This is a genomic window from Kaistia terrae (assembly GCF_026344005.1).
Taxonomy (GTDB): domain Bacteria; phylum Pseudomonadota; class Alphaproteobacteria; order Rhizobiales; family Kaistiaceae; genus Kaistia; species Kaistia terrae.
Genome location: NZ_JAPKNH010000004.1, coordinates 396061 through 452610 on the forward strand (window position 1 = coordinate 396061; position 56550 = coordinate 452610).

Below are 56550 nucleotides of genomic sequence, written 5' to 3' on the forward strand. Positions count from 1 at the left end.
CCATACTTGGCCCGCCGCATCCGTGGCGGGCCTTTTTCATTTCTCGCCCGTCTTCCCGGTCAGTCTTTCCGGGTCGTCGGCGCGAAGCGGTCGAAGATCATTTCCATCGACTTGCGATAGTTGTCCTGCATGCTTTTGCCGGCGTCGAACAGCCGGTCGATCACTTCCTCGTTGCTCATCGGGCCGGGCTCCGGCTCGGGCTCCTTCTCCTTGCCGAGGAAGCTCTCCATCAGCGTGACGAAGGGGAGGTCGGGTCGCTTCTGCGCCGCCGGCTTCGGCTTGGCGCCGCCGCCGGTCATCTCGCGCATCATGGCGAGGAACGGGTTGTCGTAGGTTTCGGTCTGCCGCTGCAGCCCGCCCATCATCATGTTGGCCATGACCGGCATCATCCGCCGGATGACGTCCTGGGCGATGCCGGTCGTCGCCTCGACCTGCAAGGCGACAGCCCTGGCGACCTCTGGCGAGCCGAACATGCGCTCGACGATGTTTTCACCGTCGGCGCGGGCCTTTGGCGTCATGGCAGCGAGGGGATTGTCAAAGTAGGACTGGAACTGGCCGGCGCCGACTTGCTGCCAGAAGGCGGCGACGCCGAATGGGTCGGCGGCGCTGCGGCGCATGCCGAGCCAGAAGGCCGGCATCATCGCCTCGAAGGCCTTCGACTGCTGGTCGGAGGAAAGGCCGAACTCCTTGGCCATGTTCGCGGCGAAAGCGCCTTGCTGGGCCTCCAGCATCAAATCGTAGAACGTCTTCATCATGTTGCTCCCGCCGCCCCGTTGCATGATCGGCGCGGCGGTCGGTCCGCGTCAAACGAATCGTGTCGATCGTCGAAGTTAGTGCGTCATCAGCACCGGCAAGGTAAGTCCGTGGAGCATGCCGCGCGTGGCGCCGCCGAGGATCCATTCCAGCAGGCGGTTATGGCCGTAGGCGCCCATCAGGATGACGCCCGCATTGGCGTCCGCCGCCGCCTGACGAATGGCCTTGGATACGTCCTTGCCGGGATTGGGCACCTTGCGGATGCTGCTCTCGATGCCGTGGCGCAGCAGATGGCCGCAAAGCCGCTCGCCGGTCGGCAGCTTCTTGCCGTCATCGACCAGCACGATCTCGACATGCGTTGCCATCTTCAGGAACGGCGTGGCGGCGCGAACCGCGCGGGAGGCCGTGATGGTGCCATCCCAGGCGATCACGATCCGGCTCGTATCAATGGTAGTGGGGCCTTTGCGCGGCACGATCAGCAGGGGCGCGCCGGCGTTGAACAATACGGCTTCGATCAGCGCTTCGCGCACCGGTTCGGGATGGTCGGGGTCGTCCTCGCCGATGATGACAAGATCGGCAAGCCGCACTTCATGGACAATGCCGTCCAGGCCGCCACCGGCCATGACGTCGACCAGGTGTGCTTCTGCGTCGATGCCCGCTTCGGCTGCGATGGAGTGGAAGGCGCCGATCGCCGTCTCGGCTTCCTTGAGCGCCTGGTTGCGGGCGCTGATCATGAAATCGGCCGGCACCGGCGCAATCGCATAGCCGGGGACAATAGGGTCATAAGCCAGCGAAAGGCCGCTCAGATGGGCGCCGAGCCGCTTGGCCAGATCCGCAGCCGCGCGTGCCGCCGGGCGATCTCCGGCGAGGTCCACGACGACGCTGATGTCCTTGATATCCATGATGCGCTTCCTTGACTGTCACGAGCGGGTCGAAGCTAGAGTCTACTCCGCCCGCGCGCTTTGAGAAGGATCAATTGCAACAGGCCTGCAACTAATAGGCGTGGCGGCGGAAGACCTCGCTGATGTCGCCGTTCCATTCCGTGCGGCATTCGTGCAGCAGGCGCTCGGCCAGGGTCTGGCCGCTGGCGACGATCTCCTCGACCGGCTGCAGGTAGACCGTCTCGTCATGGCCGTCGCTGTTCAACTGCCTGCGCGCGGCGAGGCCCTGGCGGGCGATCTGCACCATCTCGCGGGCGATGTCGCGGACCGTACCATTGCGGAACGGGGTCGACAGGGCAGTCTTTGGAACGCCGTCGCGCAGCGCCTGACGCTCTTCCTCGGTCCAGTCCTTGACCAGTTCCCATGCAGCGTCCAGCGATGCCTGGTCATAGAGCACGCCGACCCAAAGCGCCGGCAGCGCCGTCAGCGGCCGCCACGGACCCGCGTCCGCGCCGCGCATCTCGATGTACTTCTTCAGCCGCACATCGGGGAACAGCGTGGTGAGATGATTGTTCCAGTCGGAAAGCGTCGCCACTTCGCCCGGAAGTCCGGGCAGCTGCCCCTTCAGCAGGTCGCGGAACGACTGGCCGGCGACGTCGTGATAGGTGTCGCCGCGCTTGACGAAATACATCGGCACGTCGAGCGCCCAGTCGACATAGCCTTCGAATCCGAAACCTTCGTCGAACACGAACGGGATCAGGCCGGAGCGCTGGTTGTCGGTGTCGCGCCAGATCTCGGCGCGGTTGGACAGCAGGCCGTTGGCGGCATTGTCGAGGAAGGGCGAATTGGCGAACAGCGCCGTCGCGATCGGCTGCAGCGCCAGCGAGACGCGCATCTTCTTGACCATGTCGGCTTCGTCGGCGAAGTCGAGGTTCACCTGGACGGTCGAGGTGCGGAACATCATGTCGAGGCCGCGCGTGCCGACCTTCGGCATGTAGCCCGCCATGATCTCGTAGCGCGATTTCGGCATCACAGGCGTTTCGGCCAGCGACCAGATCGGCGACGTGCCGAGGCCGATGAAGCCGACGCCGAGCGGCTCGGCGCATTCGCGCACCTGGGCCAGATGCGCGTGCAGTTCGCGACACGTCTGGTGGATCGTCTCGAGCGGCGCGCCGGAGAGCTCGAACTGGCCGCCGGGCTCCAGCGAGATGGCGCCGCCGCCGACCGGATCGACCAGACCGATGATCAGGCCGCGGTCCTCGATCGGCTGCCAGCCGAGAAGACCTTCCATCAGGCGCAGGATGCGTTCGATGCCGCGCGGTCCCTCGTAGGGGACGGGCGTCAGGTCATCGGTGTAGAAGCCGAACTTTTCGTGTTCGGTGCCAATTCGCCATTGGGATTTGGGCTTGGAGCCACTGGCAATTACGTCGACGAGTTCGTCGCGCGATTCGACGGTCGTGGAATCGGTAGCGTCGCGGGCCATGAGTACTCCGAAGCAATGAGGCGCGGCACATTAGCGGCGCGCTGTCGGTACGGCAATGGACCGCCATTTGAGCTGCAAAGCTGCGCTCGAAGGTGGACCGATCGCCCGAATCTGTGCACCGATAGCACCAAGGATACGTTTTCAGGGAGGAAATTCAGCATGACCGATTCGTCGAGACCCGTTGCCATCATCACCGGAGGCACGCGCGGCATTGGTGCTGCGATCGCGCGGGCGCTGGCGGCGCGGGGCGTCGACCTGGTGCTTTCCGGCCGTCACCGTGACGAGCCCGTGGAAAAGCTGATGCGCGAACTGGGCGCTATCACCGGCGTCCTGTTCCACGCCGGCGACGCCGCTGATCCCGCCTCCGCGCCCGCCGTGGTCGATGCGGCGCTCGCCCGGTTCGGTCGTGTCGATTATCTGGTGCCGTCGGCGGGCGGTGCGGTTCCCGGAACGGCGCTGACCGTGACGCCGGAGGCCTGGGACAACGCGTTTCGCGTGCACGTCCACGCACCGTTCCATCTGTTTCGCGCTGCGCACGCCTCGCTCGCCAAGCAGGGCGGGGCGATGCTGCTGATCTCGTCGGTGGCTGGCCTGCGCGGCTGCCCCTCTACGGTCGCCTACCAGACCGTCAAGGGCGCGCTGCCGCAGATGGGACGGGCGCTGGCCCGCGACCATGGCCATGAGGGCATTCGCATCAACACGATCTGCCCCGGCATCATCGAGACCCGTTTCCATGACGCGATGACGCCGGAAGCCCGCGCCAACAACCTCGCCAACCGCATCCCGCTGCAGCGCCTCGGCTTGCCCGAACAGGTAGCAACCGCCGCCGTCGAACTGCTGACCAACGAGTTCATCACCGGCGAGACGCTCGTCGTCGATGGCGGCATGAGCATGCGGATGGTTTGATCGCACAGCCCGGAAGGCTTCGGCCTTCCGGGATACTTTCCTTCGTCAGCGCCGTCCCAGCACGATCACGTTGCCGATCATGACGAGCGCGAGTCCGGCAATCGCGAACGCCGTCCAGTGATAGCCTTCGGCGACGGTCGAGATCAGCAGCGCGAACACCGGGAACAGCACGGTCGAATAACCGGCTCGTCCCGAGCCGATCCGGCCGAGAAGCGTCAGATAGGCGAAGAAGGCGATCACGGACGAGAGGATCGCCAGCCAGAGCAGCGATGCGATGTACTGGAACGACCAGTCGATGATGAAGGGCTTGCCGAGCGCGGCGGCGCTGAGCGCCAGGATCGCGGCGCCATAGGCCATGCCCCAGGCACTGGCCGAGACGACCGGAACGCCACGCCTTTGCGTCGTGGCGGAAATCATGTTGCCGATGCAGAAGAACAGCGTGCCGCCGACGCAGAGCAGCAGGCCAATGGCCGCGTCATGGTCGATTTCGGTTCCGGCGATCTCCGGCCAGAACATCAGCGCCACGCCGCCGAAGCCGAAGGCAGCGCCCGCGAGGATGCGCCGATCGATCGGCTGGCGCAGGAAGATCGCCCCAAGCAGCATGTTGAAGACGGAGGCGAGCGAGAAGATGACGGCCAGCAGGCCAGAGGTCAGCTTCGCCCCGCCGACATAAAACTGCAGGAAATTCATCGAGAAGATGAAGAAGCCGAGCCCGAGAAAGCGCAGATGGTCGGCGAGCGGGAAGGCGAGGCGATGTCGGCGGATGAAGGCCCAGCCGAACATCACCAACGAGGCGAGCAGGAACCGCCAGGTCAGCGCCACCTGCGGCGCAACAACGCCCAATTGCATCTTGAGCGCGATCCAGCTGGTGCTCCAGGCGAAGACGGTCACCGCGTAGAGCGAATAGTCGAAGCGCGTCATCGGCGCGGTGGCGGAGGTCGGGCGGCGAGTAGAGGCGGACGCGACCGGGGCGTCGAGAACGACGGAATTTTCGGGGGGAGGCATGCGGCGTTCCGTATTGCTGGGACGGCACCGTGGGCCGGACGTTTGCGTGCGTCCAGCAAATCTTTGTGAGCGGTGACGTCACGCAGTTTGATGAATGCGATGCTGCAATGCGAAAGAACGGCGGAATTCAGCGCCAAATTGCGATGGAGGATTGGTCCTCCAATCAGCGGGAACACTCGCATGGACAGGCGCTTGTCGAAACTTACCGCGATTTAATGAGGACCGCGCCGGCGACCGCCCCATAGCAATACGGGGGACACAGGAAAGCTCGTCATGCGCAGATCCGTTGTTGCCGTGCTCGTTGTTGCCGCAGTGGTTGTCGTCGGTGTTGCCTATCGGGAGGGGCTTCTTCCCGCCTCGATCGCCCGGTTTACCGCCAGCGATGGTCCGCCGGCGGACAAGGGCGGGGGCGGGGCAAAGGGCGGACGGCGCACTGCCACCCCATCCGTGACCGTGGCGGCAGCGGAAACCGGCGATCTGCCTGTACGGCGGTCGACCATCGGCTGGATCAACTCGACCGCTTCCACCTCCGTGACCACCCAGCAACAGGGCGTCGTCACCCGCATCGCGCTGGCGAATGGCGCGGACGTGAAAGCTGGCGACCTTCTCGTCCAGCTCGACGACCGTGCCGCGCAGGCGACACTCGCGCGTGACAAGGCGGCGCTCGTTCGCGACCAGGCCACGGTCGTTTCGACCAAGGCCGATCTGACGCGCGCACAGAGTCTCGTCGCCAAGCAGGTGGATTCGAGCCAGCAACTCGATCAGGCCGTCGCCGCCGCTGCCAGCGCCGCCGCCATCATCTCGCTCGACCAGGCTAATATCGACGCCGATCAGGTCGTGGTCGACGATATGCGGATCGTCGCGCCGCATGACGGGCGGCTCGGCGCGTTCGCGATCACCGTCGGCAGCCTCGTTCAGCCGGGCACGACAGTCGTTGTTCTGACCGACATGACCAATCTCGAGGCGAATTTCACCGTCTCCGATGCCGATGTCGGCTTGCTGCGTCAGTCGCTGGCGAGCGGTGATGTGCCGGTGCGCGTCTCGCCCTCGAACCAGCCGACCGCGGAGGCTTCCGGACTGAAGGCGGCTGGCAATTCCGTTCCGGCCAATTCGGCCACAACCTCGACGCAGGCGACCGTCGACTTCATCGACAGCAACATCAACACCGGATCCGGCACGATGGCCGTTCGCGCGGCTGTGCCCAATCCGGATCGCACCTTCTGGCCGGGGCAGGCGGTCAAGGTCGAGATCGATCTCGGCAGGCATAGCAATGTCGTCCTCGTGCCGACGGTCGCGGTGCAGCCCGGACAGACTGGCTCGAACGTCTTCGTGGTCAAGCCGGACCAGACCATCGACGTCCGGCCGGTTGAACTCGCCGGCATCGTCGGTGATCGCGCCGGCATCGTATCCGGCCTCAAGGCCGGCGAGATGGTGGTGACGGAGGGCCAGCTTTCGCTCGCAAGCGGCATGAAGGTCACGGTGCGCGACGCCAAGCCCGCTCCAACGGAGAAGGGCGCTCCGTCCAATACGAATGGCGACGGCGCTGCCATCACCAAGGGCGACACGCCGCAGAAGAAGTCCGGCGCGCCGGCGTCCGTCGACGGATCGGAGGCAAAGCTGTGAAGATTTCCGAACTCTGCATCCGCCGTCCGGTCGCCACGATCCTGTTCTTCCTCGGCATCGCCATGGGCGGCGTCTTCGCCTACCAGCAATTGCCCGTCGCGGCGCTGCCGGAAGTCAGCTTCCCGACCATCAGCGTCTCCGCGCAATTGCCCGGCGCCTCGCCGCAGACCATCGCGACCGCCGTCGCCACGCCGCTGATCAAGCAGTTCGAGACCATTTCAGGCATCGACACGATCAGCGCCACCAGTTCGCTCGGCAATTCGCAGATCGTGCTGCAGTTCGCGCTCAACCAGAACATCGATACCGCCGCCGGGGACGTGCAGGCGGCCATCGACCGTTCGCTGCGGCAATTGCCGCCCAACATGCAGAACCCGCCGAGCTATCGGAAGGTCAATCCGGCCGATGCGCCGGTTCTGCTGCTGGCCGTGCAGGGAGATACCCTGCCAATGTCGACGCTCGACGATTTCGCCGAGAACGTGATCTCACCGAGCCTGTCGACGCTGCCCGGCATCGCCCAGGTCGGCGTCTATGGCGGCCAGACCTATGCCGTGCGCGTGCAGGCCGATCCCAACAAGCTCGCCACCCGCAACATCGGCCTCGACCAGATCTCCTCCGCGCTCGCCGCCGCCAACGACCAGACGCCGGTCGGCACGATGCAGAACAAGAGCCAGTCGCTGGTGATCGACGCGCCGACGCAGATGACCAATGCTGAGGCCTTCAAGCAACTGATCATCGCCAATCCGAACGGCAGCCCGGTGCGGCTCTCGGATGTCGCCAATGTCGTCGACGGCGTCCAGAACTCGCAGACGGCCGGCTGGTATGACGGCACGCGCTCGATCGTGCTGGCGATCCAGCGCCAGCCAAGCGCCAATACGGTCGCCGTGGTCGACGCGGTCAACGCGCAGCTTCCAAAACTGATGGCGTCGATGCCGGCCTCGATGACGATCAAGGTGCTGAACGACCGCTCCACCTCGATCCGCGCCGCCATTTCCGACGTCCAGACGACGCTGGCGATCACCATCGGTCTGGTGATCCTCGTCATCTACCTCTTCCTCGGCAAGGTTTCCGCCACCTTCATTCCGGCCCTGTCGGTGCCGCTGTCGCTGGTGGCAGCCTTTGGCGGCATGTATTTCTTCGGATTCAGCGTCGACAACATCTCGCTGCTCGGCCTCACGCTCGCCGTGGGCCTCGTGGTCGACGACGCCATCGTCATGCTCGAAAACATCATGCGCCATGTCGAGGAGGGCATGCCGCCCTTCGAGGCGGCGCTGATCGGCAGCCGCGAAGTCGGCGCGACGATCGTCTCGATGACGCTGTCGCTGGTGGCCGTGTTCCTGCCGGTTCTGCTGATGGGCGGCGTCATCGGCCGGCTGTTCAACGAGTTTGGCGTCGTCGTCACGCTGGCGATCGGCGCGTCGATGGTGGTGTCGCTGACGCTGACGCCGATGCTGGCGGCGCGCCTGCCGAAATCTGCCAGTAGCCATGTGCGCCGTGGGCCGGCTGCCTGGTTCGAGCGCGGCTTCCTCTGGGTCGAGGGCCGCTATGATCGCGGCGTCGACTGGTGCCTCGCCCACCGCTTCATCATCCTCGGCGTCTTCCTCGCCTCGGTCGCGGCATCGGGCTGGCTGTTCATGACGCTGCCCAAGGGCTTCTTCCCGCAGGAGGACATCGGCCAGCTTTCCGTCTCGACCCAGGCGCGGCAAGACATCTCCTTCGACGCCATGGTCGGCTTGCAGCGCCAGGTCGAGGCGACGCTGAAGGCCTCGCCCTATGTCGATCACGTCGCCTCCTTCGTGGGCGGCGGACCCGGCTCGGTGACGCTGAACTCCGCCTCGCTGTCGGTGCAGCTGAAGCCGAAGGACGAGCGCCCGCCGGTCAATGTCATCATGAATGAGCTCCGGGGCCAGCTTGCTCGCATCCCCGGCATCCAGTCCTATATCCAGCCGGTGCAGAACCTGCGCATCGGTGGCGTCAGTTCGCAGAGCACCTACCAGCTGATGCTGCAGGCGATCGACCAGCAGGCGCTGAACGACTGGGCGACGAAGATGACATCCGCGATGCGGGCGGATCCGCACTTCGTCGATGTCGCCAACAATTTGCAGAACAACGCGCTGCAGGCCCGCGTTGTCGTCGACCGCGACAAGGCGGATTCGCTCGGCATCTCCGCCGCCACCCTGCGCCAGACGTTTGAGGACGGCTTCGGTACCTCAACGGCCGCGACGATCCAGGCGACCGGCTCCAGCTATGACGTCATCCTCGAATATGACCCCGACCTTGCCTGGTCGGACAGCCTGCTCTCCGATATCCGGGTCCGCTCTGCGTCCGGCACGCTGGTGCCGTTGTCGAGCTTTGCCAGTGTTCAGCGCACGGTCGGGCCGGTCACGGTCAACCAACTGGGCCAGCTGCCGGCCGCGACGATCTCGTTCAACCTGCCGGACGGCGTGGCGCTGAGCCAGGCGACGGACCAGGTCGAGGTGCTGAAGCAGCAGATCGGCGTTCCGGCCAATGTCTACACCTCCTATGCCGGCACGGCGCAGGTGTTCCAGCAATCGCTGGCGACGCAGGGCATCCTGATCTTCGCGGCGGTGCTGACGATCTATGTCGTGCTCGGCATGCTCTATGAGAGCTTCATCCACCCGCTGACCATCCTTTCCGGCTTGCCGGCGGCGGCGTTCGGCGCACTGGTGGCGCTGAAGGTCATGGGGCTCGATCTCTCGGTGATAGCGCTGATCGGCATCCTGATGCTGATCGGCATCGTCAAGAAGAACGCCATTATGATGGTGGATGTCGCCATCGCCGGGCAGCGCGAGGAGGGGCTGGCGCCGCGGGTCGCGATTCACCAGGCGGCGGTGCGCCGGTTCCGGCCGATCATGATGACGACCTTCGCGGCCCTGCTCGGCGCGGTGCCGATCGCGCTCGGCACCGGCGCCAGCGCCGAACTGCGCCAGCCGCTCGGCATCGCGGTGGTCGGCGGCCTGCTGGTCTCGCAGCTTCTGACCCTGTTCATCACGCCGGTGATCTTTGTGGAGATGGAGCGGCTGAGCCGGTTCCTCGCCGGCCTGCGCCGGGAGAGTAGGGCGGCGGCCAGTCGGGATGCGGAATCTATCCGGCCTGGTCTGGAGCCCGCTCCGCATCCGGCTGCCGAATAGCGTTGGTTCCTATCGATCGAGGTTCGTATTCACCCCGTCAGCGACTACAAGTCCCCCAAACTGATTTGGGGGACTTTCATGACCAGTCTGGCAGGCGCCACGGCGAGCTATCATCCGAAGCGCGGCGACAAGGGCGAAAAGATTCTCCTGAAGAAGCCGAGTCTGCCCAGCACGCCGGACACATGGCTGAACCCCGACATGGCGGCGACCTTCGTGCCCGGCAGCGAGGTTCCGTCTGAGATCGCAGGCATCCCGCTCGCGCCCTGGCTGGACGTGCCGCGCACCGAGGCCGAGTGGCAGGCGGTCGCGGGCATCAAGACCGATCTCGTCGAGCCACCCTTGCAGGGTCTGGCGGGCAAGAAGGCATCGAGCGGCGTCGTGATCGAGGAGGCGGATGGCCGCGTCTGGCTGATCGCGCCATCGAACCAGTTCGGTGGCTACAAGGCGAGCTTCCCGAAGGGGACGGCTGATCCGAAGCTCTCCTTGCAGGCAACGGCCATCAAGGAAGCGTTCGAGGAGACCGGCCTGCGCGTCGAGATCACGGGTCTCATCGGTGATTTCCCGCGTACGACATCGGTGGCGCGGATGTATCGCGCGCGTCGCCTCGGCGGGACGCCTGGTGCAATGGGATGGGAAAGCCAGGCCGTGCATCTGGTGCCGAAGGCGAAGCTGCTCGACTTCCTGAACATGCCCGCCGACCACGCTTTGGCGAAGATCCTGCTCGCAGGCTGATCCGGCTCCTTCGGCGCGGGTAAAAAATCCCGCAACCTCGTCGAAATGCATCCGGCTCGCTCGTCGTCCTGTCGTGCCATGACAGGAGGAGAGCACCATGCAGAAGATCACGCCGTTTCTCTGGTTCGACAACCAGGCCGAGCAAGCCGTCCATTTTTATGCCTCGGTGTTCAAGAATGCCAAGGTTGGCAAGGTCGCCCGCTATGGCGAGGCCGGGCCGGGACCGGCGGGAAGCGTGATGGTCGCGACCTTCGAAATCGAAGGGCTGGCCTTCACGGCGCTGAATGGCGGGCCGAACTTCAAGTTCACGCCGGCGGTCTCCTTCGTCATCGACTGCAAGTCGCAGGCCGAGGTCGACTATTTCTGGGAAAAGCTTGCCGAAGGTGGCCGGACCGACCAGTGCGGCTGGTTGCAGGACCGGTTTGGCCTCTCCTGGCAGGTGACGCCGACCGTGCTGATCGAGATGCTCAATGACCCCGACCCGGCGAAATCGCAACGCGTCATGGCGGCGATGATGCAGATGACCAAGATCGAGATCCCCAAGCTGCATGAGGCCTATGAGGCGGCCTGAATGACGGCTTGGTGACTCTAAACGCGGGCTGGCGGAATCGGCTGGTTCGGCATCTATTGATGGATGCCGAACCCAAGCGAGCCGTCAGCCCCATGCGCATTCTCGTTGTCGAAAATTATCAAGCCACCTCGCTCGGCCTGATGCGGCCAGCGCTCGCCGCGGCCGGAGCGATCATCGATGTCCGCCGGGCGCATGAGGGAGATCCGCTGCCCGAAGCGCCGGACGGCTATGACGCGATCATCGTGCTGGGCGGCGGACAAAGTGCGGTCGACGACGAGACGCATCCCTATCTGCCGCGCCTTGCCGGCCTGATGCGGGCCTTTGGCGATGCCGACAAGTCCGTCCTCGGCATCTGCCTCGGTTCGCAGATTTTGGCACGCGGCTACGGCGCGAAGAACGTCCTCGGCCGACCGACTGAATTCGGCTGGCAGGAGGTGACGCCGACCGAGGCCGGCCGCGACGATCCCGTCGTCGGCGTGCTGGAAGGCGCTTCGCCGCTGTTCCATTGGCATTCCGATACATTCAGCCTGCCGGAAGGGGCCGTCCACCTCGCCTCAAGCGCGTTGACGCCCAACCAGGCGTTTCGCATTGGCCGCGCCGTATACGGCATCCAGTTCCATTTTGAGGCCGATACGGCGCTGGTGCGCGACTGGAATGAGGCCTTCGCGGATGTCGCCGCAGAGATCGATCCGGACTGGCCCGAGCGGCATGCGCGGGAGGAGGGGCCGCTCGGCGGCCGCGCTGACGAAGCCGGCCGGGCCATCGCCCGCGCCTGGATTGCGACCATCCGCTGAGGGCGGAGTTTTGCTTGTCACTCCGGCATGAAATGGCGCGCTGCGCGGGTGGATCGCTGAGCCTTACAGCTGCAGTTCCAAGCCTCGACCATCATCCTGAGGTGCCCGGCGAAGCCGGGCCTCGAAGGAGGGTCCTGGGGGCTGAGTGGAGTTAGCGCCTCCTGCCGGCGCAGGAGTCCTGGAAATACTGGCGCTCCGCTGGACCCTCCTTCGAGGCTTCGCCGACGCGAAGCACCTCAGGATGATGGCGGAGCGGGGCGACCAGACTGAAGGCTCGCGGGAACGGCACGGCCTTTGGTCCGGACTATCTTACTCTCTGCGAACTGGTCGCTTCGCCGTCGCGCGTTCCTCGAATTGCATCAGCCGCAATGAGGCGATCTCTTCTCGCGCACCGGCCTCGGCGGCGTCCTTCATCGAGGCCGCGACATAGGCGATGTGATCGACCGCCGCCTTTCGCGCCGCCACCGGGTCGCCGGCGAGGATGGCATCGCGGATCGCCTTGTGCTGGGCCAGCAGTTGGTCGCGCGAGCCCGACTGCCCATAGAGCCGGCTGCGGTTGTAGAACACGCCGTCGGCGAGCAGCCGGTAGCAGGCACGCAGCACGTGAATGATGACGATGTTGTGGGTCGCTTCGCCGATCGCCTGGTGGAACTCGACGTCGAGCGCCGCCTCGCGCCGGAAGTCAGCCTTGCCGTGCTCCGTCTCCATCGTCTCGATGATGCGGCTGAGGATCGTGCGGTCGGCCTCGGTGGCGCGCTCCGCCGCCATGGCCGCCGCCGACGCCTCGATTTCGCGCCGGAACTCCAGATAGTCGCCGCCCGCCTTGGGCGACTGCGCGATCAGCTCGACGATCGGCGCGGCGAAGACAGAGCCTTCGATCGCGGCCACATAAGTGCCGCCGCCCGGACGGCTTTCCACCAGCCCACGACCTTCGAGCGCCTTCAATGCGTCGCGCAGGATCGGCCGCGAAACGGCGAGGGTCGCCGACAGGTCGCGCTCGCCCGGAAGCTTGTCGCCCGGATGCAGGACGCCTTCCAGCACCAGCATCTGAATCTGACGCGCCACTTCGTCAGCGGTCGCACGGGAAGGAATCGGTTGAAAGACCATGCGAATGAGCCTATCAGGTTCAATCAGAAAGTGGTCAATTAATTGATCCAGTTTGGCGGGCGGGGCTCGCATTTCAAAAACAAATGAAATTGGAGTGCCACCATGGGCAACTTGAAAGACGCTACAAGCATCGCAGATCTGAGGCTGTTGGCGAAGCGCCGTGTTCCCAAGGCCTTCTTCGATTACGCCGATCGCGGCTCCTACAATGAGGAGACGATCGACGCCAACAGCGAGGACTTCAAGGCCCTCAAGCTGCGCCAGCGCGTCATGGTCGACGTTTCCAACCGCTCGACCGAGACGACGCTACTCGGCGAAAAGTTCGCTTTCCCGTTCGCCTTCGCGCCGACCGGCCTGACTGGCATGCAGCATGCCGATGGCGAGATCCTCGCCGCCAAGGCTTGCGAAAAGGCCAACATCCCGTTCGCGCTGTCGACCATGTCGATCTGCTCGATCGAGGACGTGGCGGCGGCGACCACGCGGCCGTTCTGGTTCCAGCTCTACGTGATGAAGAACCGCAACTTCGCCAAGCAGCTGGTCGAGCGCGCCATCGCGGCAAAATGCTCGGCACTGATCCTGACGCTCGACCTGCAGGTGCAGGGCCAGCGTCACCGCGACATCAAGAACGGCATGACGGTTCCGCCGCAGATCAAGCTGCACAACGTCCTCGACATGGCGACCAAGCTTCCCTGGGCGTTCAAGGTTCTGGGCAGCAAGCACAAGACGTTCGGCAATCTGAACGGCGTCGAAGGCATGAGCGGCGTCAAGTCGCTCGGCCAGTGGATCTCCGGCCAGTTCGACCCGGCGCTGAACTGGGATGACGTGGCCTGGATCCGCTCGATCTGGCCCGGCAAGCTGATCCTCAAGGGCGTGCTGGATGTGGGTGACGCGCAGAAAGCGGTCAACACCGGCGCCGACGCCATCGTCGTCTCCAACCATGGCGGCCGCCAGCTCGACGGCGCCCCCTCGGCGATCTCGCGCCTGCCGCGCATCGTCGATGCGGTCGGCAACCAGACCGAAATCCTGTTCGACAGCGGCATCCGCTCTGGCCAGGACGTTCTGCGCGCGCTGGCGCTCGGCGCCAAGGGCTGCATGATGGGCAAGGCCTTCCTGTTCGGCCTCGGCGCGGGCGGCGAAGAGGGCGTCTCGAAGGTCATCCAGATCGTCGGCAAGGAACTCGACGTCTCGATGGCCCTGACAGGTCGTCGCACCCTGGCCGAGATCGACGATACCGTCATCGACCGGGGTTGAGCCCGGCTCGCCGCCCGCCTACTGCTTGAGCAGGCGGCGCTGGCGGGAGAAAGCGATGCGCGAGGGACCAAGGCGTTTCGAGGATCATCCGCTTCGAAGCGCGGTGCTGAACGAGATCCATGCGCGGCCTTTCCACATGATGGAAGCGCCGCGCATCGTTTTGAATTACGCCTTCATGACCGATGCCGGTCATGCCGACACGGCGCGCGACCGGCTTACCGCGCTGTGCGCCCGCAACGGCCTGCCGCAACCGGCTGCCAATGCGCGCCATCATGTGGTCGATCTCTGCGGCGGCACGCTACGCTGGGAGAGCCACGCCGAATTCACCACCTATAGCTGGGACGCGCGCGGCGGCACCGGGGCGCTGCCGGCCGAGACGCCGTTCGGCGAGGCGTTCGAGGCACCTGGCCCGCTGATGGTGGCGGCAAGGCTTGATCTCATTGCAGACCAGAGACCGATTGCCGAGCTTCTGACCGGCTTTGATCCGGGCTCGCTCGCCGTCTCCGAGGTCGCCGGCGGGCGCGGCGTGATCGCGTCGGATTTCCGCGAGGATGGCGACGGCTATACGCGCCTGCTGGTGGTCGATCGCGGGCTCGAGCCGCAGGAGGCCGGGCCGATCGTCCAGCGCCTGCTCGAACTCGAGACCTACCGGACGCTTGCCATGCTGGGGCTGCCGGAGGCGCAGCGCCTGCACCCGGAGCTTCGCCGCATCGAGACCGAGCTGGTCGCCAATACCGGCCGCTTCCGCGCCAGCGAGGGATTCGAGGCCAACCGGGCGCTGCTCGACGATCTGACCGCTCAAGCGGGCGATCTGGAAGCCGGAGCTGCCGAGAGCGCCTTCCGCTTTGGCGCCAGCCGCGCCTATTCCGAGATCGTGCGGCTGCGCCTCAACGCCATGGATGAGCAGCCGCTCGCCGGTTATTCGAGCTTCACGGCGTTCCTCGCCCGTCGCATGGCGCCGGCGATGCGCACCTGCCAGACGGTCGAGGGTCGCCAGCAGGATCTATCGCGAAAGCTGGCCCGAGCGGCGGCGTTGCTGCGCGCCCGCGTCGATGTCGAGCTGTCGCAGCAGAACCGCGCTTTGCTCGACAGCATGAACCGCCGCGCCCGACTGCAATTGCGCCTGCAACAGACGGTCGAGGGGCTCTCGGTCGCGGCAATCAGCTACTACATCGTCGGGTTGATCGGCTATCTCGCCAAGGGCTCGTCGGTCGTCGGATTCGAGCTCGACCCGACGCATCTGACCGCCTTCGCGGTAATCCCGGTGGCGCTGTTCGTCTGGTACCTCGTCCGCCGCATCCGGTCTCGGCACGACGATGGCCAGGGTGACTAGGCGCTTCAGGCTGGGGCGAGAAGGCGTTGCAGTCCCTCGTCCCAATGCGGATGCTCGCCATAAAGCCCGGCAAGATGATCGATGAATAGCCGGACCTTGGCGGCAAGGAAGCGCCGGCTCGGATAGACGGCATGCACCGCGACATGCCGCGAGGCGCGATAGGCCGGCAGCACGACGACGAGGCGGCCCTCGCGAAGCTCCGGCCCCACATCCCAGGTCGAGCGGAAGGCGATGCCGAGCCCGGCCAGCACCGCCTCGCGCACGACCTCGTTGGAATTGGTGCGAAGCCGGCCTTCGACATGCACCGTCACCGGTCCGTCCGGGCCTTCGAGCCGCCATGGGTCCTGGCTGGCGGTGGCGAGCAGGGTATGGCGCGACAGCTCGGCGATCGTCTGCGGCGTGCCGTGCTCGGCGAGATAGGCCGGCGTTGCGCAGAGCAACCGGTGATTCGGTGCCAGCCGCCGGGCGACAAGGCTTGAATCCGTCAGTTCGGCGATGCGGATCGATACGTCTATGCCGTCCTTGACCAGGTCGACGAACTCGTCCGATAGCACGAGATTGACGGTGAGGCCGGGATTGGCGGCGAGGAAGCTGCCCAGATGCGGGGCGATGTGCAGCCGGCCGAAGGTGGTCGGGGCTGAAACCTTCAGCGTGCCGCGCGCGACGTCGGAACGGCGGCTGACAAAGGATTCCGCCTCGTCGATCGAGGCGAGGATCTGCACGATGCGGTCGTGGAACCCGCGCCCCGCCTCCGTCAACGCGATTTGCCGGGTCGTGCGCTGCAACAGGCGCGTGCCAAGGCGATCCTCCAGGCGCTTCAGGCGCTTGGAGACGACGGCGGGAGATAGTCCAAGCTCGCGACCCGCCGCCGAAAGGCTTCCGGCGGTGACAACGCGGGCGAAGATCTCCATATCGGATAGAGTGCTCATTGCCTCTATACTGGCAAAAAAGTGGGGTGATTTTCAATCCTGCGGCAAGGATGATTGTTTTCCATCCCGGCTTGGGTACAAACCCGTCCACGCTTAGATTGGTTCTGAACTGGGGAGTGAGGATGCCATGTCCGCGATAGAAATTCCGAAACCGGACCCGCGCATTCTGGCGCGCCGCGATGCCATCGTCGCCGGACTCGCCGCGCTGCTGCCTCCGACCTCGCTGATCACCGAGGAGGATGAGCGCCGCGCCTATGACACGGACGCGCTCACCGCCTATCGCCGCGTCCCGCTCGCTGTCGTCCTGCCGGAAACCACCGAGCAGGTTTCCAAAGTGTTAACATTCCTGAACCGGGAAGGCGTGAAAGTTGTTGCTCGCGGCGCCGGCACGTCGCTGGCCGGCGGCGCCATTCCGAGCGAGGACGCTGTCGTTCTCGGCGTCTCGAAGATGAGCCGCATCCTCGACGTCGATACCGCCAACCGTACCATCCGCGTCGAGTCTGGCGTCACCAATCTCGGTGTTTCCGGCGCCGTCTCGCATCTCGGCTTCTTCTATGCGCCCGACCCGTCGAGTCAGCTTGCCTGCACCATCGCCGGCAACATCGCGATGAACTCCGGCGGCGCGCATTGCCTGAAATATGGCGTCACCACCAACAACGTGCTGGGCGTCAAGATCGTGCTGATCGATGGCACCATCGTCGAGATCGGCGGCGCGCATATGGATGCGTCGGGCTACGATCTGCTCGGCCTGATCGTCGGTTCGGAAGGCCAGCTTGGCATCGTCACCGAGGCGACGCTGCGCATCCTGCCGCTGGCCGAGGGCGCGCGGCCGATGCTGATGGGCTTCCAGTCGGCTGAGGATGCCGGCGCCTGCGTTGCTGCGATCATCGCCTCCGGCATCATTCCGGTCGCGATCGAATACATGGACCGCCCGGCGATTCAGGTCTGCGAGGCTTTCGCGCATGCCGGCTATCCGCTCGACGTCGAGGCGCTGCTGATCATCGAGGTCGAGGGTTCGGAAGCCGAGATCGAGGATCTGATCGGAAAAATCACGCGGATTGCCGCGGACTACAACCCGTCCGGTCTGCGCATCTCGCAATCGGAAGCCGAGAGCGCTGCGATCTGGAAGGGTCGCAAATCTGCCTTCGGGGCGATGGGCCGGCTTGCCGATTATATCTGCATGGATGGCACCATCCCGACCGGCCAGCTTTCCGCTGTCCTGACCGGCATCGCCAGGATCTGTGAAGGCTACGGCCTGCGCGTTTCCAACATCTTCCATGCCGGCGATGGCAATCTGCACCCGCTGGTTCTGTTCAACGCGAATGATCCGGAAGAGCAATACAAGGCCGAGCGCTGCGGCGAGGACATCTTGAAGCTCTGCGTCGATCTCGGCGGCTGCCTGACCGGGGAGCACGGCGTCGGCATCGAGAAGCGCGACCTGATGACCTATCAGTTCAACACCATCGATCTCGACCAGCAGATGCGGGTGAAGACTGCGCTTGATCCGCAATGGCTGTTGAACCCGAACAAGGTGTTCCCGCTCGCAGGACGTCCCGTCTGATGTGCCAGATCATCCAGGAAGCATGCCGATGACCTCGATCCTTCTCCCCGACAGCGAGGCCGAGATCGAGGCGATCGTGCATGAGGCGGCGCAGTCGCGCAGCCCGCTGGCGATCCATGGCGGCGGCACACGACCGCTTGGCAGGCCCGTCCACGCCGACCGCGCGCTGTCGACGAAGCTCCTGACCGGCATCACGCTGTATGAGCCGTCGGAACTGGTCATTTCGGCTCGTGCCGGCACGCCACTCGCCGAAATCCAGCAGACGCTGGCTGCCAATCGTCAGCGCCTGCCGTTTGAGCCGATCGACTATCGCCGCCTGCTCGGCAATCACGGTATCCCCACCATCGGCGGCGTGACGGCTTCGAACAGTTCTGGCCCGCGCCGTCTGCAGTCGGGCGCTGCGCGCGACTCGCTGATCGGCGTTCGCGCCACCACCGGGCGGGGCGAGACTATCAAGTCCGGCGGCCGCGTCATGAAGAACGTGACCGGCTATGATTTCGTCAAGCTGCTGGCCGGCTCCTGGGGCACGCTCGGCGTGCTGACAGAGGTTACCTACAAGCTCATTCCCGAAGCCGAGACCGAGCTGACGCTGCTTCTGACCGGCCTTTCGGCGCAGCGCGCCGTCGAGGCGATGACGGCGGCGCTCGGGACGCCTTTCGAGGTGACGGGAGCCGCGCATCTGCCGGCGATCGACGGGATGCCGACGCGGACCGCGCTGCGGCTCGAAGGTTTTGACGCCTCGGTCGCCTATCGTACCGACCGGCTCGATCAGGTGTTGAAGCCGTTTGGCGCCTTCGAGACCATTACGGCCGAGGCTTCGCGTGTGCTCTGGAGGACGATACGCGATGTCGAGGCGCTGGAGACGCCGCAGGATGCTTCGATCTGGCGGATCTCGGTCCGGCCGAGCGATGGCCCAAAAGTGGGCGAACAGCTCGTCACGCGGCTTGGTAGCCGCGTGCTCTATGACTGGGCAGGCGGCTTGATCTGGGCGAGTGCGACGCCGGAAGGCGATGGCGGCGCTTCGGTCGTGCGCGGGGCGGTTGCGGCCGTCGGGGGTCATGCCACGCTGGTGCGCGGGTCGCCGGAGCTGCGCGCGACCGTGCCGATCTTCGAGCCGGAGACGCCGGGCGTGGCGGCGATGAGCCGCCTGATCAAGGCGACCTTCGATCCGGCCGGGGTGCTCAATCCGGGGAGGATGTGAGCCATGCTTCAAAGCGCGATGGATTGTCCGGCGCGGCCGCCGGCGCTTTGCAGCGCCGGGGCCAGCGCGCTGGCGCTATTCGGTGAAGCGGACGACGCCGATTTCGCAGACGTCGACGTTCTCTTCGACCACTTCGCTGTCGTCGACAAACACGCCCTTAAAGTCGAATTTGCAGTAGCCGCTGCCGTCATCCATGTTGATTTCGATCGATCCGCCGGCCGGAACCTGGTCGTCGCCGAGAATATCCTCTTCCCAATCCTTGGAGCCGACGTTCGAGGCATAGAACTCGTTCAGATCGGAACTGGTCTCGTTGATGATCTTGACCTTGCGGTTTTCCGCGCTGGCCGATCCGCCGAGAACCAACGACGCGAAAAAGGCCGCTCCCACGGCTGCCCACAGACGATGCTGCATAGTTATTTCCTTGAGTGCGCCGAAGAGATTTCGCGCGTCTCGCCAATGCCAGATGCCCTTGGGTCGCGCAAGCACGATTGTGCGCCGTCCCTAACCCCGCCCGCGGCGGCAGAGTGAACCATGCAAACCTCCTTTTCCCTCGCCCAGCTCGCCGACCCGGATGTCCGTGAATCCGAGAAGATCCTGCGGACCTGCGTGCATTGCGGCTTCTGCACCGCGACATGCCCGACCTATGTGCTGCTTGGCGACGAACTCGACAGTCCGCGCGGGCGCATCTACCTGATCAAGGACATGCTGGAGGGCGGCAAGCCGGCCAACGAGCAGGTCGTCAAGCATGTCGATCGCTGCCTGTCTTGCCTCTCCTGCATGTCGACCTGTCCTTCCGGCGTGAACTACATGCACCTCGTCGATCATGCGCGCGCGCATATCGAGGAAACCTATGACCGGCCCTTGGCCGACAAGGCGATCCGTTCGGCGCTCGCCGCCGTGATGCCCCATCGCAACCGCTTCCGGCTGGCGCTTGTCGCGGCCGCCGCCGCGCGACCTTTCGCAGGTCCGATCGGCAAGGTGCCGGGCTTCAAGCGCATCAGCGCCATGCTGAAGCTGGCGCCGCGCTTCCCGCATGGCCGCACGGCTTCGGAAGGTCCGGGCACGTTCCCGACGACGGCCGAGAAGCGTGGCCGTGTCGCGCTGCTTTCCGGCTGCGTCCAGCCCGTGCTCGATCCCGGTATCAACGAGGCAACGATCCGCCTGCTGAACCGTGTCGGCGTCGAGGTGGTGATTGCCAAGGGAGAAACCTGCTGCGGCTCGATCACCCATCACATGGGCAAGTCCGAGCAGGCGCACGCGACCGCGAAGCGTACCATCGACGCCTGGATCGCCGAGATGGACGGCGAGGGCCTCGATGCCATCATCATCACGGCGTCGGGCTGCGGTACGACGATCAAGGATTATGGCTTCATGTTCCGCGAGGATCCTGTCTATGCGGAGAAAGCGGCGCGCGTGTCAGCGATCGCCAAGGACATCACGGAATATCTGGAAAGCCTGAAACTGGCGCCCGTCACGGCTCCCGCGCCTCTGACGGTCGCCTATCATTCTGCCTGCTCGATGCAGCACGGCCAGCAGATCAAGACGACGCCGAAGACCCTGCTTTCGAAGGCGGGCTTCACCGTGCGCGACGTGCCGGAGGGGCATCTGTGCTGTGGTTCGGCCGGCACTTACAACATGCTGCAGCCGGAGCTTTCGCAGCAGTTGAAGGCGCGCAAGCTGGGCAATATCGCCAAGGTCTCGCCGGATGTGGTCGCCACCGGCAATATTGGCTGCATCACCCAGCTTTCGGGCGGCGTGCCGGTCGTCCATACGATCGAACTGCTGGATTGGGCCTATGGTGGCCCAAAGCCGGCCGGTCTTCGTGGCTGATGTATGCATCGCACCGTTCGCGCCGTGCGATGTCGGCCAAAATCAGAGGTCGCTGGCGTTGAGCATGCAGGAGGCGTTCGCCTGTCTGGAATAGACGCGCGCCGCCGCATGTTCGATCCGTTCCCGATTGGCGTCGAACATGCGCAATGCCGCGTCTTCGTTCTGGCCGACGCTGGGGTCGATCCGGGCAATGGCATCTGCCTCAAGATAGAACGAGACTTCCTTCGCACTATCATGACCCCAGAACTGAATCCTATGGCGCGATTCGTTGTAACTTCGGCTTCGATTGGGAAAATGAAGGCTCATTCCTCAAGCATACGCTCAATCCGACCGAAGCGTTACCGATATCGAGAGGCCGCGCTTGGCCATTAGTACCAAGGCGGGCGGTGTCTTAAATCTTCCCGAAAACAGGGAGGCTTCAGAACGACACCGTCGTGAGACGCTTCAGGTCGGAGTGCATGACTTGTCGATTAGGCGAGGTTTGGTTCGCTATCGACGTCCATCCGCCTATCTAGTCTTTGGGCGCGTGTGCGCCACCAGTCGAGGCCAGTAGCACGCGCTCTACGCGGCGATCCGGCACCAGCCACATCAGCGCGACACCGACATAGCCGGCGATCGCGATCCATGGGTTGAGAAATGCGAGGCCAATCGCTGCGGCATAGATCACCACCGATATCTTGCCCTTGCGGTCATGGCCGAAGGCTACGGCCAGTGCTGAATCCGCGCCTTCGAGCCGGATGAGGGAGCGGGCCAGGATGTAGTAGGCGATGCCCGACATCATCAACACGAAGCCATAGACCGCGACCGGCACGGATTCGATGTGGTTCTCGCCCATCCAGGCAGTGGTGAAGGGCGTCAGTGACAGCCAGAACAACAGATACAGATTGGCCCAGAGCACGCTGCCTCGGACATGGCTTACGGCATGGAACATGTGGTGATGATTGTTCCAGTAGATGCCAATCATGATGAAGCTCAGGACGTAGCTGAGAAAGACCGGCACAAGCGGTAGCAGCGTGTGGATGTCCGCCTGATGCGGGACTTTCAGCTCGAGCACCATGATGGTGATGATGATGGCGATCACGCCATCGCTGAAGGCTTCGATCCGGCTCTTGTTCATGCGCATGGCTCCACCGCAATGAGGCTCTCACGCTAGCCCGTTGCGCGTCGCCGCTCCATCGCCTTTCGGAGAGCGGCTCGTCCCGAACGAGGTCCACTCGTCTGGCAAACTTTCGCTCACAGACCAAGTTGCCCACGGCCGATCTGTCTGCGGCACTTGCGTGGTCGCAAAGCCGTGCTAGGCTTCGCCTGTCTCATCGGGGTGCCCTGATCCATCGGATCTTGGCTGAGAGGTCTTCGGACTAACCCGCGAACCTGATCCGGATCATGCCGGCGGAGGGATTGAGCCAAGCGCCTGGATGCTCAAGCACCTGGATGTTCTTGCCGTCTTCCGTCCTGCGTCACAGCAAAGGACGTCTACTCGTGTCTTCCACCCTCATTCGCAATCTGACGATTTCCGACGCCGCAAGCGCGCTTGATGCTATGCGAGCGACCCGTCCTCTCGTTCAGAACATCACCAACTACGTCGCCATGACGATTTCGGCCAATGTTCTGCTCGCCGTTGGCGCGTCGCCTGCCATGGTCCATGCGGTCGAAGAGGTCGACGAGTTCGTCGCGATTTCCAATGCGCTGGTGATCAATGTCGGCACTCTTTCGCCGCTTTGGATCGAGGGCATGCAGCGGGCGGCCAAGCAGGCTGTCGCGCTCGGCAAGCCCTGGGTGCTAGATCCCGTCGGCTGCGGCGCAACGAAATTCCGCACGGACTTCGCCGTCGAGATGAGCCGGGCCGGTCCCGCCATCATTCGCGGCAATGCCAGCGAGATCATGAGTCTGGCGGGCGCTGCCGGTGCAGGGGGCAAGGGCGTCGATTCGACCGCCTCCTCCGACGCGGCGCTCAAGGCCGGCAAGGCACTGGCGCTCGCCAGCGGCGCGATCGTCGCCATCACCGGCGAGACGGACTACGTCACCGACGGTACGCAGGTCGTGGCGATTACGGGCGGTAGTGCACTGATGCCGCTCTCGACCGCGCTTGGCTGTGCTCTGTCGGCGACGGTTGCGGCCTTCGCCGCCGTGCGCCCGCCCTTCGAGGCCGCAGTCGCGGCCATTGCCGTCTATGGCGCGGCCGGTGCCGCCGCCGCCACGCGCGTGACCGGGCCGGGGCATCTCCCCGCAGAGCTTTGCGACGCGCTTCATGCGGTCGATGCCGACATGATCGCGCGCTACGCGACGATCCGGGTTGTTGAAGAGGTGAATGTCTGATGCGCCGTCCTTTCGATCTTTCGCTCTATCTCGTCACGGACGAGGACCTGGCCGGACCGCGCGGCGTCGCCGAGACGGTGCGGGCTGCCATCGAGGGCGGCGTGACGCTCGTCCAGCATCGCTTCAAGCAGGGCTCGACGCGCGATTTCGTTGCGACGGCTTCGGCGCTCGTGGAAATCCTGCGTCCGCGCGGCATTCCGCTCATCATCAACGATCGCGTCGATGTCGCGCTGGCCGTCGATGCGGATGGCGTCCATGTCGGCCAGAGCGACATGCGCGCGGCCAAGGTGCGTGAACTGATCGGCCCGGATCGCATCCTCGGTCTCTCGGCGGCGCAGTTTCATGAACTGACGCCGGAAGAACTCGGCCCGCTCGATTATCTCGGCGTCGGCCCGGTCTTCGCCACGGCGACCAAGCCGAACGCGCCCGATCCGATCGGCTTCGAGCATCTAGGCCGGATCAAGGCGGCGGCAGGCCTGCCGGTGGTCGCCATTGGTGGCCTCAAGCCCGAGCATGTCGAGCCGACGCTGGCGGCCGGCGCCGATGGCCTCGCCATCGTCTCCGCCATCATGGCGGCGGAAGATCCGGCCAAGGCGGCGCGCGAATTTGCCGATCGCATCGCGCGCTACCGGGCGCAATAGGGCGACTTATTCCAAAACGGAACAAGTTCTGCCCTGATCATGCAGGTTCAGTTGAAGACGGCGGCGTGGCATAGTCCGCTCCAACGTGCCCACCGAGGAGTTGTCCATGTCCGCCACCAACGCTGAACGCCTGGTCGTCAAGGGAGCCCTGGGCCCCCGTTTCGACGAGATCCTGACGCCCGAGGCGCTTGCCTTCGTCGCCGAACTGCATGGCCGGTTCGACGCCAAGCGCCGCGCTCTGCTCGAATTCCGCAATGAGCGTCAGGTCTTCTTCGACAATGGCGGGCTGCCGGACTTTCTGCCCGAGACCAAGGCGATCCGCGAGGGCGACTGGAAGGTCGCGCCGATCCCGGCCGACCTGCAGGACCGTCGCGTCGAGATCACCGGCCCGGTTGATCGCAAGATGATCGTCAACGCGCTGAATTCCGGCGCGAAGGTGTTCATGGCCGATTTCGAGGATGCGTCCTCGCCGGTCTGGGCCAACATGGTCGAAGGGCAGCTCAACCTGAAAGACCGTTGGGCCAACCAGATCGACTTCAACGACCCGCGCAACGGCAAGGACTACAAGCTCGGCCCCAACCCGGCCGTGCTGATCATCCGTCCGCGCGGCTGGCACCTGCCCGAGCGCCACATCACGTTCGACGGCGCGGCCGCCTCCGGCTCGCTGGTCGATTTCGGCCTCTACGTCTTCCATAATGCCAAGGCGGCGCTGGCGCAGGGCTCGGGCGCCTATTTCTACCTGCCGAAGACCGAGAGCCATCTGGAAGCCCGTCTCTGGAACGAGGTGTTCACCTTCGCAGAGCAGGAACTCGGCCTCACGCATGGCTCGATCAAGGCGACCGTGCTGATCGAGACTCTGCCGGCGGCCTTCGAGATGGACGAGATCATCTATGAGTTGAAGGACCACATGGCCGGCCTCAATTGCGGCCGCTGGGACTACATCTTCTCGTTCATCAAGACGCTGCGTAACAACAAGGCGTTCCTGCTGCCGGATCGCGGCCAGGTCGTCATGGGCAAGGCGTTCCTGCTCGCCTATTCGGAACTGCTGATCAAGACCTGCCACCGCCGCGGCGCCTTCGCCATGGGCGGCATGGCGGCGCAGATCCCGATCAAGAACAACCCGGAAGCGAACGCCGCTGCCTTCGCCAAGGTTCGCGCCGACAAGGAACGCGAGGCCAATGCCGGCCATGACGGCACCTGGGTCGCGCATCCGGATCTGGTGCCGGTCGCGATGGAAGTGTTCGATCGCCTGATGCCGACGCCGAACCAGCTGACGCGCCTGCGCAAAGAAGTTTCCTTCGGCCAGAAGGACATGCTCGCCATCCACGAGGGCACCCGGACGGAAGAAGGCCTGCGCCACAACATCCGCGTCGGCGTCCAGTATATCGAGGCGTGGCTGCGCGGCCGTGGCGCGGTGCCGATCTACAACCTCATGGAAGATGCGGCGACCGCCGAGATCAGCCGTGCGCAGATCTGGCAGCAGCTCAATTTCGAGGCGACGCTGGAAGACGGCCAGAAGGTGACGGAAGAGCTGTTCCGCCGTGCGCTGGCCGAGGAAATGGAAGTCGTGAAGGGCGAGGTCGGTCCGGACAATTACGCCGCCGGCCGCTTCCCGGAGGCGATCGAGCTGTTCGCGCAGCTCTCGACCGCCAAGACCTTCGAGGCGTTCCTGACCGTCCCGGCCTACAAGCTGATCGACTGATCCACGTCGATTGACGCGAACCTCGCGTTCAGCAAATATCGCGGCAGGCTGATGCAGCCTGCCGCTTGCGCCCCTTGGGGTATGGTGAATGTATCGGATGGAATGAACCTGATCCGTTGGCTCCGGCGAACGCCTCAGCAATGCAAGCACTGACGTGACTGCGTTCGCCCTGAGGCAAAGGAACAGGAAACATGCGCGATTTTCGCGATGCCAAATCCATGGCAAAGGCGCTTCGGGCCTCGATGGCCGAGCGCAATATCGAACTCTCCCACAGCGAAACGCTGGAGATTGTCGCCCGCCAGTTTGGCTATGACGACTGGAACATCCTGGCGGCCGAGATCGCTTCGCCACCGGCGGAAGCGGCCGGGACCGGCGACCTGCAATTCAAGCAGATCATCCCGATCCTGCGGATCTTCGACATCGCCAAGGCGATGGAGTTTTATCGCGATTTCCTTGGCTTCGCGGTCGATTGGGAGCATCGCTACCATGAGGGCATGCCGCTCTATGCGCAGGTTTCGCGCGACGGCATGGTGCTGCATCTGAGCGAACATCACGGCGATGCCAGCCCAGGCTCGACCGTCTTCGTCTGGATGCAGGGGATCGAGGCGTTTCACCGCGAGCTGAGCGACAAGAAATACGGCTACTCGCGCCCGGGACTGGAAAAGACCGGCTATGACGCGCGGATGTTCGAAGTGCCGGATCCGTTCGGCAATCGCATCCGGTTCAATGAACGGGATGCCGTCGGCGGCTAGAGACTGCCTCGATATCAGCAGAACAAAAGACCCATCCCGATCAATCGGGATGGGTCTTTTTGCGTCTAGATCTCGACGGCGGTCGGGACGGGGTTTCGGCCGCCGCGCAGCGGGCGCTCTTCCATGATCAGCAGCAGCACGAGCGAAATGCCGATGCAGATCGTTGCCGCGATGAAGACGCCGCTGAACGCACCGGCCAGCGAAATCCCGGCCTCTGCGGCTGCCGCGATCTTGGCCTCGACCGAGCCGCCTTCACCGCCGGAAATCGCGCCGAGGCCGCCCAGGAAGATCGCGCCGAAGGCCGCCACCAGGATGGCGCTGCCGAGCGAGCGCATGAAGTTGATCGTTGCCGTGGCCGTGCCGAGGTGATGCGCCTGGACGGCGTTCTGCGCCACGACGATTGTCACCGGGAACAGCGTGCCAAGACCCGCGCCGATGAAGGTCAGCAGCACCTCGATCGAGATAAGATCAAGCCGGCCCGCGAAAAGCGCAAGCACGCCGGTCAGGATCATCGCAACCGTAAGCCCGATCGTCGGCGAGCGCTTGTAGTGCTGCACGCGCGCCATCACGCGGCCGGAGAACTGGGCGCCGAACACCGTGCCGATCGAAAGCGGGATCAGCGCGAAACCAGATTCAGCCGCCGACAGATGCAGGACGGACTGGAAAAACAGCGGCATGTAGATCGAGAGGCCGACCATCGTGCCAATGCCGAAGAAGCCTGCGAGCGTCGCTGTCGCCACGACCTGATCGCGCAGCACACCGACCGGCAGGAAGGGCTCCGGCGCCGTCAGCACGCGGGTGACGAACAGACCCCAGGCCGCCGCCGAGGCGACGAGCAGGCTGACAATCTGCATCGAACTCCACGGATAGGAAACGCCACCCCAGCTGAGGGCGAGCAGCAGGAGGACAGCGGCCGCGACGAGCAGTACGGCGCCGATGACGTCGAGCTTGTGCGGCCGGTCGTTGCGCGGCAATTTCTTCAGCGCGTTGAAGGTCATGGCGAAGGCGATGAGGCCTAGCGGCAGGTTGATCCAGAAGATCACCGACCAGTGCAGCGCCTCGGAAAGCACGCCGCCCAGCACCGGGCCGGCGACGCTCGCCAGCGCAAACACGGCGCCGAAATAGCCCATATATTTGGCGCGTTCCTTTGGGGAGATCGCGTCGCCGATGATGGTATGGGCGAGCGAGATCAGTCCACCGCCGCCCAGGCCCTGCAGGAAGCGGGCGAGGATCAACCCGGTCATGGTTGGCGCGATGGCGCAGGCGATCGAGCCGATGATGAAGATCACGATGGCGATCAGCAGCACGGTGCGGCGGCCGTGAATGTCGCTAAGCTTGCCATAGAGCGGCGTGACGGCTGTCGCGGAGAGCAGGTAGGCTGTCACAACCCAGGCGATGTTCTGGAGATCGCCAAGCTCCCGACCGATGGTCGGCAGGGCGGTCGCAACGATCGTCTGGTCGAGAGCTGCAAGGAACATCGCCAGCATGACGCCAAGAATGATCGAGCGGATGGTCGCGTGGTCGAGCGGAGCCGGGCCGGAACGCGGGGAAACGGTAGCATCCATGGAAAAATCGCCAATGTGATTGTGCGCCGGCCGGGGGTGGGCCGGGAAAAAGACGCCTGATGAATCGGGTTCAGCAAGGGCGGCTAATACTAGCGCCGTTGCCTCTGGATCTCAATGCGAGCGCGGTGGAGTACCGTGCCCGCCGCGGAGGTTAGTGGCCGCCACCGGCGCCGGCCGGGGCTGGCTGGGGCTTGCGGGCGAGCGGCACCAGCAGCACGATCGCCGCGAAGATGATGGCGAGCACCAGGAAGACGTCGGAGAAGGCCATCACCAACGCTTCGCGCTTGACCGACAGGGTCAGCGTCTTGATCGCCGCGATATTGGCATCGCTGCCCAATGTCGCGGAGAAGCCCTTGGTCATCACGTCGAGGCGCTCGGTTGCCGCCTCGCGGCCCCACTGCACCTGCTCATGCAGGCGCGTGATGTGCAGGTCCCAGCGGTTGTTGAGGATCGTCGTGATGACGGCAAGGCCGACGGCGCCGCCGAGATTTCGGGTCAGGTTGAACAGGCCGGAAGCGTTCTTCATCCGCTCGGGCGGCAGCGTGCCGAGTGCCAGCATCGACACCGGCATCATCGAGGTCATCAACGCGACGCCGCGCATGGCCTGCGGAATGAACAGTTCGTTGAAGGCCCAATCCTTGGTGATCGGCACCAATTCGAGGCAGGACAGCGCGAACAGCGACAGGCCGAACGCCATCATGTAGCGCGGGTCCATCTTCTGGCCGAGCCGGCCGACGATCGGCGCCGTCATCATCATGAACAGGCCGGTGACGAACATCGTCTCGCCGATCTGCAGTGAATCGTAGCCGCGTACCCGGGCCAGATAGACCGGATAGAGGTAGACCAGACCGTAGAGGCCGACGCCGAGCATGAAGGAGAACAGCGCGCCGGTCGCGAAATTGCGGTTGTTGAAGGCGCGGACATCGACGATCGGCTCTTCCGCGCGGAGGACGCGCCAGAAGAACAGAGCGCCGGCGACGATCGTTACGACCGCCAGGATCGCGATTGTTTCGTCCTGGAACCAGTCATTGGCCGAGCCTTCTTCCAGCACATATTCGAGGCTGCCGAGGAAGGCCGCGAGCGTGATCAGGCCGAGATAGTCAAACTTCTGCAGCAGCTTGAAATTGGGCTTGTCCCAATCGACGAAGGCCAGCACGCCGATCGTGACGCAGATGCCGGGAATGACGTTGACCAGAAACAGCCAGTGCCACGAGAAGATGTTGGTGAGATAGCCACCGATCGTCGGGCCGACCGTTGGGGCCAGCGTCGCGATCAGGCCGACAATTGCCGAAACCATGGCGCGGCGGTTCGGCGGGAAGATCGTGAAGGCCGCCGCGAAGACCGCCGGAATCATGCCGCCGCCGATAAAGCCCTGCGCGGCGCGCCAGGCGATCATTTCGCCAATTGACGAGGAACTGGCGCAGCCGATCGAGGTGATGGTGAAGCCGCCGGCCGCGATGGCGAACAGATAGCGCGTTGACAGCGCGCGGCCGAGGAAGCCCGATAGCGGGATCATGATGATCTCGGCAATCAGATACGCCGTCTGGACCCAGGAGATTTCCTGCGCGCTGGCGGAAAGGCCGGCCTGGATCTCGGTCAGCGACGACGAGACGATCTGGATGTCGAGGATCGCCATGAACATGCCGACGGCCATGGCGACGAAGCCAAGCGTACGGCGGGGCGTCATCTCGGGCAGAGCGTTTGGTTGCGGACCGGCCATGATCGTCTCCTGGGGCTATGCCCCTAAAAAGCGCCAGTTGCGAAGCTCTGGCGGCACGGCCGTGCGCGACGGTCGGGTTCGACGAGAGGGGAGTGGGTGGCCGGTAGGGACGGCATGCCCAGTTCCCCTCTCGAAGCGCTCTCCCGAGGGAGAGAAGCTGGATCAGTTGTTCGCAGCGACCGCGCCATCGCCGGTGCGGCTGTCGATCTCGACAACCACGGAGAGTCCGGGACGGAGATTGCCTTTCGCCGCTTCCGAAGCGGGGATGCGGATGCGAACCGGCACGCGCTGCGTGATCTTGGTAAAGTTGCCGGTCGCGTTGTCGGCCGGCAGCAGGCTGAAGACAGCGCCCGAAGCCGGAGCGACGCTCTCCACCGTGCCTTCGATCGTGGCATCGGAATAGGCATCGACGCTGACGGTCGCGCTGGCTCCGGGCCGGATCCGGCCAAGCTGCGTTTCCTTATAGTTGGCGTCGACATAGACATCCTGCAGCGGCACGACCGCCAGCAGGCGCTGGCCGGTGGCAACATATTCGCCCGGATCGACGGCGCGGTTGCCGACGACGCCGTCGAACGGTGCGCGGATGACCATGTGGTCGAGGTCGAGCTTCTTCTGGTCGAGCGTCGTCTGATATTGGTCGAGCGCTCGCTCGGCTTCGACGCGCTGCGCCTGCATGACGGCGACATTGGCCTCGGCCGTGGTCAGGCCTGCCTTGGCCGATTCAACGGCCGCCGCGGTCTTGTCCTTGGTCGCCTGGGCCTGCTGCAGCGACTGCTGCGACGCGAACTGATTTTTTGCAAGCGTAGACGCGCGAGCGAGATCGGCGACGGCGAGCTCCGCGTCGGCATTGGCGGAGGCGATCGACGTTCTGGCCTGCTCGACGCCGGCTTGGCCGGCCTCGATCTGCTTGTCGATCCGGGCGACGGCAGCCTGCTGGGCCGCGATCTGGTTCTCGGCCGCGGTGACGGCGAGCTTTTGATCGGAATCGTCCAGATAGACCAGCGGATCGCCACTCTTCACCGCTGAATTGTTGGCGATGGCGACCTTGGTAACGTAGCCGGAAAGCCTTGGCGCGACGGTCGAGGTATCGGCGCCGACATAGGCGTCGTCCGTCGAGACCATGAAACGGCCGACGGTCCACCATTCGTGGCCGAAATAGGCGCCTGCCGCGATGGCCACAGCCGCAACCGTCAGAAGAAGAAACCGCCGCCGCCCGCCGCGCTTGGCCGGGGGTACAGCAATCGCAGGCTTGGCAGTGCCGCTCTCGCCGGGCGCGGAGGGCCGCTCGGCAAGGGGTGTCGCCGGCGACGGCGGTGTTGCTTCGGTTTTCCTCAGCTGGATCGGCTCCAGCTCGGAAACGCCGGTATCGTCAGGGGTCTCGACAAGTGCGACCTTTGCCATGACTCGTGTCCTGTCCTTCAGCCCCGAAAGCATTTTGACCGAACGGTTCGGTCAACGGCGCTTGAATTAGGCTCATTGACTGTTTAAATCAAGATCGAACTGAACGGTTCGGTCAAAAAATCGTGCGCCGCAACATGAAGGCCGGTCCGGTTGGTTTGGTCGCCGCTTCTTGGTAATTTCGAATTGGACAAAGGTGGTCCCTGACTCGCAACAGCGGGAGCGCCTGCAAAAAGGGAGAAATGTTGTGTCATTCGTCGACGCTACCCGTGAGGCCGAAGAGGTCGGAGCGGGGCAGGATTCGCGAAAGCGCGAGCAGATCATGCGCGGCGCGAGTCAGGTCTTTCTGGAGAAGGGCTTTGATGCGGCGAGCATGAACGACATCGCCCGTGCGGCCGGCGTCTCGAAAGGCACGCTCTATGTCTACTTTGCCAATAAGGAACGGCTGTTCGTCGAACTGATTTCGACCGAGAAGCGCGAGGAAGTTTTCCGGATCGTCTCGCTCGATTTCGAAAATCACGACGTCGAGGCGGTCCTGAAGAAGTTTGGCCGCGAACTCTGCGCGATATTGACCAAGCCCTATTACATCAAGGCGATGCGGTCGGTGTTCTCGATCATCAACCGGATGCCGGAAGTGGGCGTCGAGTTCTATTCGAACGGTCCGCTGCTGTGCACGGAACTGCTTGCCAAATATCTGAACGCACAGACCCAGGCGGGCGTCCTGGAGACAGATGATCCGTTGCTCGCGGCCCAGCAGTTCGTTGAACTGTCGCAGAGTGGCGTCATGCGCAGCGTCTTGTTCGGCGTTATCGATACGCCGAGCCCGGAAGAGATCGGACGTCGCGTCGATAGTGCCGTCAAGATTTTCATGAAGTCCTACAAGGCGCCGCAGTCGGCCTTGGTCAACTGAGAGAGCCGCTCATCGTTTCATGAAAACGCTGAACGGCTCTAACTCTTTGTCTTTTCGAGCTTTCTTCGCGTGTAGCAATAACCCGCTCCGCTCGAAAACGCCCTAACGGACGACGACCTTCGTTCCGACGGGAACGCGGCTGTAGAGATCGCTCACATCCGCATTGACCATGCGAATGCAGCCAGACGACACATTGTGGCCGATCGTCCAGGGTTCGCTGGTGCCGTGGATCCGGAAGATCGTGTCGTTGCCGCCCTTGTAGAGATACATGGCGCGGGCGCCGAGCGGGTTCTTTGGGCCGCCTTCCATGTAGGCGGGGAGGATGCGACCCTTGGCGCGTTCGCGGGCCCGCATGGAGGCCGGCGGCGTCCAGCCCGGCCATTCGGCCTTGCGCCCGATCTTGACGTTGCCCTGCCAGCCAAAGCCCTCGCGGCCGACGCCCACGCCATAGCGAAGCGCCTTGCCGTTGCCCTCGACGAGATAGAGATACTTCTCGTTCGAATGGATGATGATGGTGCCGGGCTTCTCGCTCGTATTGTAGCGGACACGCTGGCGCTGGTACTTGGCGGGCAGCGAAGCGCCGGGGCCGGAAGCTCGCACTCCGAAATTGTCGCTGGGCTGGAAGAGCTTCTGGAAGAAGTTCTCGGCCTGTGCGCTGCCACCCGCGGTCAGTGAAACTGCTCCGGCGATGAGCGAAGCGGCTAAGGCGCGTTTCAGATTCATAGGGTCCCCCGTTCAGCCAATCGCGCCGTGTCGGCGCGGTTCTCGAAAAATCTACGATAGAATCGCAGTTCTGCCACGGCAACCAGCGTGCGAATCACGGGGCCGTGATTGTGATCGCGATCACAGTGGCTTCATTCTCCCGGCAGGCGATTAAGGTTCGGTAACGCCACGGCCATCTTGCCGTCAGGTGATCCCCGCAATAGTGGTCGGCGGACAGGGTCGGCCTGTGCTGGTTGGAGAGTTCTATGCACAAGCTCAAGTCGGCGCTGGCGACAGTCCTGCGGATTTCACTTCCCTATTTCCGCTCGAACCAGAAGTGGATCGCGCTCGGCCTGTTGGCCATCGTCATCGGGCTTCAGCTCTTTGGCGTCTGGCTCGACGTTCGGTTCAACCAGTGGAACAATGATTTCTACACGGCGCTGCAAAAGCGCGACTGGGCCGTCTTCGCCTATCAGATGTTCGTCGTGTTCTCCTGGATCGCCGCGCTATCGATCCTTTCCGGCGTCTATCAGGCCTATTTCCAGCAATGGCTGCAGCTGAAGTGGCGCACATGGCTGACCCATCGCTATGTCGGTCGCTGGATGGCGGATGGCACGCACTACCGGATGCGCCTCGCTGGAAACCCGGCTGACAACCCGGATCAACGTATTGCGGACGATACCGACCGTTTCACCGACGGAACGCTGACCATCGGCGTCGCGCTACTCGGCCAGGTCGTGTCGCTGTTCTCGTTTCTCTTCATCCTGTGGGGGCTGTCATCCGGTCGCCCGCTGGTCCTGTTCGGCACCGCCTACAATATTCCGGGTTACCTGGTCTGGACGGCGCTCGGCTATGCCATTGTCGGCACGTTCCTAGCCCATTGGTTCGGCAAGCCGCTGGTAAGGCTCAATTTTCTGCAACAGAAATACGAGGCGGACTTCCGCTTCTCGCTGGTCCGACTGCGTGAGAATTCCGAAGAAGTGGCGCTGCTGCATGGAGAAGCTCCGGAGCGTCGCGCGCTTGGCGAGCGCTTCGACAAGATCTACGGCAACTTCGTCGCGCTGATGAAGCGGCAGAAGATCCTCGGATTCTTCACCAGCGGCTATGTGCAGATCGCGATCATCTTTCCCTTCATGGTCGTCAGCCCGCTCTATTTCTCCGGCGCGATGGAGCTTGGCGACCTGATGCAGACGGCCTCCGCCTTCGGCTCGGTCCGCATGGCGCTCTCCTTCTTCGTCACGGCCTACGCGACGCTCGCAAGCTGGAAAGCTGTGGTCGACCGTCTCGATGGCTTCGAACATGCGATCGACATTGCCGAGAGCCCGGAGATGCAGGGCCCCACGCTTGCCGCCGACAATGCCGATGCCGATCTCACGATCCATGGTCTTGTCGTCAGCCTGCCTGATGGTCGCGAAATCGTCGACGTGCCGGAGCTGAAGCTGGCGCCGCGCGAACGCGTGCTTTTGACGGGCCCATCGGGCTCGGGCAAATCCAGCCTGTTCCGCGCGGTGGGCGGGGTATGGCCGTTCGGAAATGGCTCGATCCAGATTCCCGAAGGCGCCAACCTGCTGATCCTGCCCCAGGGCGCCTACATGCCACTTGGCTCCATTCGGGCGGCACTTGCCTATCCCGGCGAGCCCGAGGGCCTTGAGACCGATCGGGCGACCGAGGCACTTTCGGCAGTCGGCCTTTCGGGACTGGCGGACCACCTCGACGAGGAGGCGCATTGGGGCAACCGTCTTTCCGGCGGCGAACAGCAACGCATCGCGATCGCCCGCGCCATTTTGGCCAAGCCCGACTGGCTGCTTCTGGACGAAGCAACGAGCGCGCTCGACGAAAAGGCGGAGGCGTCCGTCTATGATCTCATCCGCCAGCGTCTGCCGGAGACGACGGTAATCTCGATCGGGCATCGCTCCAGTCTGGCGGTCCTGCACGACCGCTTTCTCGAACTCGTCGCGAATGGCGGCGGCGGCCATGTTCTGGTCGAGAGGCAAGAACCGGCGCTTGCGCCAGCGTAGACAAACGTTCCGCGCCAAACGTCGGCGCCGGAATTGTTTCCCTCGGTTGAACAGTGTGTCGTGTCGTGGCTACGTTTCGGCAGGCAATCAGATCGTGTAAGTTTTGATCCAGATCAAACGAGCACGCCGATCCGGCGCCTGGAGAAACTTATGACCGATACCACTTCGCAGAAGCTGATTGTTCCCGCCTTCGGCGGTCTCTACGCGGCTACGCCCGTCTTCGAGGCCCTGCTGCGCTTTGTCGTCGGCTTCTGGCTGGTTCCCCACGGCGCGCAGAAGCTGTTCGGTCTGTTCGGCGGTGGCGGCATTGAAGGCACTGCAGGCTTCTTCGCCCAGATCGGCCTTCAGCCGGCGATCCTGCTGGCAACTCTCGCTGGCCTCGGCGAATTCTTCGGCGGCCTGTTCCTGGCGATCGGCCTGCTGACCCGTCCGGCCGCTCTGGTCGCAGCCTTCGTCCTGCTGGTCGCCACGCTGAGCGTTCACCTCGGCAACGGCTTCTTCATGGCCACCGGCGGCTTCGAATATGCCTCGCTCTGGTTCTTCGCCGCGCTCTATTTCTTCTTCAAGGGCGGCAACCAGTATTCGGTCGACGCCAAGCTCGGCCGCGCTTTCTAAGGCGATAAGTTCTTCGTACGCTTTGACAGGCCGCCCTTCGGGGCGGCCTTTTGCATTTCAGAAGGTCCTTGCGCTTCAGCGTCATGCGGGCGTGAGGTTGCCCGTTCAAGGTCGATGCGGTACGAAACGCGCCGCTAGACGCGGTACAAAATGTACCTTCGGATGCGATACCAAATGGTTCGCTCGAGAGACGGGATCGACGACATGGCCGAGAAAGAAAAGACGAACGCCTTGAAGGCGCGCCTGCCGCGCGGGCTCGTCGATCGCCATGCCGGTGCGATCAAGACGGCGGATCGGATGATCGCCACGATTCGGGACGTCTACGAGCTCTATGGCTTCGAGCCGGTCGAGACGCCGCTGATCGAATACACGGATACGCTTGGAAAATTCCTTCCGGATCAGGATCGTCCCAATGAGGGCGTGTTCTCGTTCCAGGACGATGACGAGCAGTGGTTGAGCCTGCGCTACGATCTGACCGCGCCGCTCGCCCGCTATGTCGCCGAGAATTACGACCAGCTGCCGAAGCCCTATCGCAGCTATCGCAATGGCTGGGTGTTCCGCAACGAGAAGCCCGGCCCGGGCCGTTTCCGCCAGTTCATGCAGTTCGACGCCGATACGGTCGGCTCCGCCTCGCCGGCAGCCGATGCCGAAATGTGCATGATGATGGCTGATACGCTGGAGGCGCTCGGCATCAGCCGTGGCGACTATCTCATCCGCGTCAACAACCGCAAGGTGCTCGACGGCGTCATGGAGGCGATCGGGCTCGCCGGGCCTGAGAATGCCGGCAAACGGCTGACGGTGCTGCGCGCCATCGACAAGCTCGACAAGTTCGGCCCCGAAGGTGTCCAGCTTCTTCTTGGCGCAGGCCGCAAGGACGAGAGCGGCGATTTCACCAAGGGCGCGGGCCTCGACGAGGCCGGCGTTGCGACGGTGATGAAATATGTCGCCGCCCAGTCGAGCGTCGGCAATGAGGCGACGGTCGCGAGCATTCGCCAGCACATCGAGATGGGACCTTCCGGTGTCGAGGGCCTGAATGAACTCGACCAGATCTCGGTCATCACCACGGCGGCCGGCTATTCCGATCGAATCAAGATCGATCCCTCGGTCGTGCGCGGGCTCGAATATTACACTGGCCCCGTGTTTGAGGCCGAGCTGCTGTTCGAGACCGTCAACGAAAAGGGCGAGCCCGCCCGCTTCGGCTCGGTCGGCGGCGGCGGTCGTTATGACGGACTGGTTGGACGTTTTCGCAGTGAATCCATTCCCGCGACCGGCTTTTCCATTGGCGTTTCGCGCCTGATGGCGGCGCTGACGGCGCTCGGCAAGGTCTCGGTCGAGGCCGAAATCGGTCCGGTCGTCGTGACGATCTTTGATCGTGACCGCATCGGCGAATACCAGAAGATGGTCAAGGAACTGCGCGACGCCGGCATTCGCGCCGAACTCTACCTCGGCGGCTCCGGTCCCAAGGCACAGCTCAAATACGCCGATAAGCGCAATGCTCCCTGTGTCATCATCCAGGGCGGCGACGAAAAGGCGAAGGGCGTCATCCAGGTCAAGGATCTGGTGCTCGGCAAGAAGATGGCGACCGAGATCTCCGACAATGCCGCCTGGCGCGAGGGGCGTCCGGCACAGGTCGAGGTTCCCGAGGCGGATCTGGTCGCAGCCGTGCGCGAGATCCTGGCGCGACAGGCGGGGTGAGCGAAATGGTCGAGACGACCCAACTTCGTATTCTTCTATCCGAGGCGGGCTATCGCTTTGTCGACCCGCCAATCGTTTCGGAAGCCAATGTCTTCCTGGACGTCGCGGGCGAGGATCTGCGCCGTCGTCTTTATCTGACGACGAGCGCCGACGGCCGCGAGCAGTGCCTGCGGCCGGAATTCACCATTCCCGTCTGCCTGCAGCACATCGCCAGCGGCGATGCGCACCGTACGGCTGACTATGCCTATCTCGGCCCGGTCTTCCGCCAGCGCCCCGGTGGCGCGAATGGCGAGTTTTTGCAGGCGGGTGTTGAATCGCTCGGCCGCACGGATCGCATCACCGCCGACGCCGATGTGCTGGCGTTGGCGCTGGACGCTGTCCGGGTCTACGGCCTCGACGAACCGATCGTTCGGATCGGCGATTCCGCGCTGTTTTCCGCCATCATCGATCAGCTTGGCGTCGCGGCCATCTGGAAGCGTCGCTTGTCGCGCGCCTTCGGCGACCGCGCCCGGCTCGACGCGACGATCGCGCGGCTTTCTGGCGGCAAGTCGGCGGAGGCGCCAGCGCATGCCGGCTTCCTCGCCGCCCTCGACGGCACGGATCATGACGCGGCGCACCGCATCGTCGAGGATCTGCTGTCGATTGCCGGCATCCGCGCCGTAGGCGGCCGCTCGGCCGGCGAGATCGCGGATCGCTTCCTGGAACAATCGGCCTTGGCCGCCGGTGGCGGGCTCGACGAACGCGCGCAGTCTGTCCTCGGGCGCTTCCTGGCCATCGCCGGCAAGCCGAACGCCGTCATCCAGGACCTGAAGACGCTGGCGAGTGACGAAAAGCTCGGCATGGACGCTTCGATCGAAGGCTTCGAGAAGCGTGCCGAAGGCCTCGCACGCCGCGGGATTGATCTGGAGCGCCTCGATTTCGCCGCCGATTTCGGCCGTCGCCTCGACTATTACTCGGGCTTTGTCTTCGAGATCTACGACAAGGCGCTGCCGGCCGGCCAGCAGGTCGTCGGCGGTGGTCGCTATGACCGGCTGATGCCGCTTCTCGGCGCCAAGTCGACCGTGCCCGCGGTCGGTTTCGCGCTCTGGCTCGATCGCGTGAAGGAAGTAGCGGCATGACCGACGCCCCGCTCGTTCTCGCCGTCCCCTCCAAGGGCCGGCTGCAGGAAAATGCCAACGCCTTCTTTGCCCGCGCCGGTTTGCCCGTCGTCCAGCAGGGCAGCGCGCGCTCCTATCGCGGCCGCATTGGTGGCCTGCCGGATGTCGAGGTCGCGTTCCTCTCGGCTTCCGAAATCACGCGCGAACTGGCTGCCGGCTCCGTCCATCTCGGCATCACCGGTCGCGATCTGGTCGAGGAAGAGGTTTCGGACTTCGCCCAGCGGCTCGATCTCGTCCTGCCGCTCGGCTTCGGCCATGCCGACGTCGTTGTCGCCGTGCCGGAAGCCTGGATCGATGTCCGCTGCATGGCGGATCTCGACGACGTCGCAGCCGATTTCCGCGCCCGCCATGGCCGCTGGCTGACGGTCGCCACCAAATACGTCAACCTGACGCGGCGCTTTTTCACTCAGAACGGCATTGCCGACTACCGGATCGTCGAAAGCCTCGGCGCCACGGAAGGTGCGCCGGCATCGGGTGCCGCCGATTTGATCGTCGACATCACCTCGACTGGCTCGACACTGACCGCCAACGCTCTGAAGATCGTCGGCGATGGCGTGATCCTGCAGTCCGAGGCACACCTCGTTGCAAGTCTCTCGGCGACCTGGAGCGGGGCGGCGCGCGGAGCATTGCGGGTCATCCTCGACCGGATCGAGGCCGAATCCGCCGGCCGTTCGCTGCGTGAAATCCGTGCCGATGTGGTTGATCCGGAAGGCGCGGCCAAGGTTGCCGCCGACCGTTTCGGCGCGACGACGCCGTTTGGCATGCCTTCGGGCCACCTGCTGCTGCATTGCCCGGCCTCAAAGGTCTACGCCTGCGCCGAATGGCTCCGTACCGGGGCCGGCGCGCGCACGGTCTCCGTCTCCCGCCTCGATACGGTGTTCGCGTCGACCAGCCCGTTGGCGGAACATCTGCTCGGCCGCATCGACGGTCGTGCCAGAGCCTGAGCCGCATTTTTCTCGCCGTCGCTGCCTCCCGAAATTGGGGGAGGCGCGACGGTGGGCATGCGTTTCCTGCATTGCTGCGTTGCAACATCGTGTTTTGCAATGCGGCGAAAATGACTTACCTTAGCGTCATCACCCACAACAGGGAGACACGCAGATGTTTAAGTCCTTGAAGAAGTTTCGTCGCAGCTGGTCCGAATACGTCAATTTCGACCCGGAAGCAGCTCAGCTGGCCCAGGCCGGCGACCTGATTGACCTCGAAATGATCCAGCGCGACCTCGACCGTCGCGGCCGTCGTTCCTACGGCGGTTACTAGAACCGTTCATCGCTGAACGATTCTAAGCCTTTGTTGGATCGCGTTTTTCTTGCGCGAACCGGCATGAAAACGACTCTAAGTCGCTGAGGCGTTGCCTGGCAGCTTGAGTTCATAGCGCAGGCGCGTCGCCTCGGCGCGGCAGTGACAACCTTCGACGTGGTCGTTGACCAGACCCATCGCCTGCATGAAGGCGTAGACCGTGGTTGGGCCGACAAAGCTCCAGCCTCGTCGCTTGAGGTCCTTCGACAGGCGCACCGAGGTCGGTGAGGTGCTGTTGGCCGTAAGGCTGGCCTTGTCGAACGCATCCGGCCGTTCGCTGGCCGGCGGCTCGAAACTCCAGACATAGGCGGCGATCGAGCCTTCGCTTTCGATCAGTTCCAGCGCGCGCTTGGCATTGTTGATCGTCGAGACGATCTTGCCGCGATGGCGCACGATGCCGGCATCGGCAAGTAGCCTGGCGATGTCCTCGTCGCCGAATTGCGCCACTTTCTCCGGTTCGAAATTGGCGAAAGCCTGCCGGAAAGTCTCCCTCTTGCGCAAGATCGTCAGCCAAGACAGACCGGACTGAAAGCCTTCGAGACAGAGCTTCTCGAACAGGCGGCGGTCGTCCGTGACGGGCCTTCCCCATTCCTTGTCGTGATAGGCCTGGTACTCGGCTGTGCCGTTTGACCACCAGCAGCGATGAACACCATCTTCGCCGGCCAGGATTCCATCGGGGAGCATGCGCGTTCTCTGGTTCGTGCTTTGTTCCCGACTTTTACGATGATCCGGGTGGCCTGGGCAAGGGCTGGCGAGGGTCGGAACAGCCTTGATCCTGTTACCCCTGCGTTAGCGGTTCGTTCACCATGGCGATTGACGTTGGCCGCGCCTTCACGTTTCCTTGGGGTGCCGGGTCCAACGTCGAGGGGAGGGCCGGTTCGAACCTTTGGCTTCGAGATTGGGTCCACTCTTTCCAGTGCGCCGCCAGCGCGCCATCCGTGTTGAGGCATCATGCGAAGCATCCTCCAATCGACCCTCACGACCAGCCTCGTCCTGCTGGGGCTTTCCGTCCTCGTATCGGAGGCGGAGGCGAATGAGCGCTACAGGCCGCGAGCGCCGGTGATGATTGCTCAGGATGGCGGGCAGGCCTGGTGGATGGAGCCTCCGGGCCAGCGATCGTTCCGCCGTCCGCGCAACTCGACCGAGACCGCCGGCCTGATGCCGCGCCAGTCGATCCAGAAGACCCGCCGGGTTTCGCGCGAGTTCGATCCGGCGTTCCTGCCGACCGTCGTCGACTATGACGGCCGCGAAAAACCTGGCACGATCGTGATCGATACGCAGGTGCGCTATCTCTATCTGGTCGAGGCGGGCGGTACGGCGCGGCGCTATGGCGTCGGCGTCGGCAAGCCGGGCTTCGAATGGGCGGGCGCCCATACCGTCACCCGCAAGGCGGAATGGCCTGGCTGGACACCGCCGGCGGAGATGCGCGCCCGCAGGCCGGGGCTTCCGGTCCACATGGAGGGCGGGATCGACAATCCGCTCGGCTCGCGCGCGCTCTATCTCGGCTCGTCGCTCTATCGCATTCACGGCTCGAACGAGCCCTGGACGATCGGCAAGGCGGTGTCGTCGGGCTGCATCCGCATGCGCAACCAGGACGTCGAAGACCTGTACGAGCGCGTCGGCGTCGGCACGCGGGTCATTGTTCGCTAAAGCGGCGGCGGGAATGTGGACACAAAAAAGGGGGCGTCAGCCCCCTTTCGATTCAAGCACGGTCTGCGAAACTCAGCCTAGAAGGGCCAGAGCTTGCTGACGTCGAACTTCTTCTTGGTCTTCTCGGGCTCGACCATCGGCGCGTTCGGGTCGGCGGCGCGATAGGCGACGGGCGGCTCGGTCAGGTATTTGCGCTTCGGGGTGCCATCGGCGTTGACGGAACCCGACTTGCCGGCGTGCAGGTCATTCCAGGCCTTTTTGCCTTCGGCCTTCCGGGCTTCGGAATACTCTGCCTCGCGGCGGCTGAAGGTCGTTTCGCCTGGAGCAAGGCGCAGGTTGGGTGCGCCTTCGCTGTTCGGAGCGACGGCGTCGTTCTCGCGCTTCTTGCGGCGGGCGACGTCCTGATCCTTGGGCCAGTTCATGTCTGCCGAGGCGACATTGGTTCCCGGCGGGGGCAGGGTCTTGGACGGCGGAACGACGATGCCACCGCGTGGCTTGTAGTCGATCGGCGGCCTGTCGTCGCTGCCGAGGCTGGCGATGCTCATCACGTCCGTCAGCGTCTGCGTCTCGGGCGATACGCCTGTGCCGTAGGTCGTGCCGGAGCAGCCTGCGAGGGCAGCAAGAACGAAGGCTCCCGCGGGGAGAACCAGATAACGCTGAACAGTCGAAGCGGGCATGTCGATCGATCACTCCTGGGCGCGCTCGAATCGGCACGCCTTAGCCTGTATCGTGGTTAAACGCAGAAAAGCAGGCAAAATTCCGGCACGGTCATGCGCGACCTTTTAAAGGATCGGTCCGGCGGGGGCAACCGGCTGCGGCGGCAGGATGGTGGCAAGCCGCTGGTCGAGCTCCGTTCCAGGACCCGCCGTGGCGAGGATGCGGCGCGCCGCCAGCGAATCTCGGTCCATCTGCTCGATCAGCGCCTCGATCGAGTCGAAGCGTGCCTCCGGGCGAAGATGGGCATGGAACGTCACGACGACGGTCTCGTCGTAGAGCTGTTCCTGGAAATCGAACACATGCACTTCCAGCAGGACCGCGCCATTGTCGAAGGTCGGCCGGCGACCGTAGCTCGCGACGGCGTCATGCACGCTGCCATCGGCGCGGGTGAGTTGCACGGCATAGATCCCGAGCGCCAGGCCGCAATCGGCCGGAAGTTTCACATTCGCCGTCGGATAACCGAGCTCGCGGCCGCGCTTGTCGCCATGCTGGACCGTGCCGGTGACGAACCAGCGATAGCCGAGTTCGGCATTCGCCGTCTCGATCGCCCCTTGCTCGAGGTTCTGGCGAACGCGGCTGGATGAAAATGCCACCCCCTGATCGTCGATAACGGCGCCAAGCACGGACATGGTGAAGCCCCGGCGAATGCCTTCATGCGCCAGGAAGGCGGGCGATCCCTGCCGGTCGTGGCCGAAATGGAAGTCATGGCCGACGATGGCGGCGGAAATGCCAAGCTGTTTCACCAGCACGTCGCCGACGAAATCGGTGGCGCTGGTCTTGGCGAGTTCCTGGTCGAAATTGGCGACGACGATGCCGTCCAGCCCGAAAGCCGCTGCCAGCCGCGCCTTGGCCTCGACAGGCGTCAGGCGGAACAGCGACGCTTCGGGGCGGAAAAAGCTGCGCGGATGCGGCTCGAAGGTTAGCAGCAGCGCGGGTGTGCGATGGGCATCCGCCTCGCTGCGCGCCGCTTCGAGCAGGGCCTGGTGGCCGCGATGCATGCCGTCGAAATTGCCGATCGCGATCGCGCCATGCCGATAGTGCGCCGGCAGGGCGTCGAGCGGGAAGATCCGGGCGGGCGGCAGGGGCGCTTTGGCGCTCGTCATGATGGCTCCAGTTGAGCCGGCCGGTGGGGTGACGGCGGCTGCGGCCGGAAACTGGCCTCTCGCTCGACCATGGTCAAGCCGTCCGTTTCGGTTCGAGAGGTTCGGGCGAACCTGTGAGGCGCACCCGACACAGGGCCTACCAGGCCAGATGCGGGATAAATGCCCGCGCGCCAAGTTCCTTCTCGGCCAGGAAGCGATGAACGGCGGCGGCTTCCGGCGTTTCGGGCGGGCCGAAGCCGGCCGCATGAATGCCGCCGGTGACGAAGAGAACGTCGAGATCCTGGCGGCAAGCGCCCAGAAGATCCGTCGGCGCGCCGTCGCCGACGGCGATCACGTCACCCTTGGCGATCGGGCTGCCCTGGATCGCGGCGACCTTCTTCAGCGCGGCTTCGTAGATCGGGGCGTTTGGCTTGCCGGCAACGAAGCTCGTACCGCCGAGCGCCGTATATCGCTCCGCGAGCGCGCCGGCGCACCATACGAACCGGTCGCCGCGCTCGACGATGATATCCGGATTGGCGCAGATCATCGGCAGGTCGCGTCGACGCCAGTTTGCGAAGTTGTCGACATAATCGTCCGGCGTTTCGACCGTGTCGTTAAAAAGCCCGGTGCAGGAGATCAGCTCGGCTTCATCCTCGCCGACCAGTTGCAGCTCCAACCCGTCATAGAGGGTCTTTTCGCGCTCGTTGCCGACATGGAATGTCTTGGCAGCGCCGCGTTCCGCTAGCAGGCCGCGCGTGACATCGCCCGAGGTGACGATGGCGTCGTAGCTGTCCGGGTTGACGCCCAGCGTCCCCATCTGCTCGACGATGAAATGGCTGGTGCGCGGCGCGTTGGTGATCAGCACGACGATGCCGCCCTGCGCGCGATAGCGCGCCAGCGCATCGGCGGCGCGCGGAAACGACTGCACGCCATTGTGGATGACTCCCCAGACATCGCAGAGAACGGCGCGATATTGGGGGGCGAGCTCCGACAGGCCGGAGACGGCGATGGGCGAGGTCGTATTGGTCATGAGCGGGGCGTATTGCTTCCTTTCGCAAGGGTCAAGCTCAGCAAATCGGAATGATGCGTCGCCGCATGCTTTTGCAGCTCCAAGCCGACCGAGCCAGCGATTTTCGCCAGCTGACATTCCGTGGCGGATGCCGTATCGGCAGGTGAAGCGGCTTTTTGAGTCTTTTGGCCTTGATCTCGCCAAGAAATCAGCGTGGGTTGGCCATGGTCCGAAGGGGCGAAATGCGGGGAATGTCCGTTTTCTCCATTCGGCTCGTCGATGGTCCATGCTACCCAAAAGGATGATCTTCGGGGCGCGCCTTGGACGTCGCTCCTGTTTTTTCGCCCCCTGGTTGTCGCGCCATGTGGATTGATGCTTGGGCGAGCAAAGTCTCGCAAGTTGACCGGCCCCAACCGAGAGGCCGGTATTCTCCCGTTGCGATCCGCGGGTGCCAGGTCAACTTGGGCAGGAGATAGGGAACGGACTTGAACTTCATGCAGCCCGACACAGGGTCCGCATTCGGTCTTGCTTCGATTACCTCTGCCGAGGTTCGCGCCGCACTGGAAAAAATCCTGACGAGCGACGAATTCGTCGCATCGCCCCAGCTCTGTGCCTTCCTGTCCTACATCGTCGAGGCCCATCTCGCGGGCAACGAACACCTGCTCAAGGGCCAGACCATCGGCACCGTCGTTCTGGGCCGACCGGAAGGCTATGATTCCCAGCGCGATCCGATCGTTCGGGTCGAGGCCAACCGTTTGCGCCGAACGCTGGCGGCCTATTACGAGAACAGCGGCGCCGAAGCTCCGGTGCGCGTGTTTGTCGAGCGCGGATCCTACGTGCCGCATTTTGGCCGCCTCGTGCTGGCGCCCTCGTCTCCGGTCCCTTCCGCGCTCGAACCTGCCGCTACGTCTGAGCCGGGGGCCGTCCAACCCGTTTCGCGCAGGCCCTGGCCGATGGTTGCCGTCATCGGCCTTGTCCTGACGGCTTTCGCCATTGGGCTGCTCCTGGCTTTCCGCCCCCCCGCGCCGGCGCCGGGTGACCTGCCTGTCGAGGTGGGCGGCGTCGCATCGGTCAAGGCCGGCATTCTGCCCGTGCCAAAGGCGACAAGCCCCTATCTGCCAAGCGTCGAGGTTTTTCCGTTCGACGTGGTCGGTTCGGGCCAGATGGCGGATCGAAGCGACGATCTTGAATCCAGCCTGACGGTGGCGCTTGCCCGCTTCCCCGAACTGCGCGTGCTCGCGCAGGAAGGCCAGCCGGCCGATTTTCGGATCGAGGGCGATATCGAGGTCGCGGATCTCAAGAGTTCCGTTGCCATCCGGTTGTTGTCGACGCGATCGGCCGAGGTCCTGTGGAGCGGCTCGCTCGACATGCCCGTTGCCGAACTGATGTCGCGTGGCGGCACCGACCGGGTCGTGGCTTTGGCGACGACGGCGATCGCCCCGCAGTTCGGCGCAATTGCGCAGTATGTCTCGCATCGCGACGACAGGGCGGCCGATATGCAGGGCTATGATTGCCTCATCGACGCTCAGCTGCAATTGCACCGCATCGACGATGGAAGCTGGGAGCGTATCGATGCCTGTCTTCGCGAGATGATCGAGCAGCATCCGACCTTCGCCACGGCATGGGCCTCGCGCGCGCTGCTCCGAATGGAAGGATATCGTCTGGAGCCGGATACCCCCACGGCACGGGCGTCGCTGAAAGCGGCGGATGAACTGGCGCGCCGCGCGCTGGAGCTCGAACCGACCAATGTGCGCGCCATGACCGCGGTCGCCGCCGTCGCCTTCGGCAAGGACGATCTGGAAGCGGCGCGCAATATCGGCCTCCGGGCCATTACCGCCAATCCCTATGATCCGCTTGCACGGTTGCAATATGTGCTCGCGCTGGTCGCCTCCGACTATCCGGACCAGGCGTTGCAGCAATCGGAGGCGGCGCGCCGGCTCGACCCGGCGCATATCTCCTTCTACGATTCGCTCGAGTTTCTTGCCCGTGTCGGCAAGCCGACCGGGGCCGTTCCGGTGTCCGGCGCCGTGATGGCCGATGCTTCGCTGCTTCCTTATGGAGCGATTGCCCGGGTGCTGGCCTATGATGCGACCGGCGAGACGGCCGCCCGGGAGGTTGCCGTGAAGGCGCTCTACGCCCTGATGCCGCTGTTCTCCAGCGACTTGCCGGCTGCGCTGCGTCGGCAGTTTCCGCCATCGCCCTATACGGACCGCCTAGAGGAAGCGCTGCGCAAAGCGGGCGTTGGCATCTAAATGGGCGAAAGGACCGATCCGGACGCCCCGCAGGACGAGTGCGAAGCCGCCGTCGAGCCGGAGGTCGTCCGCGAGGCGCTGTCGCGGATTCAGGAATCCGCGCCGTTCGTCGCCTCGCGCCAGCTGAGCGCCTTCCTTGCCTATGTCGTCGAGAAGTCGCTGGCGGGGGAGGCCGACCGGATCAAGGCCTATTCGATCGCGACCGAAGCGCTCGGGCGGCCCGAAACCTTCGACCCGGCCTCCGACCCGATCGTGCGCGTCGAGGCGGGCCGGCTGCGCAAGGCGCTCGATGCCTATTATCAGGCGGATGGGGCCCACGCGCCGATCCGGATCACCATGCCGCGCGGCAGCTATGTTCCTCGCTTTCAGCTGACGGAGGTTCTCCCGGAGGCCGGGGAGGATGTTGGCGCGGCCGGGGACGATGCCGGCGACGAGGGGCCACCGGTGAGCGAGTTGCCGAGTGGAGTCGCGGCGCTGTGGTGGATCCGGATCGGTGGCGCCCTTGCCGTCGTGGCGATCATCATGGGCCTGAGCGCCATCGGCTCGCATTATTCGGGGCAGCGCGCAGCTTTGCCGGCCACGCCGGAGCGCCCGGTCGCGGCGGCGACGAAGCCGGTCGCTCCGCGCATTTTCGTGGCTCCGTTCGCTGTGGCCGACGAGGCAGCCGTCGGCGTCACCGGGCGGCAGTTCTCAACCATGCTGGCGACGGCGATCTCCCGCTTCGACGAGGTCACGGTGGTGACGCGCATGGATGGCGAGGCCGAGTATCTCGTCAGTGGCACGCTCTCGGCCGGCTCGACCGGGATCTCCGCCTCGACCTTGCTGACGGATCGGGCCTCCGGTCGGGTGATCTGGTCGCAACAGACGACCTTGCCGCGCAATCCGATCCGCCCGTCCGTGACCATCAGCGAGTTGAAGGGCGAGATCGCGACGGCCATTGCGCAGCCCTACGGCGTCGTGCTCTCCGACCGCCTTTCCAGGACCGATCTGCCGGATGACGGGTTTCCCTGCATGCTCCGGACCTTCAACTACTGGAGGAGCTTTACGCCGGAGGTGCATGCCGAGCAGAAGACCTGCCTGGTGGCGCTGACGCAGCGCTATCCGGCCTATGCGCTGGCCTATGCGCAATTGACCAATATCTATGTGACGGAAGCGTTATTCGGCTTCAATCCGGAACCAGGAAGCTCCGCCCTGGATCGCGCGGTCAAGGCATCGGCGCTCGGCGTCCAGCTTGCGCCGACCAGCGCGCGGGCGATGCAGTCGTTGCAATACACCTACTACGCCACCGGCGAGATCGAGCGCGCCATCCAGGCGGGCAACGCCGCGATAACGCTCAATCCGCTCGATACCGACATCCGCGCCTCGCAGGGCCTCGTGCTGATCGCCGCCGGGCGCTATCAGCTCGGCCAGCAGTTGATCGAGGAAGCGGCAAGCCACAACACGGCCTATCCGCCCTGGTACGATCTCTATCTGGGACTGGCCGCGTTTCAGGCGGGAAAGGCCGACCAGATCCGCACGCTGATGAGCCGCGTCAACCTTCCAGCCCACCCGCTCGCGGCGTATCTGGAGATGGTGGCCTCGGCGCCCGGCGACCGGGAGGCGGCGCTCGCCGGCATCCGCACCCGTTTTCCGGCCATGGCCGCGGATCCGGCAAGCGTGCTGATCCGCCTGGTTCCCAATCGCGACGTGGTCGACAAACTGGTCGCCGCCGGCAGGCAGGCCGGCCTGGGCAGCTGAAATTACGCTGTCGTTTCACGCGATTGGCGGGTGTTTCGGAACGTTTTGTTTACCCTGTTCTGAGATGGTTACCCTTGTTGCGAAAAATGTTTCGCGGCGGAAGAGGGGTCTTCCAGGCATGGGTTTCGTTGGCGGCTCGCAAGAGCTCGTTCAGGTTCTGATCGTGGATGCCGATCCGGTGCAGCGGCGGACCGTTTCCGCGCATCTGGTGGCGCAGGCGGGGCTCCGTTTCGCGCCGATCGCGTTTGCGACCAAGGCCGAGGCGATCGAATGCCTGGCCGGCCACCCGCATTCGATCATCGTCGCGGATCTCGAGACCGTCGGCGGCGTTGGCGAACTCGGCAGCTTCTCCGGCCATGACTCGACCGTGATCGCGATGAGCGCGCGCGGCTCGGTGCATGCGGCCGTGGCGGCGATGCGCGCCGGTGCGATCGATTTCCTGCCCAAGCCGTTTGGCGCCGCCGCGCTGCTCGACCGTCTCGACGCCGCGATCGCGCAATGGCCGACGGCCAAGCCGCAGACAGCCCAGCCTCCGACAGCCAAGCCGTTGGAAAGTGCGCCGCTCGAACCGAAATTAATCGAACAGCCGCAGCCCATGGCGACCACGCCGTCCATGCCGCGCGAAGACTTCGAAGGCTTCATCGGCCGTTCGGCCGCGATGGCCGTCGTCTACGACCAGATCAGCCGCATCGCCCCGTCCAGGGCGCCGGTCTTCGTCACCGGCGAGAGCGGCACTGGCAAGGAACTCTGCGCCGAGGCAATCCATACGCGTTCCGGCCGGGTCGGACGTCCCTTCGTGGCGATCAATTGCAGCGCGATCCCGAAGGATCTGATGGAGAGCGAGATCTTCGGCCATGTCCGGGGCGCCTTCACCGGCGCGACCGAGACGCGGCTGGGCGCTGCCGAGCTTGCCGATGGCGGCACGCTGTTCCTCGACGAGATCGGCGAGATGGATCTTGGCCTGCAGGCGAAACTGCTGCGCTTCATCCAGAGCGGCACGGTCCAGCGTGTCGGCGACGTCACGACGCGTCGGGTCGACGTGCGCATCGTCTGCGCCACCCATCGCGACCCGTTTGTCGAGATCGCCGCCGGTCGATTCCGCGAGGATCTGTTCTATCGGCTGCACGTGCTGCCGATCCAGTTGCCGGCGCTGCGCGAGCGTCCGGAAGATATCCTGCCGCTCGCCTCGGCTTTTCTCTCCCGCTACACCGCCGAAGAAGCACGCGGATTTCGCGGTTTCGACGCCGAAGCAGCGTCGATGCTGATGCGCCATTCCTGGCCCGGCAATGTCCGCGAATTGCAGAACGCGATCCGCCGCATGGTCGTGTTGCACCAGGGCGATGAAGTCACCGTCGCCATGCTGCCGCCGACGATCCGGCGCGGCGCAATGGCCGTTTCCAACGACTTTGCCGCCGTGGAAGCGCGTGCGGCAACGAACATTGTCGCGCCGTTCTGGGAGCAGGAGCGCTCGATCATCGAGTGCGCCGTCGTGGCCCATGGCGGCAATATCGCGCGCGCCGCGGCAGCGCTCGAGATCAGTCCCTCGACCATTTATCGCAAGCGCCAGGCCTGGCTGGAGCGCCGCACGGCATAAGCCCTTGGCCACCCGAATTAATCCTGTTTTGCCGGGGGCCTTGCGCGCAACGTCGCGGAACGGCATGTTCGCCCGAAATGAGGGTGTGCGGGCGCTTGGCTGCGTCCGAGACGAGGGGAAAGTCATGAAGGACTGGGCGTCCCGGGTTTCCGGGATTGCAGTGGCGGCCGCGCTGTTTTGCGCGGCTTCTGGCGCAGCGATCGCAGGCGACGTCGCCGACAAGGCTGGCGAAGCGGAAACGCTGCTTCAGGCGGGCAAGGCAGCCGAGGCCCAGTCGGCGCTCGATGGTGCCGTTGAAGCCTTCTGGAAGGCAGCTCCGCTGACGCTGAAGAATGCGCGCTTCGTCGTCGAGGCCAAGGGCTTTGGCGATTATGTTCCGCATGAAGGGACCAGCTTCGCTCCGTCGAGCCCGGTGCAGGTCTATGTCGAGCCGCAGGGCTTTGGCTGGACCGAAGTTGCGGATGGCTACAAGATCGCCTTCTCGGCAGAAATCGAGATCCGCAATGCCGGCGGCCAGATCCTGACGAAATCGTCGGCGCCTGCGCTGTTCGAAAAGATCGGCCGCAACAAGAATCGCGAATTCCAGATCACCGTTGGTGCTCCGCTGCCGGCGCTGAAGCCGGGCGATTATGTGCTGGTTCTCACCGTCACCGATGTCGCGACGGGACGTTCGGCGCCTGTCGAGCTGCCGTTTTCGATTGCCGGCTGAACGCAGGGCGTCTTCCTGTGATCGGTTTCATAGCCTTGCCGGTTCGGTTGGGCGCATGAAGGCGGAACGCTGGACCGACGTCCAACGATCTCTCCTCCTGTGCGGCGCTTTGAATGACCTCCGTCTATGATCTGAAGCCGCGCTTCCAAGCGCTGCTGCGCCCGTTGACCCGCGCTCTTGTTTCCCGCGGCGTCACCGCGAACCAGGTGACCATCGCGGCCACGGTTGCGAGCGTGGCGACCGGCCTCGCGCTCTGGGCGCTGGCCGGCTGCCGGCTCAGTCTGCTGTTGCTGCCGCTGCTTCTGTTCGTCCGCATGGCGCTGAACGCCATAGACGGCATGATCGCCCGAGAGCATGACCAGAAGAGCCGGTTGGGCGCGATCCTGAACGAGGTCGGCGACGTGGTTTCCGACGCCGCACTCTATCTGGCGCTGGTGCCGGCATTGGCGCCCTTTGGCGCCAATGGCTGGCCGATCGTGCTCTTCGTCGTCGTGGCGATCCTGACAGAGTTCGTCGGCGTGCTCGGCCCGACGATTGGCGCTACCCGGCGCTATGACGGCCCGATGGGCAAGTCCGACCGCGCTAGCGCGATCGGACTGCTGGCCTTCCTGATCGCCGTCGGCGTGCCGGGCGGCAGCTGGATCGACTGGATCTTCGGCCTGCTGGCGCTGCTCGCGCTCTGGACGGCAGTGAACCGCGCCCGGCGCGCATTGGCAGGCGGTTGATCATGGACGAGCTATTCTCCTTCACCCTGTTTGGCTGGTCCGGCGCGAATGTCGTAACCCTGGCGCTGGTCGTGCTTGGCCTCGCTGTCGCCACCGCGCTGGTCTGGTCGCGGCCGGAGCCCTCCGGCGCGGATCCCAAGGCCCTTGAAAAGCATCGTGAGCTTCGTGCCCGCATCGGCAGCTGGTGGGTAATGGTGGCGTTGCTGGTGGGCGCGCTGGCGCTCGGCCGCATCGCGATGACCGTGCTGTTCGGCTTCGTCAGCTATCTGGCGCTCAAGGAATATCTGACGATCATCCCGACCCGGAAGGCCGACCGCGTCGTGCTGCTGGTCGCCTATCTCGCCGTGCCGATCCAGTATTATTGGGTCGGCATCGGCTGGTACGGCATGTTCGTGATCTTCGTGCCCGTCTACATGTTCCTGATCATGCCGGCGGCCATGGTGCTGCGCGGCGAGACGCAGGGCTTCCTGAAGGCGGCCGGCACGCTGCACTGGGGGCTGATGATCACGGTCTTCTCGATCGGTCATGCCGCCTATCTGCTGGCCCTGCCGCCTCCCGGCGCGCCGTCCGGCATGGGGCCGGGGCTGCTGATCTTTCTTCTGATCGCGACCGAGTTCAACGACGTCGCCCAGTTCCTGGCCGGCCGTCGTTTCGGCAAGCGCAAGATCACGCCAAAAGTTTCGCCCAACAAGACCGTCGAGGGTTTTGTCGGCGGGCTGATCGCGACGACGCTGCTCTCCATGGCTCTGGCGCCTCTGCTGACGCCGATCGGCCTGCCGCAGGCCGCGGCGATCGGCGCGCTGCTGGCGACCGCCGGTTTCTTCGGCGACATCGTCATGTCGGCCGTGAAGCGCGACCTCGGCATCAAGGATACCGGCACCATCCTGCCCGGCCATGGCGGCATCCTCGACCGCATCGACAGCCTGGTGTTCACCGCGCCGGTCTTCTTCCACGCCGTCCGTTATTTCTATTTCTGAAGGCTGCGCATGACCGCCCGTGATCTCCTGCGCCTGTTGTTCTTCGCCGTGCTGGTGCGGCCCTTCCTGCTGGTCGCGATCGGGCTGTCGGTGCGCCATCGCGAACGCCTGCCCAAGGACGGGCCGGTGATCATCGCGGCTAATCACAACAGCCATCTCGACACGCTGGCGCTGATGTCGCTGTTTCCGCTCGCCAAGCTCCGCAAGGTGCGCGCCGTCGCGGCGGCGGATTACTTCCTGAAAAATCGCCTGCTCAAATGGTTCGCTGTCGACCTGATCGGGATTCTGCCGATCGAGCGCAGCAGCGGCCGAGGCGGGACCGATCCGCTGGCTGACGCGCTGGCCGCGCTCGATTCGGGCGATATCCTGATTTTCTTTCCGGAAGGGTCACGCGGCGAGCCAGAAATGCGCCAGGCGTTCAAACGCGGCGTTGCGCATATTGCCCGTCGACGCCCCAACATTCCGGTACTGCCGGTCTTTTTGCGCGGCTTCGGCAAGGTGCTGCCGAAGGGCGACCATCTTCCTGTCCCATTCTTCTGCGATGTGGTGATTGGCGAGCCGATGATCGGCGCGGGCGAAGGCTTCGTGCAGCGGCTTGAACAGGCGGTCGACGCACTTGGCCGCGAGACGCCCAGTTCGGAATGGGCCTGATCCGATCTACCTCGATCGGTCACGGGCGAAAAAAGTGCCATTGGCGGCGATGCCGTCTCCTTGACAATCCAGACCCCGGCTCCTAGATCCGTGTCGTTGCTAGCACTCGCCTCGGTGAGTGCTAATGCGCCCACATTAGCGGGCGATCCGAACCGGATCGCTTTGCACGCGAGGAGAGATCAAACATGGCATTCCGTCCTCTGCATGACCGCGTCGTCGTCCGTCGCGTTGCGTCGGAAGAGAAGACCGCCGGCGGCATCATCATCCCCGACACCGTCAAGGAAAAGCCGCAAGAAGGCGAAGTCGTTGCAGTTGGCACCGGCGTCCGTGACGACGCAGGCAAGATCGTCGCTCTCGACGTCAAGGCCGGCGACCGTATCCTGTTCGGCAAGTGGTCGGGCACGGAAGTCAAGATCGACGGTGAAGAGCTCCTCATCATGAAGGAGTCGGACATCCTCGGCGTTATCACCGGCAAGGCTGGCAAGTAAGACGCGCAGGGGTCTCCCCTTAGACGCGTTTTTCTTTTGTCCGTCACCAACTGGAATGGAGCTATTCAATGGCTGCTAAAGAAGTAAAGTTCTCCGCCGACGCGCGTGAAAAGATGCTGCGCGGCGTCGACATCCTCGCAAACGCCGTCAAGGTAACGCTCGGCCCCAAGGGTCGTAACGTCGTTATCGAGAAGTCGTTCGGCGCACCGCGCATCACCAAGGACGGCGTTTCCGTCGCCAAGGAGATCGAGCTCGAGGATCGTTTCGAGAACCTCGGCGCACAGCTGGTTCGTGAAGTCGCTTCCAAGACCAACGACAAGGCCGGCGACGGCACCACCACTGCGACGGTTCTCGCTCAGGCGATCGTCAAGGAAGGCGCCAAGTTCGTTGCCGCCGGCATGAACCCGATGGATCTGAAGCGCGGCATCGATCTCGCCGTTGCCGAGGCCGTCAAGGATCTCGTCGCCCGTTCGAAGAAGATCAAGACCTCTGAGGAAGTCGCTCAGGTCGGCACCATCTCCGCCAATGGCGAGAAGGAAATCGGCCAGATGATCGCTTCGGCGATGCAGAAGGTCGGCAACGAGGGTGTCATCACCGTCGAGGAAGCCAAGACCGCCGAGACCGAGCTCGAAGTCGTCGAAGGCATGCAGTTCGACCGCGGCTACCTGTCGCCGTACTTCGTCACCAACGCTGAGAAGATGGTGGCTGAGCTCGAGGACCCCTACATCCTCCTGCACGAGAAGAAGCTGGGCAACCTGCAGGCGATCCTTCCGGTCCTGGAAGCTGTCGTCCAGTCGGGCAAGCCGCTCCTGATCATCTCGGAAGACGTCGAAGGCGAGGCTCTGGCCACGCTCGTCGTCAACAAGCTCCGTGGCGGCCTCAAGGTCGCAGCCGTCAAGGCTCCGGGCTTCGGCGATCGCCGCAAGGCCATGCTCGAGGACATCGCTGTCCTGACCGCTGGCCAGGTGATCTCGGAAGATCTCGGCATCAAGCTCGAGAACGTCACGCTCGCTCAGCTCGGCCGCGCCAAGAAGGTCACGATCTCCAAGGAGAACACGACCATCGTTGACGGCAACGGCAAGAAGAAAGAGATCGAAGCCCGCGTCAACCAGATCAAGGCTCAGATCGAAGAGACGACTTCGGACTACGACAAGGAGAAGCTCCAGGAGCGTCTCGCCAAGCTCGCAGGCGGCGTCGCGGTCATCCGCGTCGGCGGCGCGACGGAAGTCGAAGTCAAGGAGCGCAAGGACCGCGTCGACGACGCACTGAACGCAACCCGCGCTGCTGTCGAAGAAGGCATCGTCCCGGGCGGCGGCACGGCTCTCCTGCGCGCCAAGAAGGCTGTCGAGAAGCTGAAGTCCGACAATCCGGACATCATGGCAGGCATCAAGATCGTGCTCCGCGCGCTTGAAGCTCCGATCCGTCAGATCGCCGAGAATTCCGGCGTTGAAGGCTCGATCGTCGTGTCGAAGGTTCTCGAAGGCAAGGGCGACTCGTTCGGCTTTGACGCTCAGACCGAGACCTATGTCGATCTCGTCGCTGCCGGCATCATCGATCCGACCAAGGTTGTCCGTACGGCTCTGCAGGATGCGGCTTCCGTATCCTCGCTGATCGTCACGACCGAGGCGCTGATCGCCGACAAGCCTAAGAAGGACTCGGGCATGCCCTCGATGCCTCCGGGCGGCGGCATGGGCGGCATGGACTTCTAAGAAGTCCTACCCTCAGAACAACGGAAAGGGCGCGGCGCAAGCCGCGCCCTTTTTCGTTTGGCGCTTGCCGACAGACGCGAGCCGCTAGGCCGGCGGCGGGGAGGGTGAGGTCTTCGGGTAGGTGTGGACGACCTCGACGGCCGATACCCGGTCGCCAAGGCCGAAGTCGGACAGCTTGTAGAGCCCCGGCGAACTCAATGTGCGCTTCTCACTCTGCGCAAAGCGCGCATCGCCGAAATCATGGTTGTAGACGGTGATGGAATATCGGCCGTTGGCGAGCTTCGGCAGATAGAGGCTGCTCATCGTGTCGTTGGCGATGCCTATGTCGGCGACTCCGAACCGATAGGTGTCCTGCACCGAACGCTTGAGCGTTCCTGGACTGCCGAAGGGCATGGCCCAGAGCTCCCGCCGCGAAACGCGCCGGTTCGCGGTCAGGTCGAGGCGGCTTTGCCGTCCCAGGCCGTGATCGTGCTCGAACACCTTGATCTCGGAGTACCAGGGAAAAGGGAAGTTGGTGGTGTCGTCGATACCGGGATCGCCAGGCTTCGGTATCTCCGGCGCGTTGACATAGGCGACTGAGAGGATGTCGAACGAGACCTGGACGTTGAGGTCGGTGTCCGCGCCCTTGGCGACGATGGTCCAGGTCGAATAAGGGCCGACCTGGTCGAGATCGATCGTGAACTCGTCCTTCGCCCGGTCGTCCGGGTCCAGCCATTGCGGACCGTCGCGTTCGATCGCCACCAGCCGCACCTTGAAGCGGTTGTTGACGACGCGCGGATAGATCATCGGCTGGATCTGGTCGCCGAAATAGCCATGCGCCGGGATCAGGTCGCTCGGGCCATAGTCGAACAGGCGATAGGCTTCCCGACCCTCGAACCAGAGATACCACTCCAGTTCGTGATCATGGTCCCGGGCTTCGGAATAGTCGTTGGGCATCCAGCTGGTCAGCCGGACGCTGAGTTCCTTGGCGAGCACGGTTTTCCTCCGTAACCTGAGGCTCGCCCCCCTATGCCTGCCATACTGTCAGGAAACTAGAAGCGTCGCTATCCCTGCGTCACCTATCGCCGCTCGCGAAAAAACGACCGCAGCATCTCGGCCGCTTCGCTCTCCGCGATGCCGCCATAGACGTCGGGGGCGTGGTGGCAGGTCGGCTGGCTGTAGAGGCGCACGCCACTCTCGACCGCGCCGCCCTTGGGATCGGGCGCTGCGTAATAGAGCCGGCGCACGCGGGCGAATGAAATCGCCGCCGCGCACATGGGACAGGGCTCCAGCGTCACATAGAGATCGCATTCCGGCAGGCGCTGCGATTGCAGCTTTGCGCAGGCGGTGCGGATCGCCAGCGTCTCGGCGTGGGCGGTCGGGTCGTTCAGCTCCAGCGTGCGGTTGCCATCGGCCGCCAGCACAACGCCGTCGCGCACGATCACCGCGCCGATCGGCACCTCGCCGCGGGCTGCCGCCTTGCGTGCCTCGTCGAGGGCGAGTTGCATGAAATTGGTGCCGGCGCCCGTGATTTCCGCTCGCATCGCCCGAATTGACCTACCATTTTCATCATGTCGCATTTTGTTTGCTCGTAGCCGTATCCACCCGGCTGCAAAATGCTCTAAGGAACCGTTTCAAGGATGGATAGATGAAGCCGCCGCAGAAACGCACGAAGGAC

At 64.3% G+C, this 56550-nt stretch carries 52 protein-coding genes and 1 riboswitch (1 of these 53 only partly in view); of the genes, 33 read left to right on the forward strand and 19 right to left on the reverse strand.

Translation table 11 applies throughout. The features are described 5' to 3' along the window. Positions 1-59 precede the first annotated feature (59 nt). The 3 genes from OSH12_RS14385 to OSH12_RS14395 form a co-directional block, all read right to left on the reverse strand. Entirely contained in the window at positions 60-755 is a 696-nt protein-coding gene (locus OSH12_RS14385; protein ID WP_266344253.1) for a DUF937 domain-containing protein, read from the reverse strand. Between the two features lie 75 nt (positions 756-830). Further along, positions 831-1655, reverse strand: a complete 825-nt coding sequence (locus OSH12_RS14390; protein ID WP_266344254.1) for a universal stress protein — start codon at positions 1653-1655, stop codon at positions 831-833. A 91-nt stretch (positions 1656-1746) separates the two neighbouring features. Then, a complete protein-coding gene (locus OSH12_RS14395; RefSeq protein WP_266344255.1) occupies positions 1747-3117 on the reverse strand; it encodes a glutamate--cysteine ligase in 1371 nt (456 codons plus the stop codon). A 159-nt stretch (positions 3118-3276) separates the two neighbouring features. Here OSH12_RS14395 and OSH12_RS14400 point away from each other — a divergent pair, with 159 nt between their 5' ends. After that, entirely contained in the window at positions 3277-4023 is a 747-nt protein-coding gene (locus OSH12_RS14400; protein WP_266344256.1) for an SDR family NAD(P)-dependent oxidoreductase, read from the forward strand. 45 nt (positions 4024-4068) lie between these two features. Here OSH12_RS14400 and OSH12_RS14405 read toward each other — a convergent pair whose 3' ends face one another. After that, positions 4069-5028 (reverse strand): DMT family transporter, encoded by a 960-nt coding sequence (locus tag OSH12_RS14405; protein WP_323180657.1) that lies wholly within the window; start codon positions 5026-5028, stop codon positions 4069-4071. Between the two features lie 273 nt (positions 5029-5301). Here OSH12_RS14405 and OSH12_RS14410 point away from each other — a divergent pair, with 273 nt between their 5' ends. The 5 genes from OSH12_RS14410 (at position 5302) to OSH12_RS14430 (ending at position 11897) form a co-directional block, all read left to right on the forward strand. Continuing rightward, on the forward strand, positions 5302-6651 hold the full coding sequence (locus OSH12_RS14410; protein WP_266344257.1) for an efflux RND transporter periplasmic adaptor subunit: 1350 nt from the start codon (positions 5302-5304) through the stop codon (positions 6649-6651). Next, the gene (locus OSH12_RS14415) at positions 6648-9800 is read left to right on the forward strand and encodes an efflux RND transporter permease subunit (RefSeq protein WP_266344258.1); all 3153 of its coding nucleotides are present in this window, start codon (positions 6648-6650) and stop codon (positions 9798-9800) included. Before OSH12_RS14410 ends, OSH12_RS14415 begins: the two co-directional genes overlap by 4 nt. 78 nt (positions 9801-9878) lie before the next feature. Continuing rightward, positions 9879-10532, forward strand: coding sequence for an NUDIX hydrolase (locus OSH12_RS14420; protein ID WP_266344259.1), 654 nt, complete (start codon positions 9879-9881; stop codon positions 10530-10532). A 97-nt stretch (positions 10533-10629) separates the two neighbouring features. Continuing rightward, complete coding sequence (locus tag OSH12_RS14425) at positions 10630-11103, forward strand: VOC family protein (protein ID WP_266344260.1); 474 nt, start codon at positions 10630-10632, stop codon at positions 11101-11103. A 92-nt stretch (positions 11104-11195) separates the two neighbouring features. After that, complete coding sequence (locus tag OSH12_RS14430; RefSeq protein ID WP_266344261.1) at positions 11196-11897, forward strand: type 1 glutamine amidotransferase; 702 nt, start codon at positions 11196-11198, stop codon at positions 11895-11897. A 309-nt stretch (positions 11898-12206) separates the two neighbouring features. Here OSH12_RS14430 and OSH12_RS14435 read toward each other — a convergent pair whose 3' ends face one another. Further along, on the reverse strand, positions 12207-13004 hold the full coding sequence (locus OSH12_RS14435; RefSeq protein ID WP_266344262.1) for a FadR/GntR family transcriptional regulator: 798 nt from the start codon (positions 13002-13004) through the stop codon (positions 12207-12209). Positions 13005-13115: 111 nt separating this feature from the next. Here OSH12_RS14435 and OSH12_RS14440 point away from each other — a divergent pair, with 111 nt between their 5' ends. Both OSH12_RS14440 and OSH12_RS14445 read left to right on the forward strand, forming a co-directional pair. After that, the gene (locus OSH12_RS14440) at positions 13116-14252 is read left to right on the forward strand and encodes an alpha-hydroxy acid oxidase (RefSeq protein ID WP_266344413.1); all 1137 of its coding nucleotides are present in this window, start codon (positions 13116-13118) and stop codon (positions 14250-14252) included. Positions 14253-14307: 55 nt separating this feature from the next. Next, a complete protein-coding gene (locus tag OSH12_RS14445; protein ID WP_266344263.1) occupies positions 14308-15585 on the forward strand; it encodes a DUF3422 family protein in 1278 nt (425 codons plus the stop codon). Between the two features lie 5 nt (positions 15586-15590). Here OSH12_RS14445 and OSH12_RS14450 read toward each other — a convergent pair whose 3' ends face one another. After that, complete coding sequence (locus OSH12_RS14450; protein ID WP_266344264.1) at positions 15591-16514, reverse strand: LysR family transcriptional regulator; 924 nt, start codon at positions 16512-16514, stop codon at positions 15591-15593. Positions 16515-16641: 127 nt separating this feature from the next. Here OSH12_RS14450 and OSH12_RS14455 point away from each other — a divergent pair, with 127 nt between their 5' ends. Together OSH12_RS14455 and OSH12_RS14460 are read left to right on the forward strand one after the other, a co-directional pair. Next, the gene (locus OSH12_RS14455; RefSeq protein WP_266344265.1) at positions 16642-18075 is read left to right on the forward strand and encodes an FAD-linked oxidase C-terminal domain-containing protein; all 1434 of its coding nucleotides are present in this window, start codon (positions 16642-16644) and stop codon (positions 18073-18075) included. A gap of 28 nt (positions 18076-18103) precedes the next feature. Then, positions 18104-19276: an FAD-binding protein gene (locus tag OSH12_RS14460; protein ID WP_266344266.1), complete on the forward strand. Its 1173-nt coding sequence runs from the start codon at positions 18104-18106 to the stop codon at positions 19274-19276. Positions 19277-19351: 75 nt separating this feature from the next. Here the strand turns inward: OSH12_RS14460 and OSH12_RS14465 are convergent, their stop codons facing one another. Further along, a complete protein-coding gene (locus OSH12_RS14465) occupies positions 19352-19687 on the reverse strand; it encodes a hypothetical protein (RefSeq protein ID WP_266344267.1) in 336 nt (111 codons plus the stop codon). 120 nt (positions 19688-19807) lie between these two features. Between OSH12_RS14465 and glcF the strand changes: the two genes are divergently transcribed. Continuing rightward, entirely contained in the window at positions 19808-21106 is a 1299-nt protein-coding gene (glcF, locus tag OSH12_RS14470) for a glycolate oxidase subunit GlcF (protein WP_266344268.1), read from the forward strand. 42 nt (positions 21107-21148) lie between these two features. Here glcF and OSH12_RS14475 read toward each other — a convergent pair whose 3' ends face one another. Continuing rightward, positions 21149-21412 (reverse strand): DUF1488 family protein, encoded by a 264-nt coding sequence (locus OSH12_RS14475; RefSeq protein WP_266344269.1) that lies wholly within the window; start codon positions 21410-21412, stop codon positions 21149-21151. Positions 21413-21617: 205 nt separating this feature from the next. Next, positions 21618-22223 (reverse strand): TMEM175 family protein, encoded by a 606-nt coding sequence (locus OSH12_RS14480; RefSeq protein WP_266344270.1) that lies wholly within the window; start codon positions 22221-22223, stop codon positions 21618-21620. A gap of 187 nt (positions 22224-22410) precedes the next feature. Beyond that, positions 22411-22521: riboswitch (TPP riboswitch) on the forward strand. A gap of 64 nt (positions 22522-22585) precedes the next feature. Here OSH12_RS14480 and thiM point away from each other — a divergent pair. The 4 genes from thiM to OSH12_RS14500 all read left to right on the forward strand — a co-directional run bounded on the left by thiM (position 22586) and on the right by OSH12_RS14500 (position 26517). Further along, positions 22586-23422: a hydroxyethylthiazole kinase gene (gene thiM / locus OSH12_RS14485; RefSeq protein WP_266344271.1), complete on the forward strand. Its 837-nt coding sequence runs from the start codon at positions 22586-22588 to the stop codon at positions 23420-23422. Beyond that, a complete protein-coding gene (gene thiE, locus OSH12_RS14490) occupies positions 23422-24063 on the forward strand; it encodes a thiamine phosphate synthase (protein WP_266344272.1) in 642 nt (213 codons plus the stop codon). The genes thiM and thiE overlap by 1 nt, the downstream gene beginning before the upstream one ends. A gap of 106 nt (positions 24064-24169) precedes the next feature. After that, positions 24170-25765: a malate synthase A gene (gene aceB / locus OSH12_RS14495; RefSeq protein WP_266344273.1), complete on the forward strand. Its 1596-nt coding sequence runs from the start codon at positions 24170-24172 to the stop codon at positions 25763-25765. Between the two features lie 191 nt (positions 25766-25956). Then, a complete protein-coding gene (locus tag OSH12_RS14500) occupies positions 25957-26517 on the forward strand; it encodes a glyoxalase superfamily protein (protein ID WP_266344274.1) in 561 nt (186 codons plus the stop codon). Between the two features lie 65 nt (positions 26518-26582). Here OSH12_RS14500 and OSH12_RS14505 read toward each other — a convergent pair whose 3' ends face one another. The 3 genes from OSH12_RS14505 to OSH12_RS14515 all read right to left on the reverse strand — a co-directional run bounded on the left by OSH12_RS14505 (position 26583) and on the right by OSH12_RS14515 (position 31203). Then, positions 26583-28082, reverse strand: a complete 1500-nt coding sequence (locus OSH12_RS14505; protein WP_266344275.1) for an MDR family MFS transporter — start codon at positions 28080-28082, stop codon at positions 26583-26585. A 151-nt stretch (positions 28083-28233) separates the two neighbouring features. Next, positions 28234-29802, reverse strand: coding sequence for a DHA2 family efflux MFS transporter permease subunit (locus OSH12_RS14510; protein WP_266344276.1), 1569 nt, complete (start codon positions 29800-29802; stop codon positions 28234-28236). Positions 29803-29964: 162 nt separating this feature from the next. After that, positions 29965-31203 (reverse strand): HlyD family secretion protein, encoded by a 1239-nt coding sequence (locus tag OSH12_RS14515; RefSeq protein ID WP_266344277.1) that lies wholly within the window; start codon positions 31201-31203, stop codon positions 29965-29967. Positions 31204-31447: 244 nt separating this feature from the next. Between OSH12_RS14515 and OSH12_RS14520 the strand changes: the two genes are divergently transcribed. Further along, entirely contained in the window at positions 31448-32110 is a 663-nt protein-coding gene (locus OSH12_RS14520; RefSeq protein ID WP_266344278.1) for a TetR/AcrR family transcriptional regulator, read from the forward strand. 102 nt (positions 32111-32212) lie between these two features. Here the strand turns inward: OSH12_RS14520 and OSH12_RS14525 are convergent, their stop codons facing one another. After that, positions 32213-32833, reverse strand: coding sequence for a L,D-transpeptidase (locus tag OSH12_RS14525; protein ID WP_266344279.1), 621 nt, complete (start codon positions 32831-32833; stop codon positions 32213-32215). A 245-nt stretch (positions 32834-33078) separates the two neighbouring features. Here OSH12_RS14525 and OSH12_RS14530 point away from each other — a divergent pair, with 245 nt between their 5' ends. From OSH12_RS14530 to OSH12_RS14555, 6 genes are all read left to right on the forward strand, one after another. Beyond that, positions 33079-34830 carry an ABC transporter ATP-binding protein/permease gene (locus OSH12_RS14530; protein WP_266344280.1) on the forward strand — a complete coding sequence of 584 codons (1752 nt, stop codon included), beginning with the start codon at positions 33079-33081 and terminating at the stop codon, positions 34828-34830. A 150-nt stretch (positions 34831-34980) separates the two neighbouring features. Then, positions 34981-35445, forward strand: coding sequence for a DoxX family protein (locus tag OSH12_RS14535; RefSeq protein WP_266344281.1), 465 nt, complete (start codon positions 34981-34983; stop codon positions 35443-35445). Positions 35446-35649: 204 nt separating this feature from the next. After that, positions 35650-37140, forward strand: coding sequence for a histidine--tRNA ligase (hisS, locus tag OSH12_RS14540; protein WP_266344282.1), 1491 nt, complete (start codon positions 35650-35652; stop codon positions 37138-37140). 5 nt (positions 37141-37145) lie between these two features. Next, complete coding sequence (locus OSH12_RS14545) at positions 37146-38258, forward strand: ATP phosphoribosyltransferase regulatory subunit (RefSeq protein ID WP_266344283.1); 1113 nt, start codon at positions 37146-37148, stop codon at positions 38256-38258. After that, the gene (gene hisG, locus OSH12_RS14550; protein ID WP_266344284.1) at positions 38255-39241 is read left to right on the forward strand and encodes an ATP phosphoribosyltransferase; all 987 of its coding nucleotides are present in this window, start codon (positions 38255-38257) and stop codon (positions 39239-39241) included. The genes OSH12_RS14545 and hisG overlap by 4 nt, the downstream gene beginning before the upstream one ends. Before the next feature lie 154 nt (positions 39242-39395). Beyond that, positions 39396-39554 carry a hypothetical protein gene (locus OSH12_RS14555; RefSeq protein WP_266333564.1) on the forward strand — a complete coding sequence of 53 codons (159 nt, stop codon included), beginning with the start codon at positions 39396-39398 and terminating at the stop codon, positions 39552-39554. 75 nt (positions 39555-39629) lie between these two features. Here OSH12_RS14555 and OSH12_RS14560 read toward each other — a convergent pair whose 3' ends face one another. Continuing rightward, positions 39630-40277 carry a DNA-3-methyladenine glycosylase I gene (locus OSH12_RS14560; RefSeq protein WP_266344285.1) on the reverse strand — a complete coding sequence of 216 codons (648 nt, stop codon included), beginning with the start codon at positions 40275-40277 and terminating at the stop codon, positions 39630-39632. 276 nt (positions 40278-40553) lie between these two features. On the opposite strand from OSH12_RS14560, the gene OSH12_RS14565 reads away from it, so the two are divergent. Continuing rightward, positions 40554-41243 (forward strand): L,D-transpeptidase, encoded by a 690-nt coding sequence (locus OSH12_RS14565; RefSeq protein ID WP_380224350.1) that lies wholly within the window; start codon positions 40554-40556, stop codon positions 41241-41243. A 77-nt stretch (positions 41244-41320) separates the two neighbouring features. Here OSH12_RS14565 and OSH12_RS14570 read toward each other — a convergent pair whose 3' ends face one another. From OSH12_RS14570 to OSH12_RS14580, 3 genes are all read right to left on the reverse strand, one after another. Beyond that, the gene (locus OSH12_RS14570) at positions 41321-41920 is read right to left on the reverse strand and encodes a hypothetical protein (protein ID WP_266344287.1); all 600 of its coding nucleotides are present in this window, start codon (positions 41918-41920) and stop codon (positions 41321-41323) included. Positions 41921-42025: 105 nt separating this feature from the next. Beyond that, the gene (locus OSH12_RS14575; protein WP_266344288.1) at positions 42026-43063 is read right to left on the reverse strand and encodes a bifunctional riboflavin kinase/FAD synthetase; all 1038 of its coding nucleotides are present in this window, start codon (positions 43061-43063) and stop codon (positions 42026-42028) included. A gap of 136 nt (positions 43064-43199) precedes the next feature. Continuing rightward, a complete protein-coding gene (locus OSH12_RS14580; RefSeq protein ID WP_266344289.1) occupies positions 43200-44072 on the reverse strand; it encodes a TIGR01459 family HAD-type hydrolase in 873 nt (290 codons plus the stop codon). A gap of 464 nt (positions 44073-44536) precedes the next feature. Between OSH12_RS14580 and OSH12_RS14585 the strand changes: the two genes are divergently transcribed. The 9 genes from OSH12_RS14585 (at position 44537) to groL (ending at position 54893) form a co-directional block, all read left to right on the forward strand. After that, positions 44537-46303 carry a hypothetical protein gene (locus OSH12_RS14585; protein WP_266344290.1) on the forward strand — a complete coding sequence of 589 codons (1767 nt, stop codon included), beginning with the start codon at positions 44537-44539 and terminating at the stop codon, positions 46301-46303. Then, positions 46304-48040 (forward strand): hypothetical protein, encoded by a 1737-nt coding sequence (locus OSH12_RS14590; RefSeq protein WP_266344291.1) that lies wholly within the window; start codon positions 46304-46306, stop codon positions 48038-48040. A 118-nt stretch (positions 48041-48158) separates the two neighbouring features. Continuing rightward, the gene (locus OSH12_RS14595) at positions 48159-49634 is read left to right on the forward strand and encodes a sigma-54-dependent transcriptional regulator (protein WP_266344292.1); all 1476 of its coding nucleotides are present in this window, start codon (positions 48159-48161) and stop codon (positions 49632-49634) included. Between the two features lie 124 nt (positions 49635-49758). Beyond that, positions 49759-50343, forward strand: coding sequence for a hypothetical protein (locus OSH12_RS14600; RefSeq protein ID WP_266344293.1), 585 nt, complete (start codon positions 49759-49761; stop codon positions 50341-50343). Positions 50344-50456: 113 nt separating this feature from the next. Then, positions 50457-51068, forward strand: coding sequence for a CDP-alcohol phosphatidyltransferase family protein (locus OSH12_RS14605; RefSeq protein ID WP_266344294.1), 612 nt, complete (start codon positions 50457-50459; stop codon positions 51066-51068). 2 nt (positions 51069-51070) lie between these two features. Next, positions 51071-52045, forward strand: coding sequence for a phosphatidate cytidylyltransferase (locus OSH12_RS14610; protein WP_266344295.1), 975 nt, complete (start codon positions 51071-51073; stop codon positions 52043-52045). A gap of 9 nt (positions 52046-52054) precedes the next feature. Then, entirely contained in the window at positions 52055-52696 is a 642-nt protein-coding gene (locus OSH12_RS14615; protein WP_266344296.1) for a lysophospholipid acyltransferase family protein, read from the forward strand. A 185-nt stretch (positions 52697-52881) separates the two neighbouring features. Beyond that, complete coding sequence (gene groES / locus OSH12_RS14620) at positions 52882-53184, forward strand: co-chaperone GroES (RefSeq protein ID WP_266344297.1); 303 nt, start codon at positions 52882-52884, stop codon at positions 53182-53184. A 68-nt stretch (positions 53185-53252) separates the two neighbouring features. Continuing rightward, positions 53253-54893, forward strand: a complete 1641-nt coding sequence (groL, locus tag OSH12_RS14625) for a chaperonin GroEL (protein ID WP_266344298.1) — start codon at positions 53253-53255, stop codon at positions 54891-54893. A gap of 84 nt (positions 54894-54977) precedes the next feature. Here groL and OSH12_RS14630 read toward each other — a convergent pair whose 3' ends face one another. Continuing rightward, positions 54978-55868 carry a hypothetical protein gene (locus OSH12_RS14630; protein WP_266344299.1) on the reverse strand — a complete coding sequence of 297 codons (891 nt, stop codon included), beginning with the start codon at positions 55866-55868 and terminating at the stop codon, positions 54978-54980. An 83-nt stretch (positions 55869-55951) separates the two neighbouring features. Beyond that, complete coding sequence (locus OSH12_RS14635) at positions 55952-56416, reverse strand: nucleoside deaminase (RefSeq protein ID WP_266344300.1); 465 nt, start codon at positions 56414-56416, stop codon at positions 55952-55954. Between the two features lie 104 nt (positions 56417-56520). Here OSH12_RS14635 and OSH12_RS14640 point away from each other — a divergent pair, with 104 nt between their 5' ends. Next, positions 56521-56550 carry the 5' end (the start) of a pseudouridine synthase gene (locus OSH12_RS14640; RefSeq protein ID WP_266344301.1) on the forward strand. 1758 nt of this gene lie beyond the right edge of the window, so 30 of the gene's 1788 nt are visible here — the first part of the coding sequence; its start codon is at positions 56521-56523; its stop codon lies off the right edge, out of view.

Excerpts from the sequence above, each read along its gene's own strand:
- OSH12_RS14590 (WP_266344291.1), top strand. The coding sequence starts at position 46,304 with ATGGGCGAAAGGACCGATCCGGACGCCCCGCAGGACGAGTGCGAAGCC.
- OSH12_RS14580 (WP_266344289.1), bottom strand. The coding sequence starts at position 44,072 with ATGACCAATACGACCTCGCCCATCGCCGTCTCCGGCCTGTCGGAGCTC.
- OSH12_RS14570 (WP_266344287.1), bottom strand. The coding sequence starts at position 41,920 with ATGCCCGCTTCGACTGTTCAGCGTTATCTGGTTCTCCCCGCGGGAGCC.
- OSH12_RS14410 (WP_266344257.1), top strand. The coding sequence starts at position 5,302 with ATGCGCAGATCCGTTGTTGCCGTGCTCGTTGTTGCCGCAGTGGTTGTC.
- OSH12_RS14460 (WP_266344266.1), top strand. The coding sequence starts at position 18,104 with ATGACCTCGATCCTTCTCCCCGACAGCGAGGCCGAGATCGAGGCGATC.
- OSH12_RS14515 (WP_266344277.1), bottom strand. The coding sequence starts at position 31,203 with ATGGCAAAGGTCGCACTTGTCGAGACCCCTGACGATACCGGCGTTTCC.
- OSH12_RS14480 (WP_266344270.1), bottom strand. The coding sequence starts at position 22,223 with ATGAACAAGAGCCGGATCGAAGCCTTCAGCGATGGCGTGATCGCCATC.
- OSH12_RS14430 (WP_266344261.1), top strand. The coding sequence starts at position 11,196 with ATGCGCATTCTCGTTGTCGAAAATTATCAAGCCACCTCGCTCGGCCTG.
- hisG (WP_266344284.1), top strand. The coding sequence starts at position 38,255 with ATGACCGACGCCCCGCTCGTTCTCGCCGTCCCCTCCAAGGGCCGGCTG.
- OSH12_RS14635 (WP_266344300.1), bottom strand. The coding sequence starts at position 56,416 with ATGCGAGCGGAAATCACGGGCGCCGGCACCAATTTCATGCAACTCGCC.
- OSH12_RS14450 (WP_266344264.1), bottom strand. The coding sequence starts at position 16,514 with ATGAGCACTCTATCCGATATGGAGATCTTCGCCCGCGTTGTCACCGCC.
- OSH12_RS14425 (WP_266344260.1), top strand. The coding sequence starts at position 10,630 with ATGCAGAAGATCACGCCGTTTCTCTGGTTCGACAACCAGGCCGAGCAA.
- OSH12_RS14395 (WP_266344255.1), bottom strand. The coding sequence starts at position 3,117 with ATGGCCCGCGACGCTACCGATTCCACGACCGTCGAATCGCGCGACGAA.
- OSH12_RS14600 (WP_266344293.1), top strand. The coding sequence starts at position 49,759 with ATGAAGGACTGGGCGTCCCGGGTTTCCGGGATTGCAGTGGCGGCCGCG.
- OSH12_RS14400 (WP_266344256.1), top strand. The coding sequence starts at position 3,277 with ATGACCGATTCGTCGAGACCCGTTGCCATCATCACCGGAGGCACGCGC.
- aceB (WP_266344273.1), top strand. The coding sequence starts at position 24,170 with ATGTCCGCCACCAACGCTGAACGCCTGGTCGTCAAGGGAGCCCTGGGC.
- OSH12_RS14555 (WP_266333564.1), top strand. The coding sequence starts at position 39,396 with ATGTTTAAGTCCTTGAAGAAGTTTCGTCGCAGCTGGTCCGAATACGTC.
- OSH12_RS14545 (WP_266344283.1), top strand. The coding sequence starts at position 37,146 with ATGGTCGAGACGACCCAACTTCGTATTCTTCTATCCGAGGCGGGCTAT.
- groES (WP_266344297.1), top strand. The coding sequence starts at position 52,882 with ATGGCATTCCGTCCTCTGCATGACCGCGTCGTCGTCCGTCGCGTTGCG.
- OSH12_RS14505 (WP_266344275.1), bottom strand. The coding sequence starts at position 28,082 with ATGGATGCTACCGTTTCCCCGCGTTCCGGCCCGGCTCCGCTCGACCAC.
- OSH12_RS14390 (WP_266344254.1), bottom strand. The coding sequence starts at position 1,655 with ATGGATATCAAGGACATCAGCGTCGTCGTGGACCTCGCCGGAGATCGC.
- OSH12_RS14500 (WP_266344274.1), top strand. The coding sequence starts at position 25,957 with ATGCGCGATTTTCGCGATGCCAAATCCATGGCAAAGGCGCTTCGGGCC.
- OSH12_RS14455 (WP_266344265.1), top strand. The coding sequence starts at position 16,642 with ATGTCCGCGATAGAAATTCCGAAACCGGACCCGCGCATTCTGGCGCGC.
- glcF (WP_266344268.1), top strand. The coding sequence starts at position 19,808 with ATGCAAACCTCCTTTTCCCTCGCCCAGCTCGCCGACCCGGATGTCCGT.
- hisS (WP_266344282.1), top strand. The coding sequence starts at position 35,650 with ATGGCCGAGAAAGAAAAGACGAACGCCTTGAAGGCGCGCCTGCCGCGC.
- OSH12_RS14435 (WP_266344262.1), bottom strand. The coding sequence starts at position 13,004 with ATGGTCTTTCAACCGATTCCTTCCCGTGCGACCGCTGACGAAGTGGCG.
- OSH12_RS14510 (WP_266344276.1), bottom strand. The coding sequence starts at position 29,802 with ATGGCCGGTCCGCAACCAAACGCTCTGCCCGAGATGACGCCCCGCCGT.
- groL (WP_266344298.1), top strand. The coding sequence starts at position 53,253 with ATGGCTGCTAAAGAAGTAAAGTTCTCCGCCGACGCGCGTGAAAAGATG.
- OSH12_RS14405 (WP_323180657.1), bottom strand. The coding sequence starts at position 5,028 with ATGCCTCCCCCCGAAAATTCCGTCGTTCTCGACGCCCCGGTCGCGTCC.
- OSH12_RS14560 (WP_266344285.1), bottom strand. The coding sequence starts at position 40,277 with ATGCTCCCCGATGGAATCCTGGCCGGCGAAGATGGTGTTCATCGCTGC.
- OSH12_RS14535 (WP_266344281.1), top strand. The coding sequence starts at position 34,981 with ATGACCGATACCACTTCGCAGAAGCTGATTGTTCCCGCCTTCGGCGGT.
- OSH12_RS14575 (WP_266344288.1), bottom strand. The coding sequence starts at position 43,063 with ATGACGAGCGCCAAAGCGCCCCTGCCGCCCGCCCGGATCTTCCCGCTC.
- OSH12_RS14465 (WP_266344267.1), bottom strand. The coding sequence starts at position 19,687 with ATGCAGCATCGTCTGTGGGCAGCCGTGGGAGCGGCCTTTTTCGCGTCG.
- OSH12_RS14615 (WP_266344296.1), top strand. The coding sequence starts at position 52,055 with ATGACCGCCCGTGATCTCCTGCGCCTGTTGTTCTTCGCCGTGCTGGTG.
- OSH12_RS14475 (WP_266344269.1), bottom strand. The coding sequence starts at position 21,412 with ATGAGCCTTCATTTTCCCAATCGAAGCCGAAGTTACAACGAATCGCGC.
- OSH12_RS14530 (WP_266344280.1), top strand. The coding sequence starts at position 33,079 with ATGCACAAGCTCAAGTCGGCGCTGGCGACAGTCCTGCGGATTTCACTT.
- OSH12_RS14595 (WP_266344292.1), top strand. The coding sequence starts at position 48,159 with ATGGGTTTCGTTGGCGGCTCGCAAGAGCTCGTTCAGGTTCTGATCGTG.
- OSH12_RS14525 (WP_266344279.1), bottom strand. The coding sequence starts at position 32,833 with ATGAATCTGAAACGCGCCTTAGCCGCTTCGCTCATCGCCGGAGCAGTT.
- thiE (WP_266344272.1), top strand. The coding sequence starts at position 23,422 with ATGCGCCGTCCTTTCGATCTTTCGCTCTATCTCGTCACGGACGAGGAC.
- OSH12_RS14445 (WP_266344263.1), top strand. The coding sequence starts at position 14,308 with ATGCGCGAGGGACCAAGGCGTTTCGAGGATCATCCGCTTCGAAGCGCG.
- OSH12_RS14385 (WP_266344253.1), bottom strand. The coding sequence starts at position 755 with ATGATGAAGACGTTCTACGATTTGATGCTGGAGGCCCAGCAAGGCGCT.
- OSH12_RS14610 (WP_266344295.1), top strand. The coding sequence starts at position 51,071 with ATGGACGAGCTATTCTCCTTCACCCTGTTTGGCTGGTCCGGCGCGAAT.
- OSH12_RS14420 (WP_266344259.1), top strand. The coding sequence starts at position 9,879 with ATGACCAGTCTGGCAGGCGCCACGGCGAGCTATCATCCGAAGCGCGGC.
- OSH12_RS14605 (WP_266344294.1), top strand. The coding sequence starts at position 50,457 with ATGACCTCCGTCTATGATCTGAAGCCGCGCTTCCAAGCGCTGCTGCGC.